The 42,189-nt window shown below is 59.3% G+C and carries 42 protein-coding genes and 1 pseudogene (1 of these 43 running past the window's edge); 15 read left to right on the top strand and 28 right to left on the bottom strand.

The window, feature by feature from the left end; translation table 11 throughout:
* From Q1M54_RS09605 to Q1M54_RS09580, 6 genes and pseudogenes are all read right to left on the bottom strand, one after another.
* Positions 1 to 530, bottom strand: a pseudogene (locus Q1M54_RS09605) (acetyl-CoA C-acetyltransferase); the annotation flags it as partial.
* 11 nt (positions 531 to 541) lie between these two features.
* Entirely contained in the window at positions 542 to 778 is a 237-nt protein-coding gene (locus tag Q1M54_RS09600; RefSeq protein ID WP_300556654.1) for a hypothetical protein, read from the bottom strand.
* Positions 778 to 1,419 (bottom strand): carbonate dehydratase, encoded by a 642-nt coding sequence (gene can / locus Q1M54_RS09595; RefSeq protein WP_300556652.1) that lies wholly within the window; start codon positions 1,417 to 1,419, stop codon positions 778 to 780. Before can ends, Q1M54_RS09600 begins: the two co-directional genes overlap by 1 nt.
* Positions 1,420 to 1,429: 10 nt before the next feature.
* Positions 1,430 to 2,611, bottom strand: coding sequence for an isovaleryl-CoA dehydrogenase (locus Q1M54_RS09590; RefSeq protein WP_300556650.1), 1,182 nt, complete (start codon positions 2,609 to 2,611; stop codon positions 1,430 to 1,432).
* A 75-nt stretch (positions 2,612 to 2,686) separates the two neighbouring features.
* Positions 2,687 to 3,121 (bottom strand): PaaI family thioesterase, encoded by a 435-nt coding sequence (locus Q1M54_RS09585; protein WP_300556648.1) that lies wholly within the window; start codon positions 3,119 to 3,121, stop codon positions 2,687 to 2,689.
* Between the two features lie 89 nt (positions 3,122 to 3,210).
* Positions 3,211 to 3,615 (bottom strand): MerR family DNA-binding transcriptional regulator, encoded by a 405-nt coding sequence (locus tag Q1M54_RS09580; RefSeq protein WP_300556646.1) that lies wholly within the window; start codon positions 3,613 to 3,615, stop codon positions 3,211 to 3,213.
* Between the two features lie 68 nt (positions 3,616 to 3,683).
* On the opposite strand from Q1M54_RS09580, the gene Q1M54_RS09575 reads away from it, so the two are divergent.
* Positions 3,684 to 4,904, top strand: coding sequence for an MBL fold metallo-hydrolase (locus tag Q1M54_RS09575; protein WP_300556644.1), 1,221 nt, complete (start codon positions 3,684 to 3,686; stop codon positions 4,902 to 4,904).
* On the opposite strand, the gene Q1M54_RS09570 is transcribed toward Q1M54_RS09575, so the two are convergent.
* From Q1M54_RS09570 to Q1M54_RS09545, 6 genes are all read right to left on the bottom strand, one after another.
* Entirely contained in the window at positions 4,874 to 5,785 is a 912-nt protein-coding gene (locus Q1M54_RS09570; protein WP_300556642.1) for a SprT family zinc-dependent metalloprotease, read from the bottom strand. The genes Q1M54_RS09575 and Q1M54_RS09570 overlap by 31 nt on opposite strands.
* Positions 5,786 to 5,803: 18 nt before the next feature.
* Positions 5,804 to 6,553 (bottom strand): lysophospholipid acyltransferase family protein, encoded by a 750-nt coding sequence (locus Q1M54_RS09565; RefSeq protein ID WP_300556640.1) that lies wholly within the window; start codon positions 6,551 to 6,553, stop codon positions 5,804 to 5,806.
* Positions 6,554 to 6,575: 22 nt separating this feature from the next.
* Positions 6,576 to 7,169 carry a D-glycero-beta-D-manno-heptose 1,7-bisphosphate 7-phosphatase gene (gene gmhB, locus Q1M54_RS09560; protein ID WP_300556638.1) on the bottom strand — a complete coding sequence of 198 codons (594 nt, stop codon included), beginning with the start codon at positions 7,167 to 7,169 and terminating at the stop codon, positions 6,576 to 6,578.
* A 13-nt stretch (positions 7,170 to 7,182) separates the two neighbouring features.
* Positions 7,183 to 9,315, bottom strand: coding sequence for a glycine--tRNA ligase subunit beta (glyS, locus tag Q1M54_RS09555; RefSeq protein WP_300556636.1), 2,133 nt, complete (start codon positions 9,313 to 9,315; stop codon positions 7,183 to 7,185).
* 11 nt (positions 9,316 to 9,326) lie between these two features.
* Complete coding sequence (gene glyQ / locus Q1M54_RS09550; RefSeq protein ID WP_300556634.1) at positions 9,327 to 10,232, bottom strand: glycine--tRNA ligase subunit alpha; 906 nt, start codon at positions 10,230 to 10,232, stop codon at positions 9,327 to 9,329.
* A gap of 143 nt (positions 10,233 to 10,375) precedes the next feature.
* A complete protein-coding gene (locus Q1M54_RS09545; RefSeq protein ID WP_300556632.1) occupies positions 10,376 to 11,344 on the bottom strand; it encodes an AEC family transporter in 969 nt (322 codons plus the stop codon).
* 352 nt (positions 11,345 to 11,696) lie between these two features.
* On the opposite strand from Q1M54_RS09545, the gene Q1M54_RS09540 reads away from it, so the two are divergent.
* The 8 genes from Q1M54_RS09540 (at position 11,697) to Q1M54_RS09505 (ending at position 17,443) form a co-directional block, all read left to right on the top strand.
* On the top strand, positions 11,697 to 11,951 hold the full coding sequence (locus Q1M54_RS09540; protein WP_300556630.1) for a type II toxin-antitoxin system prevent-host-death family antitoxin: 255 nt from the start codon (positions 11,697 to 11,699) through the stop codon (positions 11,949 to 11,951).
* Positions 11,948 to 12,367, top strand: coding sequence for a type II toxin-antitoxin system VapC family toxin (locus tag Q1M54_RS09535; protein ID WP_300556628.1), 420 nt, complete (start codon positions 11,948 to 11,950; stop codon positions 12,365 to 12,367). Before Q1M54_RS09540 ends, Q1M54_RS09535 begins: the two co-directional genes overlap by 4 nt.
* A gap of 16 nt (positions 12,368 to 12,383) precedes the next feature.
* A complete protein-coding gene (locus tag Q1M54_RS09530) occupies positions 12,384 to 14,468 on the top strand; it encodes a UvrD-helicase domain-containing protein (protein WP_300556626.1) in 2,085 nt (694 codons plus the stop codon).
* The gene (locus Q1M54_RS09525) at positions 14,465 to 14,899 is read left to right on the top strand and encodes a hypothetical protein (RefSeq protein WP_300556624.1); all 435 of its coding nucleotides are present in this window, start codon (positions 14,465 to 14,467) and stop codon (positions 14,897 to 14,899) included. Before Q1M54_RS09530 ends, Q1M54_RS09525 begins: the two co-directional genes overlap by 4 nt.
* Before the next feature lie 91 nt (positions 14,900 to 14,990).
* The gene (locus Q1M54_RS09520; RefSeq protein WP_300556622.1) at positions 14,991 to 15,719 is read left to right on the top strand and encodes an energy transducer TonB; all 729 of its coding nucleotides are present in this window, start codon (positions 14,991 to 14,993) and stop codon (positions 15,717 to 15,719) included.
* A gap of 59 nt (positions 15,720 to 15,778) precedes the next feature.
* On the top strand, positions 15,779 to 16,573 hold the full coding sequence (locus Q1M54_RS09515) for a MotA/TolQ/ExbB proton channel family protein (protein WP_300556620.1): 795 nt from the start codon (positions 15,779 to 15,781) through the stop codon (positions 16,571 to 16,573).
* A complete protein-coding gene (locus Q1M54_RS09510; RefSeq protein ID WP_300556618.1) occupies positions 16,573 to 17,001 on the top strand; it encodes a biopolymer transporter ExbD in 429 nt (142 codons plus the stop codon). Before Q1M54_RS09515 ends, Q1M54_RS09510 begins: the two co-directional genes overlap by 1 nt.
* Before the next feature lie 16 nt (positions 17,002 to 17,017).
* On the top strand, positions 17,018 to 17,443 hold the full coding sequence (locus Q1M54_RS09505; RefSeq protein ID WP_300556615.1) for a biopolymer transporter ExbD: 426 nt from the start codon (positions 17,018 to 17,020) through the stop codon (positions 17,441 to 17,443).
* 60 nt (positions 17,444 to 17,503) lie between these two features.
* Here the strand turns inward: Q1M54_RS09505 and Q1M54_RS09500 are convergent, their stop codons facing one another.
* The 8 genes from Q1M54_RS09500 to Q1M54_RS09465 all read right to left on the bottom strand — a co-directional run bounded on the left by Q1M54_RS09500 (position 17,504) and on the right by Q1M54_RS09465 (position 27,044).
* The gene (locus Q1M54_RS09500) at positions 17,504 to 18,490 is read right to left on the bottom strand and encodes a tripartite tricarboxylate transporter substrate-binding protein (protein WP_300556613.1); all 987 of its coding nucleotides are present in this window, start codon (positions 18,488 to 18,490) and stop codon (positions 17,504 to 17,506) included.
* A 138-nt stretch (positions 18,491 to 18,628) separates the two neighbouring features.
* Complete coding sequence (locus tag Q1M54_RS09495) at positions 18,629 to 19,891, bottom strand: AMP-binding protein (protein WP_300556611.1); 1,263 nt, start codon at positions 19,889 to 19,891, stop codon at positions 18,629 to 18,631.
* A gap of 54 nt (positions 19,892 to 19,945) precedes the next feature.
* Positions 19,946 to 20,755: an ABC transporter ATP-binding protein gene (locus Q1M54_RS09490; RefSeq protein WP_300556609.1), complete on the bottom strand. Its 810-nt coding sequence runs from the start codon at positions 20,753 to 20,755 to the stop codon at positions 19,946 to 19,948.
* A 136-nt stretch (positions 20,756 to 20,891) separates the two neighbouring features.
* Positions 20,892 to 22,229: an ABC transporter substrate-binding protein gene (locus tag Q1M54_RS09485; RefSeq protein WP_300556607.1), complete on the bottom strand. Its 1,338-nt coding sequence runs from the start codon at positions 22,227 to 22,229 to the stop codon at positions 20,892 to 20,894.
* A gap of 58 nt (positions 22,230 to 22,287) precedes the next feature.
* The gene (locus tag Q1M54_RS09480; RefSeq protein ID WP_300556605.1) at positions 22,288 to 23,364 is read right to left on the bottom strand and encodes a branched-chain amino acid ABC transporter permease; all 1,077 of its coding nucleotides are present in this window, start codon (positions 23,362 to 23,364) and stop codon (positions 22,288 to 22,290) included.
* A gap of 12 nt (positions 23,365 to 23,376) precedes the next feature.
* Positions 23,377 to 24,306 carry a branched-chain amino acid ABC transporter permease gene (locus Q1M54_RS09475; RefSeq protein WP_300556603.1) on the bottom strand — a complete coding sequence of 310 codons (930 nt, stop codon included), beginning with the start codon at positions 24,304 to 24,306 and terminating at the stop codon, positions 23,377 to 23,379.
* Positions 24,307 to 24,318: 12 nt separating this feature from the next.
* Positions 24,319 to 25,101, bottom strand: a complete 783-nt coding sequence (locus Q1M54_RS09470; RefSeq protein WP_300556601.1) for an ABC transporter ATP-binding protein — start codon at positions 25,099 to 25,101, stop codon at positions 24,319 to 24,321.
* On the bottom strand, positions 25,098 to 27,044 hold the full coding sequence (locus tag Q1M54_RS09465; RefSeq protein WP_300556599.1) for an AMP-binding protein: 1,947 nt from the start codon (positions 27,042 to 27,044) through the stop codon (positions 25,098 to 25,100). The genes Q1M54_RS09470 and Q1M54_RS09465 overlap by 4 nt, the downstream gene beginning before the upstream one ends.
* A gap of 156 nt (positions 27,045 to 27,200) precedes the next feature.
* On the opposite strand from Q1M54_RS09465, the gene Q1M54_RS09460 reads away from it, so the two are divergent.
* The 5 genes from Q1M54_RS09460 (at position 27,201) to htpG (ending at position 32,959) form a co-directional block, all read left to right on the top strand.
* On the top strand, positions 27,201 to 27,908 hold the full coding sequence (locus Q1M54_RS09460) for a Crp/Fnr family transcriptional regulator (protein WP_300556597.1): 708 nt from the start codon (positions 27,201 to 27,203) through the stop codon (positions 27,906 to 27,908).
* 165 nt (positions 27,909 to 28,073) lie between these two features.
* A complete protein-coding gene (locus tag Q1M54_RS09455) occupies positions 28,074 to 29,288 on the top strand; it encodes a PQQ-dependent sugar dehydrogenase (RefSeq protein WP_300556595.1) in 1,215 nt (404 codons plus the stop codon).
* On the top strand, positions 29,275 to 29,913 hold the full coding sequence (locus Q1M54_RS09450; RefSeq protein WP_300556593.1) for a c-type cytochrome: 639 nt from the start codon (positions 29,275 to 29,277) through the stop codon (positions 29,911 to 29,913). Before Q1M54_RS09455 ends, Q1M54_RS09450 begins: the two co-directional genes overlap by 14 nt.
* Positions 29,914 to 29,984: 71 nt before the next feature.
* Complete coding sequence (locus Q1M54_RS09445) at positions 29,985 to 30,893, top strand: pseudouridine synthase (RefSeq protein ID WP_300556592.1); 909 nt, start codon at positions 29,985 to 29,987, stop codon at positions 30,891 to 30,893.
* A 74-nt stretch (positions 30,894 to 30,967) separates the two neighbouring features.
* Entirely contained in the window at positions 30,968 to 32,959 is a 1,992-nt protein-coding gene (gene htpG / locus Q1M54_RS09440; RefSeq protein WP_300556590.1) for a molecular chaperone HtpG, read from the top strand.
* A 7-nt stretch (positions 32,960 to 32,966) separates the two neighbouring features.
* On the opposite strand, the gene Q1M54_RS09435 is transcribed toward htpG, so the two are convergent.
* The 7 genes from Q1M54_RS09435 to Q1M54_RS09405 all read right to left on the bottom strand — a co-directional run bounded on the left by Q1M54_RS09435 (position 32,967) and on the right by Q1M54_RS09405 (position 41,022).
* Positions 32,967 to 34,226, bottom strand: a complete 1,260-nt coding sequence (locus tag Q1M54_RS09435; RefSeq protein WP_300556588.1) for an MFS transporter — start codon at positions 34,224 to 34,226, stop codon at positions 32,967 to 32,969.
* A complete protein-coding gene (locus Q1M54_RS09430; RefSeq protein WP_300556586.1) occupies positions 34,223 to 35,242 on the bottom strand; it encodes a serine/threonine protein kinase in 1,020 nt (339 codons plus the stop codon). The genes Q1M54_RS09435 and Q1M54_RS09430 overlap by 4 nt, the downstream gene beginning before the upstream one ends.
* 27 nt (positions 35,243 to 35,269) lie before the next feature.
* Positions 35,270 to 36,076, bottom strand: a complete 807-nt coding sequence (locus Q1M54_RS09425; protein WP_300556585.1) for a crotonase/enoyl-CoA hydratase family protein — start codon at positions 36,074 to 36,076, stop codon at positions 35,270 to 35,272.
* Between the two features lies 1 nt (position 36,077).
* Positions 36,078 to 36,926, bottom strand: a complete 849-nt coding sequence (locus Q1M54_RS09420) for a 3-hydroxybutyryl-CoA dehydrogenase (protein WP_300556584.1) — start codon at positions 36,924 to 36,926, stop codon at positions 36,078 to 36,080.
* Between the two features lie 67 nt (positions 36,927 to 36,993).
* Positions 36,994 to 39,150, bottom strand: coding sequence for a TonB-dependent receptor (locus Q1M54_RS09415; protein ID WP_300556582.1), 2,157 nt, complete (start codon positions 39,148 to 39,150; stop codon positions 36,994 to 36,996).
* A 133-nt stretch (positions 39,151 to 39,283) separates the two neighbouring features.
* Positions 39,284 to 40,090, bottom strand: coding sequence for an ABC transporter permease (locus Q1M54_RS09410; protein WP_300556580.1), 807 nt, complete (start codon positions 40,088 to 40,090; stop codon positions 39,284 to 39,286).
* A 2-nt stretch (positions 40,091 to 40,092) separates the two neighbouring features.
* Positions 40,093 to 41,022: an ATP-binding cassette domain-containing protein gene (locus tag Q1M54_RS09405; RefSeq protein WP_300556578.1), complete on the bottom strand. Its 930-nt coding sequence runs from the start codon at positions 41,020 to 41,022 to the stop codon at positions 40,093 to 40,095.
* Positions 41,023 to 41,115: 93 nt separating this feature from the next.
* Here Q1M54_RS09405 and asd point away from each other — a divergent pair, with 93 nt between their 5' ends.
* Positions 41,116 to 41,997: an archaetidylserine decarboxylase gene (asd, locus tag Q1M54_RS09400; RefSeq protein WP_300556576.1), complete on the top strand. Its 882-nt coding sequence runs from the start codon at positions 41,116 to 41,118 to the stop codon at positions 41,995 to 41,997.
* A gap of 6 nt (positions 41,998 to 42,003) precedes the next feature.
* Here asd and Q1M54_RS09395 read toward each other — a convergent pair whose 3' ends face one another.
* Positions 42,004 to 42,189, bottom strand: the end of a protein-coding gene (locus Q1M54_RS09395; RefSeq protein ID WP_300556574.1) for a uracil-DNA glycosylase family protein. It continues 654 nt past the right edge of the window; only the last 186 of its 840 coding nucleotides appear in the window; its start codon lies beyond the right edge, outside the window; the stop codon is at positions 42,004 to 42,006.

The raw sequence follows: 42,189 nt of genomic DNA, 5'->3' as shown, positions 1-42,189 counted from the left end.
TCGGCGCGGGTGAAGCTGTACTTGGCGGCGCAGTCTTCGCCAAAGGTGCCCATGCTGCGGCCGGGCTCGTAAGCGTCTTCCAGGCCGTCGAGCATCATGTGGTCAAAGATGCGGTCGTGGCCCATGCGGTAACCACCTCGGCCCTTGAGCATCAGGTAAGGCGCGTTGGTCATGCTTTCCATGCCACCTGCCACCAGCACGTCGTGCGTACCGGCCACCAGCATGTCGTGCGCGAACATGGCCGCGCGCATGCCCGAGCCGCACATTTTGGACAAGGTGACCGCGCCCGCGCTCTGGGGCAAACCGCCCTTGAAGCCGGCTTGACGCGCTGGGGCCTGGCCTTGCCCTGCCATCAGGCAGTTGCCAAACAGCACTTCGGTGACGAGTTCAGGGCTGATGCCAGCGCGCTCAACAGCGGCTTTGATCGCTGCGCCTCCAAGGTCGTGGGCGGCCAGCGCAGAAAAGTCGCCTTGGAAGCTGCCCATGGGGGTGCGGGCAGCGCTGACGATGACGATGGGGTCGAGTGACATGGTGAAGCCTTTCAAATGAGTGTGTCTTTGTGGATGTCGGCAATGATGAGGTGCTCGCCAGTTGCTTCATCGGCAATGCGGCGGATGTAGGCCACGAAGTCGGGGTCTTCACCGCGCACCAAGAGCGGTAAGGCCGAACGGAAATCGTCGCGCCTGCACCACTCGCGCATACAGTCGTTCCAGGAGTTCCATCGCTTGTGTTCGGTGGCGCTCATGGCTTCGAGGATGTCGGCCAAACTCATGGGCATCACCCGCCTCTTGGATAGCGCTTGAGCGCATTTCGAAACACGCTCAGCACCTCGCCCGGATGGGTCATGCTCACCCCCAAGTCTTTGGCCAAGCCGTCCTTGATGCCATAACACCAACCGTGCACGCTGAGTTTCTGGCCGCGTGCCCATGCGTCCTGAACCACATTGGTCAATGCCACGTTGCCCACCTGCTCGATCACATTCATTTCACACAAGGTATCTTCCTGCTCCGAGATGCTCAGGTGATCGAGGCGGCGACGGTGACGCACTTTGACGTCGTGCACATGGCGCAACCAGTTATCGACCAGTCCGACGCGCAAGCCTCGCAAGGTGGCCAGCACGCCACCACAACCGTAGTGACCGACCACCATGATCTGCTCGACCTTCAGGACATCGACCGCGTACTGAATCACCGACAAAGCATTCAAGTCGGAATGCACCACCAAGTTGGCCACATTGCGGTGGACAAACACTTCGCCCGGGTCCAGACCGGTGATCTGGTTGGCCGGCACACGGCTGTCGGAACAGCCGATCCACAAAAATTTAGGGTTTTGCTGGTTGGCCAAGCGGATGAAAAAATCTGGATCTTCGCGCTTCATGCGCGCAGCCCATTCGCGGTTTTTGGCAAGCAGTGTTTGCATCTGACCAACCTCAGCAGGTTTCGGCAAACAATTCACGGCCAATCAGCATGCGCCGAATTTCGCTCGTGCCCGCGCCGATCTCATACAGCTTGGCATCACGCCACAAACGGCCCAGCGGGTATTCGTTGATGTAGCCATTGCCACCAAAAATTTGTACGCCTTCGCCCGCCATCCAGGTGGCTTTTTCGGCCGTCCACAAAATAACGCTGGCGCAATCCTTGCGCACTTGGCGCACATGCTCGGCACCCAACAAATCGAGGTTTTTGGCCACGGTGTAAGCAAAGCTGCGACCCGCTTGCAGCACGGTGTACATGTCGGCCACTTTGCCTTGGATGAGTTGAAATTCTCCAATGCTCTGGCCAAACTGCTTGCGGTCGTGGATGTAGGGGATCACGTTGTCCATGACGGCCTGCATGATGCCCAAAGGGCCACCTGTGAGCACAGCGCGTTCGTAATCCAAGCCGCTCATGAGCACTTTGGCGCCGTTGTTCAGGCCACCCAAAATATTTTCAGCGGGCACTTCGACGTTGTTGAACACCAGCTCACCCGTGTGGCTGCCGCGCATGCCCAGCTTGTCGAGCTTTTGCGCAATGGAAAAACCTTTCATGCCCTTTTCAATCAAAAAGGCCGTCACGCCGCGCGCACCCAGTTCGGGCTCGCTCTTGGCATAGACCACCAGGGTGTCGGCATCCGGGCCGTTGGTGATCCACATCTTGGAGCCATTGAGCAAGAAATAACCGCCCTTGTCTTCGGCCTTGAGCTTCATGCTCAGCACATCCGAGCCCGCGCCAGGTTCAGACATGGCCAAAGCGCCCACATGCTCACCGCTGATCAACTTGGGCAAGTATTTGGCACGCTGGGCCTCGTTGCCGTTGCGCTTGATCTGGTTGACACACAGGTTGGAGTGCGCGCCGTAGCTCAGGCCCACAGAGGCACTGGCACGCGAGATTTCCTCCATCGCGATCATGTGCGCCAAATAGCCCATGTTGGCGCCACCGTATTCCTCACCCACGGTGATGCCCAGCACGCCCAGATCACCCATCTTGCGCCACAGGTCCATGGGGAACTGGTCGTTGCGGTCGATCTCGGCAGCACGGGGTGCGATTTCGGCTTGGGCAAAGTCGCGCACGGCGTCGCGCAGGGCGTCGATGTCTTCACCGAGTTGGAAATTCAGGCCGGGCAGGGTGTTCATGGGGTCTCCGTTGGGGGGTGTTGGGTTTGTGGTGTTGTCGCTCAACGCTGCACAAGCAAGGCCGAACGCCAAACATCAATATGTTTTTGTCACTGGCACCAGGGTTTGCTGCATCAAGGCGCAGTCCGAGCGTTTGCCGCTGTCATCGACGTGCACCAACTCGGCCGTGGTCACGATGACGCGTTTGCCCGCCTTGGTGACGCGGCCAATGGCGCGAATTTCGCCACCCTGAAAGCTGGCGAGAAAGTTGATTTTGTACTCTACCGTGGTGACTTCCATGCCCTCGGGCGCGACCGTCAATGCGGCGTAGCCACCCGCGATGTCGGCTAAGGCGCCCATGGCCCCGCCATGGAAACCACCCAACTGCTGGGTCACTTTGTCGCTGTAGGGCAAAGCCAGCTCCACCTGGCCCTCGGTGGCCGACAACAAGCGAACGCCCAAGTGGTTCATCATGCCTTGACGGGCCAAGCTTTGGGCAACGCGCTCGTGGGCAGAAATGGCAGAGGTCACATCACATCCAAGGTTGAATCACAGACCATCACTGTAATTGACGTTTACGTCAACGTCAATCCGAAATCCAAGCCGATCGACCTGCAAGCTCAGACCAATTTGACAGTTTTCGAGGCTTTGACCAGCAGGTTACGGGTTTCTTTTTCGTGGGTTTTGACCTCGTCCAAGGTCGCCTCCAAATCAGACAGCTGAGACTCCAGCTGTTGCCGGTGTTCCGCCAAGACCACCAAAAACTTTTTGAGCTGGGGCACCGTGTCGCGCGGACTGTCGTACATGTCGATCAAGTCTTTGGCCTCGTTCAAAGACAGCCCCAGGCGTTTAGCCCGCAAAGTCAATTTGAGCCGAGTGCGGTCGCGGGCCGAATACACGCGGTTGCGCCCTCCTGGCCCAGAGCGCTCAGGCTCCAGCAACCCCATGTCTTCGTAAAAGCGAATGGCACGGGTGGTCAGATCAAATTCCTGAGCCAAATCACTGATCGTGTACGTGTTTGCCATGGCATGGGTCCCCTGAGCTTGCGCAAGAGGGACAGGCTCATCAAAAGCCGCCCCCTAGAATGAAATGCATGTTTGACGTTAACGTCAACGTCAAAGCCCGAATGCTAACCCAAACCCGTGCCGCCATGACCTCTTTGCCCACCGACGCTTTGGCCCAACCGGTCCAAACCCCAAAGAGGGACCAGACACCCCTGTCCGGCTTGAATTACCCGCTGCAAGAACAGCTGCCTGAGCTGGGCTCGGCCCTTGAATTGGCACCCGGTGTGTTTTGGCTGCGCATGGGACTGCCCTTTGCCTTGAACCACATCAACCTCTGGTTGCTGCGCGATCGGCTGCCCCACCCGAGCCAGCCTGACGTATGGCAAGAAGGCTGGACGGCCGTAGATTGCGGCGTTGACAACCCCGCCACCCGCAGGGCCTGGGAGCAGATCGAACAAAACGTGCTGCAAGGCCTGCCCATCTTGCGCGTGCTGGCCACCCACATGCACCCCGACCACATGGGTTTGGCCCACTGGCTGTGCGAACGCTGGCAGGCGCCATTGTGGATGAGCACCAGTGAATACCAGTCAGCCCTGCTGGCGTGCCATGGCTTGTCCAACTTTGGGGGTGACCCGACGGTGCGTTTTTTCAACGCCCATGGTTGGAAAAAAGCCGAAGATCTGGCGGTGGTGAAATCGCGCATGGGGTATTACCCCAGCATGGTGCCCAAGGTGCCGGCTGCTCACGTGCGCTTGATGTCTGGGATGCAGATACGCATCGGCGAGCGCCTCTGGCAATGCATCAGTGGGTACGGCCACTCTCCCGAACACATGGCATTGCTCGATGACACGCAGCAACTGATGATCAGCGGCGACATGCTGTTGCCTTCAATTTCGACCAATGTCAGTGTTTATGCGATGGAGCCCGATGGCAACCCTTTGCAACACTTTCTGGATTCGCTGGACAAGATGCAGCAACTGCCTGACAGCACTTTGGTCATGCCCTCGCACGGGCGCCCCTTTCAAGGTGCAGCCGCCCGCATTGCCCAGCTGCGCAGCCACCATGTCGAGCGGCTCGAGGAGTTGGTCATTGCTTGCAGCACGCAGGCCTTGTGCGCCCACGATGTTTTGCCTTTGATCTTCAAACGCGCGCTGGACGTGCACCAAACCACCTTTGCCATGGGCGAAGCTGTGGCCCATCTGAACTTGCTGTGGCTGAGTGGCCGCCTTTCACGCGAACAAGATGCCGCAGGCACTTACCGGTTCAAGACCCTCGCACCTCAATCGTCGGCCAAACCCACCGGGGATTGACGCAAAGCTTTGCGCCGCTGCGCGTAATCGGGCATGACCTCGCCCACGGTTTCCCAAAAGCGGGGGCTGTGGTTCATCTCGCGCAAGTGGGCCAGTTCGTGCACCACCACATAGTCAATTTGGCTGATGGGCAAATGGATGAGCCGCCAATTCAGGCGAATATGGCCATCGTTGCGGGCGCTGCCCCAGCGCGTGCTAGCGCTCGACAAGCTGAGCTTTTGCCAACGCACACCCAAGAGCGGTGCAAAGTGGCGCAATCGCTCTTCAAACAAAAGCTTGGCTTGCTTTTTCAGCCAGACCTGTGCGGCGTCACGAACCTGTGTGACCGAGGCGTTTGGCGGCACCGTGACCGGCAAAACATGCTCGGGGGACAGGTCTTGCCCCAAGACTCGACCCACGCCGCGCTCGAGCACACACAACTGCACCGTACGCCCCAAAAAAGGCACCTCAGCGCCGTGCCGCCACTCGATGGCTTTTTGGAACTGCTCGGTCTGCCGCTCTTTGAACTGCTGGAGCTTGGCCACAATCCAAGCGCTTTTTTCCTGCACCGCGGCATCCACCTCGCGCAGCGTCACCCAATTGGGTGCGCGCACCACCAAGCCATCGGCCCCCACCAAAAAGCCAATGCTTCTGCGGCGCGAACGCTCGAACCGAAACGACACCGACACGCCTTGCAACTGGGCATGGCGGTTGGCGGCAGGATGGACAAAGCCAGCGGCGGCGGGCAGCGCGGCCTCTGTGGACAAGGTAGGCACACGGGCAGTGGCATCTGCACCCGATGTCGGTGCATGGCTTGAGGCTTGCGCCGGTGGAGGCGCCGAGGTGACCACCGGGTCTCCCCCGGTGAAAAAATCGAGCACAAACTGCAAAGGCGCTCGCATGGTGGGCCTCGGGTGGGTTCAGTTCCCAGCCACCGCTGGGTAAGCCTCAGGGTCGAGCCGGTGCATCTCGGACTCGATCCAAGTCTCCACTTCGAGCATCAACTCTTCGGCGCTGCGGCCCTCGCTGGAGATGGCACGACCGATTGAAATGTCCACCACGCCGGGTGTTTTGACAAACGCTTTGGTGGGCCAGCATCGCGCCGAAGTCACCGCAATCGGGATGACGGGCACGCCAGCGGCAATGGCCAAACGTGCACCACCGCTTTTGTATTCGCCTTTTTGACCACGCGGGATGCGCGTGCCTTCAGGAAACATGATGACCCAAACGCCATCTTGCATGAGACGACGTCCCTGCTGCACCACCTTGGCAAATGCACGCGAACGCTGCTTGCGGTCGATGTGGATCATGTCCAAACGGCCCATGGCCCAGCCAAAGAAAGGCACGCTGAGCAGCTCCTTTTTGAACACATAAGCCAACGGGTGCGGCATGATGGCGGGCATGACAAAGGTCTCCCAGGTGGACTGGTGCTTGACCAACAAAACCGCAGGGTCCTTGGTGCCCAAGGGCAAGTTCTCCATGCCCTGGATGCGGTTTTCAATGCCTAAAATCCAAGTGCCACTGTTCACTGCCAAGCGCAGCCAAGCTGCGCAGATCCAATACAGGCGGGTGCTGCTGACAAAGTAAGAGACCACCACCACAAACAGCGCCCAAGGCACCACGGTGATGGCCATCCAAAGAACATGGGCAAGCGAGCGAATGAAGTTCATGCAGAAAGCGATCTGGTGAGGTTCAAGGTCTGACCGACTGGGACTTGCTGAACCCCGGCGTCGCAGCGTTGCCCAAAAAATGATCGACAAAAGCCGCCAAGTCAGTGTGCACCTGGGTGTCGGAAGGGAACCCCGCAGGCAAGCTGTTGAGGTCTCCACGGTCTTGGCGACCGGTCAAAACCCAATGCGGCGCGCAACCAGCCGCCTGCGCCGCCTGCATGTCTCGCAGCCTGTCGCCCACATAAGGTACGCCCGCCAAGGCGATGCCATAGCGCTCTTCAATTTGCTGCAACAATCCGGGCGCAGGCTTGCGGCAAGTACAGCCCTCATCTGGTGCATGCGGGCAGTAAAAAATGGCATCGATGCGGCCACCCAAAGCGGCCAGCGACTTGAGCATGAAGGCATGCACCGCATTGAGCGCAGCCATGTCAAAAAGTCCGCGTCCCAAGCCCGACTGGTTGGTGGCCAAAACCACATGGTACCCAGCATGGTTCAAGCGACTGATGGCTTCCAAGGCCCCCGGCAGAGGGTGCCATTCTTCAGGCGACTTGACGAACTCCTCACTGGCCCGGTTGATGGTGCCATCGCGGTCCAAAATAACGAGTTTGGTGTGCATGGGCGATTTCAGTTCAGGTGGCCAGGCGCGACAAATCGGCCACGCGGTTCATCGCCACATGCAGTGATTTGAGCAGGCCCTGACGGTTCAGGCGCAGGTCCATCTCTTCGGCGTTGACCATCACATCGTCAAAGAAAGCATCCACCGGGGCGCGCAGCGCTGCCAAGGTTTGCAAGCTGGCGGTGTAGTCGCCCGCCTTGAACATCGCCTCAGATTCGGGCAACAACTTTTGCATGGCAGCGTACAGGCCTTTTTCGGCGTCTTCATGCAGCAGCGCAGGGTTGACGTGGGCGTCCACCTCACCGGCTTTCTTGAGGATGTTGCCGATGCGCTTGTTGGCTGCGGCCAGCGCCGGGCTCTCGGGCAGTGCAGCAAATGCGCGCACGGCAGTCAAGAACAGGTTGACTTGACACAGACGGGCGGGACGCAGGGCCATGACGGCATCGACCTCTTGTGCGCTGAAGCCCTGCTCGCGCAGGCTGCCGGACAAGCGGTCGTAGAAAAACTCAATCAGAGCGTCCGCTGTGCCCACGATCTTGTCGCCGAACACCGGCGCAGACAAAGCCAGCAATTCGGGCAAGCCCAGCGCCACATCTTTCTCCACCAACATGCGGATCACGCCCAAAGCGTGACGACGCAATGCGAACGGGTCTTTGTCGCCCGTGGGCACATTGCCGATGCCGAACATGCCCACCAAGGTTTCGAGCTTGTCGGCCAGCGCCACCACCAAGCCCACGTTATTGCGCGGCAAGTCGTCGCCTGCAAAGCGCGGCTTGTAATGGTCCTCGATGGCTTCGGCCACCTCGCTGGTCAGACCATCGTGGCGAGCGTAATAACCACCCATGATGCCCTGCAGCTCTGGGAATTCGCCGACCATGTCGGTCAACAAATCGGTCTTGGCCAAGCGTGCGGCCTGCTCGGCCTGCTGGGCCAACAGATCGCCGCCCAGTTGCTGGCCGATGGCTTTGGCAATCGCACAGACGCGCGCCATGCGCTCGCCTTGGGTGCCCAGCTTGTTGTGATAGACCACCTTGGACAGGCCTTCGACACGCGATTCGAGTGTTTTTTTGCGGTCTTGGTCGAAGAAGAATTTGGCGTCGGCCAGACGCGGGCGCACCACGCGCTCGTTGCCACCGATCACGAACGAAGCATCGTCGGGGGTGATGTTGCTCACCACCAAGAAACGGTTCGTCAGCTTGCCCGATGCGTCGAGCAAGGGGAAGTATTTTTGGTTGGCCTTCATGGTGAGGATCAGGCACTCTTGCGGCACGCCCAAGAACTCTTGCTCAAACTGGCAAGTCAACACATTGGGTCGCTCCACCAGCGCGGTCACTTCGTCGAGCAGGGCGTCGTCCTCAATCGGCTGGCAACCGCCACCGACTTTGGCCGCAGCAGCTTGCAACTGGCGCACGATTTCGGCACGGCGCTCGGCAAAGCTGGCGATGACCGAGCCATCGCGCTTGAGGACTTCGTCGTATTGGTCCGCATGCGGCAACAGCACGGGCAAAACTTTGGCTTCAAAACGATGGCCTTGTGTGCTGTTGCCAGCTGTCAGGCCCAGCGCCTTGACCGGCACTACGGTGCTGCCATGCAGCGCGATCAGGCTGTGCGCAGGGCGCACAAAGTTCACGCTGCTCCAACCGGGCAGTTCGCAATCGGTTTCGAGCTGGTACTGCATGACCTTGGGTATAGGCAGTTTGGCCAACGCTTCTTCCAGCGCCTTTTGCAAACCGATTTGGAGCGATGCGCCTTGGGCCACGCTGTCGTAAAAAAGAGCCTCAGCCTTGCCGTCTGGTGCGCGTTTCAAGGCCGCTACGGCTGCAACTGGGTCACTCAGGTCCGCGCCCAGTGCTTGAAGTTTTTTCAGCAAGGCAGGTGTGGGGTTGCCGCTGGCGTCCAGGCCCACGGCTACGGGCATGAGCTTTTGCTGCACGGCTTTGTCGGCAGCCTGCGCCAGCACGCCCGTCACATGCGCGGCCAAGCGGCGGGGCGAGGCAAACGCCGTGACCACCGCATCGGCAGGCGCCAGGCCTTGGGCCTTGAGTTGTTCGGCCAACACGCCCGAGAAGGCCGCGCCGAGTTTGTTGAGCGCCTTCGGTGGCAGCTCTTCTACAAACAGTTCCACCAGCAAATTTTGTGTCGTCATGTCGTACTCCCTCACGCGGCTTTCTTGGGCATTTGCGCAACCCATTCACGCGGGGCCATCGGGAAGTCCAGACGTTCGCGACTTTCGTAATAACTCTGGGCCACGCTGCGGGCCAGATTGCGGATGCGGCCAATGTAAGCGGCGCGTTCGGTCACGCTGATCGCGCCACGCGCGTCCAGCAAGTTGAAGGTGTGCGCGGCCTTGAGCACTTGCTCATAGGCGGGCAGCGCCAGCTGCTGCACGATCAGGTTTTGCGCCTGTTTTTCGTGCGCGGTGAACGCGGTGAACAAAAACTCTGCGTCTGAATGCTCAAAGTTGTAGGTGGACTGTTCCACCTCGTTTTGGTGGTACACGTCGCCATAGCTCAAAGTGTCGGTCCATTTGAGGTTGTAGACGTTGTCCACGCCCTGCAGATACATGGCCAATCGCTCCAGACCGTAGGTGATCTCGCCTGTGATCGGCTTGCAGTCGATGCCGCCCACTTGCTGGAAATAGGTGAACTGCGTGACCTCCATGCCGTTCAACCAAACCTCCCAGCCCAAGCCCCAAGCGCCGAGCGTCGGGTTTTCCCAATCGTCTTCGACAAAGCGGATGTCGTTTTTCTTCAGGTCAAAGCCCAGCGCCTCCAAGCTACCCAAATACAGCTCAAGAATGTTGCTGGGCGCGGGCTTCAAGACCACTTGGTACTGGTAGTAATGCTGCAAGCGGTTGGGGTTGTTGCCATAGCGACCATCCTTGGGGCGGCGGCTGGGCTGCACATAGGCAGCTTTCCAAGGCTCGGGGCCAATGGCGCGCAAAAACGTGGCGGTGTGGCTGGTGCCCGCGCCGACTTCCATGTCATAGGGCTGGAGCAAGGCGCAGCCTTGGGCATCCCAGTACTGCTGCAATTTGAGAATGATCTGTTGGAAGGTCAACATGGCCTGAACGAGGCCAGCAGCGAGCTGGCCAGAGTGGAATGGGCGCAACCTTTGCGCGAACCTTTGATTTTACGGGCTTTGTACCTTGGCCACGCCTGACAAAAGCCATGGGCGCATGCACAGCCTTTGACAAACCATCATGGCTAAGCCTTGAAAAAATCCACCGCGCCAGAGAAGGTCACAAACGCCGCCACCGTGGTCACCATGATGATGCGGGCAATGCGTCCGTTGTCGGCGCCCAATCGCTCAGCCAGCAAAGACACATTGCTGGCACTTGGCAAGGCGGCCACCAAAACCATGACCTGCAGGGCAAAGGGCTCTAGCGGCACACCCCATTGCACAGCGGTCAGGCCCACCAGCAAGACCAGCAGAGGGTGCACGATGAGTTTGATCACAGCAATTGGCAGGTAGTCGAGCACACGCAAAGGGCCGTCTTCTCGTTCATGTGCCAACATGGCCGAGCGGGCCAAAACCGCCCCGATCGTGAACAAGGCCACAGGTGAAGCGGCATCGGCCAACAATCCTACGGTTTTACTCACCGGGCCGATCAACTCCAAATTCCAATAGGAAAACGCTGCCCCCGCACTGATGGCCCAAGGCATCGGGTTGCGCAACACCCCCACCAAGGCCTTGCGCGCCGCAACGGCCGCGCCGTGCTGGCCAGCCGCATCCATGCGAGACAAGGCGACACACAAAGAAGACGTGATGACCAGGTCGACCACAATGGTTACGATCGCCGGCCCCACGGCTTGGGTGCCCAACAAGGCAACCAACAAAGGCACGCCCATGAAACCGGTGTTGGGAAAAGCCGCCACCAAAGCGCCCAGGGAGGCATCGTTCCAACGCACACGGCGGTTCAAGCTGATGCCGATGCTCAGAGCCACGATCACCAAAGCGCAAAACAAGTAGGTGAAAAACACCCCCGCATCCAGTAACTGCGCAATGGGCGTATCAGATCCAAACCGAAACAACATGCATGGCAGCGCAAAAAACAGCACAAAGCCATTCAAGCCGGGGATGGCCTCCAAGGGCAACATGCGCAGGCGGGCGGCAGCATAGCCACACAAAACCAGCGCGAAAAACGGAAAAGTGACGCGGAAAATTTCTAACATGCCCCGATTGTCGGGGTAAACCAGTACGCTTTCGCCATGCCAGGGCACGCCATGCCGAGTCGCAGTTCAGCCCCCCATAGTGCTGTGTAGCGTGATTTCGGCAGAACAAATGTGAAAGGCCGCATATAGCGGCCTTTCCATTTGGTGCATCTTTCTGCTTGTGAGCGTTCAGAGCGCATTTCCCAATCGTCAGAATGCTACATATTTATATAACAATGATTCTCTTGGTTTCCAAATGACAAAAGATCCATATCCCCCAAATGCGCTCCGACCGTAATCCGAAGCAAGCCTCTTAACTGGTCTACTGAACTGGTCTACAATCGCTTTTCCATTCTCCGGAAAGCCGGTCACCATGACGATTCAAACCATCGGCGCTTATGAGGCCAAGACCCACTTGCCGCAGTTCTTGCGTCAGGTGCAGGCCGGCCAAACATTTGACATTTCGGTACGGGGTGTCACCGTGGCACGCTTGGTGCCGGTCGATGCGTCTGACCAACAACGCGCCGAAGCGGTGGCCAAAATGCGTGCGTTCACCCGTCAGCAACAAGACAACGGCGCAGGCACCGGGGTGGACCTGGCCGCCCTGATCGGTGAAGGCAGGGCATGAGCTTGGTGCTCGACAACTCGGTGGCCATGCTGTGGCTGCTGCCCCAAAGCAACCCCGCCGGGCTGGTTTTGGCTGAAAAAGTGCTGGACCGCCTGCAAGAAAGCGGCGCACTGGTGCCATCGCTGTGGCACTTGGAGGCGGCCAATGTGATGGCCAAAAGCCTGCGTTTGGACAAAATCACCCAAGCCCAAGCCTCGACCTTTGTGGCTTTGCTCGAGGCACTTGACATCGGCACCGATGGTGAAACCAGTCTGCGGGCTTTGCACGACACCCTGGATCTGGCCCGGCGCTACAACCTGAGCGCTTACGACGCGGCTTATCTGGAGCTGGCCTTGAGGAAAGGCCTGCCCTTGGCCACGCTGGATGCCCAGTTGATCGCGGCGGCGCAGCAAGCCGGCGTGCCCTTGGTGCGCTGAGTCCATTGGTTTTTCCATGTCAACTGGCCTGAACAACGCCCAACTCGAAGCCGTGAACTTTGTCTCCGGCCCCTGCTTGGTGTTGGCCGGGGCGGGTTCGGGCAAAACGCGGGTGATCACCCACAAGATTGGCCGCCTGATCGAAGCCGGGCTGGAGCCCCAACGCATCGCGGCCATCACTTTCACCAACAAGGCTGCTGCCGAGATGCGCGAGCGGGCCAAGGACCTGATCGGCCAAGCGGCCAAACATGTGCTGATTTGCACCTTCCACGCGCTGGGCGTGCGCATCATGCGCGAAGACGGTGGCGTGTTGGGCCTCAAACCTCAATTCAGCATCATGGATGCGGACGATGTGACCAGCATCCTGAAAGATTGTGGCGGCACCACCGACGCGGCCACAGCCCGCCAGTGGCAGTGGACCATCAGCCTATGGAAAAACATGGGCCTGAACGCCGAGCAGGCTGCAGCGCAAGCGCCTGACGACAACGCCCGGGTGATCGCCCGCATCATGGCGCTGTACCAAGAGCGGCTGACGGCTTACCAAAGCGTGGACTTTGACGACCTGATTGGCATGCCCCTCAAACTGTTGGCCGAGTACCCCGAGGTGCGCGAGCGTTGGCAAGCCAAGATGGGCCATGTGCTGGTGGACGAGTACCAAGACACCAACGCCACGCAATACGAGGTGCTGAAACATCTGGTGGGGGAGCGAGCCCGCTTCACGGCGGTGGGCGACGACGACCAGTCGATCTATGGCTGGCGCGGCGCGACTTTGGACAACCTGAAGCGCTTGCCGGTGGACTTCCCGAATTTGAAGGTCATCAAGCTGGAGCAGAACTACCGATCCACCAGCGCTATTCTGCGGGCCGCCAACCATGTGATCGAGCCCAACCCCAAGCTGTTTCCCAAAACACTGTTTTCCGAATTGGGCGAGGGCGAGCCGGTGCGCGTGATCGATGCGGTGAACGAAGAGCACGAAGCCGACCGGGCCATTGCCCGCATCCAGTCGATCCGCAGCGGGCATTCGCTCGAATCCAAACACCGCGAGTTCAAGGACTTTGCCATTTTGTACCGCGCCAACCACATGGCGCGGCCGTTTGAGCAGGCCCTGCGCCGCGCCAACATCCCCTACAAAGTGTCGGGCGGACAAAGCTTTTTTGACAAGGCCGAGATCAAGGACCTGTGCGCTTGGTTTCGCTTGTGGATCAACAACGACGACGACCCGGCATTTTTGCGGGCCATCACCAGCCCCAAGCGCGGCATCGGCCACCAGACGCTGGGCCAACTGGGCAGCTTTGCCACGCAGTACAAGCTCAGTCTGTTCGAGTCGCTGTTTGCAGGCAGCTTGCCCAGCGCCGTGAATGCCCGCGCCATCACCGGCCTGCACGAGTTTGGTCGCTACATCAACGACTTGGAATACCGCGCCCGCCAAACTTTGGGCAAAACCGATGCGCTGGCGTTTTTGCTGGCGTGGCTTCAAGAGATCGGCTACGAGTCGCACTTGTACGACGGTGAAGACAACGACAAAGTGGCTTCGGCCCGCTGGACGAATGTGTTGGAATTTTGTGACTGGATGGCTGGGCGTTGCGGTGGCGAGATCGAAGACGCGACCGGGGCTCAAACGGGCGCCGAGGCGACGGAGACCAAAAACCTGTTGGAGGTGGCACAGACCATCTCGCTGATTTCCACCCTGAGTGAGCGAGAGAAAGACCAAAACGTGGTGACCCTGTCTACGTTGCACGCCTCCAAGGGCTTGGAGTGGCCGCATGTGACCTTGGTGGGCGTGAACGAGGGTCTGCTGCCTTTCAAACTGGGCGAAGACGCTACCGAAGCGGCCAGCCAAGAGGGCATTTTGTTGCGTCTGCAAGAAGAACGCCGCCTGATGTACGTGGGCATCACCCGCGCCCAGCGCAGCCTGGCCGTGAGCTGGACGAAACGCCGCAAGAAAGGCCGTGAAACCGTGGCCGCCCTGCCCAGCCGCTTCATTGCCGAGATGCGCCTGGACGAAAACACCACCAAAGAAGACCCGCGCGAAAAACTCAAGGCGCTGCGGGCCGAATTTGCACAACGCGCTGCCACGGCGGCGGCCGAGGCCAAACCATGACGAGACCTTGGATAAACCCCTTGGGCCGCAGCGCATCCATGCTTTTCCTATCCTTGGCATTGACCGGATGCAACCTGGCCCTGAGCCCACCCGACTGTCCACCGGGCCAATCGCTTGGGGCCGACAAGCTGCTGGGCAACTGGACTGTGCAAATGGCGGGCTCAACCACCCCATGGGCTCTGAACTTGTCTCCACACCCGGAACACTTGGGCAGTCTGCGCGGTGAACTTCAACAAGGCGACCAGCGCTACCCGGTGGTGGCCGATCTGGAAGGCCGCGAGTTCACGATGGAGGAATCGCACGACGGACAACGCATTGCAGCCACATGGTTGGGCACAGCGGTGCACGGCCATTGCGGTCGTTGGGTGCAAGGTGAGCGGATGGCTACAAACCAAGCTGCTGAGGGCTTTTCCATGAGGCGCGCCCCGTAACAAAGTCTGGTTGAGTGTCTTTGCAACCCATGGGGCCAAAGTCCGTGCTTTTCACGCAAAATACAGCCGAACACAGCCCTTGCAATCCTTCATGCAGTCCGCCTCTTTCCAACTGACCCGCCCCAAGCGCCCGCTGGCAGGTTGGGTTTGGGTGGTTCTTTTGCATGCCCTGCTGCTTTGGGCTGTGCATGTGGGCTTGACGCGCGATGTGGTGCAAAAAATGCCGACCGTGGTTCAAGCGCTTTTGCTCAGCGACACCCGACCGGCAACACCGCCGCCAGCGGCACCACCTCCCCCAACGCCCTCACCGCCGCCGCCCACACCCCAACCTGCTAAGCCGGCACCGACACCAGCGCCCGTTGCACCTCCTGTGACACAAGCGCCGGCCGCCGAGTTACCCGCCATCACTACACCCACCCCGACCCCAACGGGCTTGACAGCGTCAGTGCCTGCAACTGCCCCTGCACCGCCGACCGCCACGCCTGTCCCCACGCCCGTTACGGCAGCACCCACTCGAGCCACGGCACCCGCCCCTGCACCCACGCGCACGGCTGCAGGCGTGAATGTCAACCAATGTGAAAAGCCGGAATATCCCAGTGCGTCCCGCCGTCTTGAAGAAGAGGGCACAGTTGCTTTGCGCTTTTTGGTGGGCGTGGATGGCAAAGTGCTTCAATCTGAGATTGAAAAAAGTTCGGGCTTCAAGCGGCTCGACGAAGCCGCGAGAGCAGGTTTGTCCAAATGCCAATTTCGTCCCGCTTTGGTCGATGGCAAACCCGAGCAGGCCTGGGCCAGCATGAAATACACCTGGCGCCTCGAATGAACCCGTCCGCCCCAACAACCCCTCACACAGCCAGCCCAAACTTGGCCACCCCACACCCCATGTCAAAGCCACAAGGACCCGCTCGCATGATCAACCATTTCAGAACCACTCTGGCCCACCTGCTGCTGGGTTTGGGCGTGCTGATGAGCCACACCAGTTGGGCATCCACACCCAACGCCGCCATCCCAACAGCCGCACCGGAGAACCCCTATGGCTTGGGCGCTTTGTGGGCACAAGGTGATGCAGTGGCCAAAATCACCTTGCTGATTTTGGTCATCATGAGCATGGGCAGCTGGTTTGTGATCGCGACCAAATACCTCGAGCAATCCAAGCTGCTCAAAATGGCGGCCGCCACACAGGCCAGCTTCAAGCAAGCGGCATCGGTGCGGCAAGCGGCTGATGCCCTCGACACCACCAGCCCGTTTCGCTTCATTGCAGAAAAAGGCCTGGAAGGCGCAGCTCAACACCAAGGCTTGCCCGACACCGTGGACTTCAACGCCTGGGTGGTGATGTGCCTGCAACGCGCCATGAGCACGGTCCAAAGCCGACTGCAAGACGGGCTCGCCGTGCTGGCCACAGTCGGCTCTACCGCGCCTTTTGTCGGTTTGTTTGGCACCGTGTGGGGCATCTACCATGCGCTGGTCAAGATCGGCATGTCCGGACAAGCCAGCATCGACAAAGTCGCGGGCCCCGTCGGTGAGGCACTCATCATGACGGCCATTGGTTTGGCCGTCGCCGTGCCTGCGGTCTTGGGCTACAACTGGTTGGTGCGCCGCAACAAGGCGGTGATGGAAGAAATCAACGCCTTCGGTGCCGATGTGCACGCGGCCTTGCTCGCTTCGGCCAAACGCTGATGGCCATGCAACTCGGCCCCAGCGTGGGCACTGGCCCCGACGACGAGGTGATGGGCACCATCAACACCACGCCCCTGGTCGACGTGATGCTGGTTTTGCTCATCATTTTCCTGATCACCATCCCGGTGGTCACCACCTCCATCCAGGTGGACTTGCCCAAAGAGCGCCATGAGGTGCGTCAGGCACGGCCAGAGACCGTGATTCTCTCGGTCAACAAGGCCGGTCAGGTTTTTGTGTACGACACCCCCATCCAAAACCAGACGGATTTGCAAGAGCGGCTGAAAAAAATCGCCGCCATGAAACCCCAACCCGATGTTCAGATTCGGGGCGATGCGCAAAGCGCCTATGCATCGGTTGGGCGGGTCATGCACGCCCTGCAGCAGGCCGGCATTGCCCAAGTGGGCTTTGTCATTGACCCCGGCCCCTGAACATCAAGGACAACTTATGGCCATGCACTTGGGCACCGACAACAGCGACGAAGACGGCTTGATGATGGACATCAACACCACGCCCTTGATTGACGTGATGCTGGTCCTGATCATCATGCTCATCATCACCATCCCGGCGCAATTGCACGCGGTCAACCTGGACATGCCCACGGCAAGCCCCGCTTCGCCCAAAGAGCCGGTGGTGGTTCGCATCGACATCAATGCGCAATCACAGTGGAGCTGGAACGGCAAGGCACTGGGCAACCGGGAAGAACTCGAAGCGCAACTCATTTTGGCTGCTGCCCAGCGACCTCAACCCGAACTGCACATCCGTGCGGATGGGCAAGCCCGTTATGAAGCGGCCGTCACCGTATTGACCACCGCACAACGTGTGGGCCTGACCCAACTGGGCATGGTGGGAACTGAACAATTTGCCAACTGAGCTGTGTAAGACGAAAAAAAGCCGCTCCAAGAGCGGCTTTTTTTGGGAGCAAAAATCGAATCAGTCAGCGTACTTGCCAGCGGCATCCACAGCGGCCTTGATCTTGATCATTTCGGCAGCCACAAACTTCTTGTGCTCTTCGGGCTCAACGCGCTTGTCGTTGACCACCAAAGCGCCCAAGGCTTCGTTCTTCTTGATGAAATCAGGGTCCTTCAAGGATTTCTTGAGGGCATCGTTCAACATTTTGGTGATGGCGGGTGGCGTGCCTTTGGGGGCATACAAACCGTGCCAGATGGTCAGGTTGAAGCCCTTCATGCCCATTTCCTGCAAGCTGGGATAGTGCTTCAACACAGGGTGACCGCTCAGAGGTTGGGCCGTTGTGACCGCAAACGCCTTGATGCGGCCGCCTTCGATCTGGGCCGTGGTGTTGGTGGTTTGGTCGCACATCATGTCCACCTGACCGCCAATCAAAGCCGTCATGGCTGGTGCAGTGCCGCCAAACGGGATCGTGGTCATGGCCTCTTTGGTCTTCATGTTGGTCTGCCAGAGCAAGCCGCAAATGTGCGAGGCAGAACCCAAACCAGCGTGCGCAATGTTCAACTTACCAGCGTTGGCGCGGATGTAGTTTTCAAAATCGCGGTAGGTGTTGGCTGGCAATTGTGGCTTGCCCACCAAGGTCATGGGCACATCATTGACCATGCCCAGAAACTCGAAGTCCTCGAGTGGCTTGTAACCCAGCTTGCGGTACAGGGCTGGTGTAGCGGCCATGCCGATGTGGAACAACAACAACGAATGGCCGTCCGGTGCAGCCTTGGCCACTTTGGTAGCGCCGATGGTGCCACCAGCGCCAGCAGCGTTTTCCACAACGAAATTGCTGCCTGGAATGTGCTTGCGCATCACTTCGGCCAAGTCACGGGCGACGCGGTCGGTAGGGCCGCCTGCGGCGAAAGGCACGACGATCGATATGGGCTTGTTACCCGGAAAAGCTTGGGCGTAAGAGCCCATCGAGAGAGTGGCCAATGCGGCCAAAGCGATCCATTGCTTCATGACAAACTCCTAGTTGGTGGCGGATTGTAAAACCCCGCATTGTGATGAAAACACGGAAACTACTTAGACTTTCGGCTTAAATTGGCCTTGATTCAATTGAGGATTCTGACAAGCGAGGACCCGCCAGCCAGCAAGGCGTCACTGGTAACTGCGGGCATCCTCAATGACTTTGCCGTCATTGGCCAGCGTGCCCTGGGCCACCAAGTGCACTTCGCCACGCAGCTTGGTCACATCGCGAACAGCTTCAGATACGCGGCCTTTGAGTCCTTCATCAGCCAAGGATGCGGTTTCGACATGCAAAGCCATTTGGTCATTGGCCATCTCACCGGTGACCACCAAACGCGCTTTGGTCAACTCCGGAAAGCGTTTCACGATCTCGGCCACCTGGCCGGGATGCACAAACATGCCCCGGATCTTGGTGGTCTGGTCGGCTCGGCCCATCCAGCCTTTGATGCGCTGCCCCGTGCGGCCTGTGGGGCATGTGCCGGGCAAGATGGCCGACAAATCGCCCGTACCGAAACGGATCAGAGGGTAGTCAGGATTGAGCACCGTGACCACCACTTCACCGACCTCGCCGACTGCGACAGGGTCTCCGGTGCCCGGACGCACGATCTCCACGATCACGCCCTCGTCGATCACCAAACCTTCTCGCGCGGCAGTTTCATAAGCAATCAAGCCCACATCGGCGGTGGCATAGCACTGGTAAGCCGCCACACCCTGCTGGGTAAACCAATCGCGCAATGATGGTGGGCAGGCCTCGCCCGACACCAGGGCTTTGGTGATCGACAGCTTTTGACCTGCCTCGGTGGCTTTCTCGATCAGGATCTTCAGGAAACTGGGCGTGCCCGAATAAGCCACCGGACGCAGATCGGCCACCGCCGCCAATTGCTGTTCGGTGTTGCCCACGCCACCGGGAATCACCGCACAGCCCAGTGCATGGGCGCCGCTTTCCATGATCCAGGCGCCAGGGGTCAGGTGGTAGCTGAAGCAGTTGTGAACCAGATCGCCGGCCTCAAAACCGGCGGCCGCCATGGCGCGGGCTGCACGCCAATAGTCGGGGGCATGGCCCTCGGGTTCATAGATCGGACCGGGTGACTGGTACACACGGCGCACACCGGCAGGGCGGAGCATGCCCTTCCAGCCAATGGTTGAGAAACCGCCAAAGGGGTCTTGAGCCCGCTGGGCTTGTTGACGCGCCAGCAACTCGTACTTGCGCGTGACAGGCAATCGGGCCAGGGCAGCTCGGCTGGTCACTTGGGCAGCATCGATGCCCTTGAGGATCTCAGCCAAAGCGGCGCTGTTTTTCTGGGCATGCGCAATTTGCGAAGGCAAGGCCGCCATCAGCGCTGCTTCACGGACTTCAGGGGCGCGGGTTTCCAGCGCATCGAGGTGATGGACCATGGGATTCTTTCAGGACACTGGCGATGAAGGATTGCTCGAAGGATGCTCAAGGCATCAGGCCAGCCAACGCTTGCGGCGCTTGTAGCTCTTGACGTCCTTGAAGCTCTTGCGCTCACCGCCGCCCATGCCCAAATAAAATTCTTTCACGTCTTCGTTGGTGCGCAGGTCTTCGGCCTCGCCATCCATCACGATGCGGCCCGACTCCATGATGTAGCCGTAATCCGAGTATTTGAGCGCCATGTTGGTGTTTTGCTCAGCGATCAAGAAAGTGACTTTTTCTTTCTCGTTCAAGTCTTTCACGATGTTGAAGACCTCTTCCACGATCTGAGGCGCCAGACCCATCGAAGGCTCATCCAGCAGCATCACGCTAGGGTTGGTCATCAAGGCGCGGCCAATCGCGCACATTTGCTGCTCACCACCTGATGTGTACGCCGCTTGCGATGTGCGGCGGGTTTTCAGGCGCGGGAAATAGGTGTAAACCTTGTCCAGGTTGGCCGCGATTTCGCCCTTGTCCTTGCGGGTGTAGCTGCCGGTCAACAGGTTGTCTTCGATCGACAAGTGGGCGAAGCAATGTCGTCCCTCCATGACCTGCACCACACCCCGGTTGACCAAGTCGGCAGGGGTGAGGTTTTCGATCCGCTCGCCACGCAGCTCGATGCTGCCTTTGGTCACATCGCCACGCTCGCCCTTGAGCAAGTTGGAGATCGCACGCAAGGTGGTGGTTTTGCCAGCTCCGTTGCCACCCAACAAAGACACGATGCCTTGCTCGGGCACCTGCAGGGACACGCCCTTGAGCACCAAGATGACGTGGTTGTAAATGACTTCGATGCCGTTGACGTTCAGAACAATGTTTTTGTCGCTCATGGACTGTGCCTTTTCAAATTCTGGTGGTTCAAGCCAAATGAAACCGCTGCATGCAATGGTTTCATTTGGCAGCTGCAAGCAAGCCAAGGCCTGCAGCAGCTGACCAGCTGCCGCTTGCGCGGCAGCTGGAATCAGATCAAGACTGGCAATCCGCAGGGGTGCGGCGCGTGATCTTTTTCTCGGCGGCGTACTTGTCAGCAGCGGCCTTGACCATGGGCTTGATGATCTGCTCATCCGCTTGCATCCAGTCGCTGCTGAATTGCCACTTGGTGCCGTCCCATGTGTGGATACGGGCCCAGTTGGCACCCATGTGGTCGGCGCACGAGGTGGAAATCGGACGCAGCACGCCCTTGAAACCCAGAGCATCCAGCTTGGGCTGGGTCAGGTTCAGGTTTTCATAACCCCAGCGCGCTTGCTCGCCAGTCATGACCTTGCCTTTGCCGTACTTCTCTTGGGCTTGGCGCACGCCTTCCACCGCGAACATGGCGCTGAACAATCCGCGCATGTACAACACTTCGCCCACTTCATCACGTGGACCTGTGCCTTGGTTCTTGGCGTGCAACTTCTCCAGCACCTCTTTCACCACAGCAGAGCCCTTTTCAGCGCCGTGCTGCATGGTGATGGCGTTGTAGCCCTTGGCACCCATGCCGATGTCTTTCACATCCGGCTCGGCACCTGCCCACCACACGCCCCAGATGTTTTCACGGGGGTAGCCGGTGGCTTGCGCTTCTTTGAGCAAGGTGGAGTTCATCACGCCCCAGCCCCAGTTGACGACATAGTCAGGGCGCTCACGACGAATCTGCAGCCAAGTGGACTTTTGCTCCACGCCGGGGTGGGTCACGGGCAACAAGCTCAACTTGAAACCGTGCATGGCCGCACGCTCTTGCAAGATTGGAATGGCTTCTTTGCCAAATGGGCTGTCGTGGTAGACCAAAGCGATGTGCTTGCCCTTGAGCTTGTCAGCGCCACCAGCCTTCTTGGCGATGTCTTGGATGATGACGTCGCCAGCCACCCAGTAAGTGCCAGCCAAGGGGAAGTTCCACTTGAACACACCGCCGTCAGCCGATTCGCTGCGGCCGTAACCGGCCGTGATCAAAGGGATCTTGTCGATGGGGGCTTTTTCGGTCAATGCAAACGTGATGCCTGTAGACAGTGGCTGGAACACTGTGGCGCCGCCGTTTTTGCCTTTCAGACGCTCATAGCACTCCACACCGCGGTCTGTGGCGTAGCCGGTTTCGCACTCTTCAAAGCTGAGCTTCACGCCGTTGATGCCACCGCGCGCATTGACCAGCTTGAGGTAATCCACATAGCCGTTGGCAAACGGCACACCGTTGGGCGCGTAAGCACCCGTGCGGTAAACCAGCACAGGGAAGAATTGCTCTTTGGTTTGAGCCGTTGCGACCGTGCTGACCAGCGCACTGGCAAGTCCGGCAGCGGCCACGGTGGTGGCCAGGACGAGTTGACGAAGCTTCATGGTTTGTCTCCTGTTAAAAAAAGGTGGAAGCACTTGGGGAAAAAATCGAGATGAAAAATCAGTGAGGGAAAGGCCAAAGGCGGAGCTTTTGCTTGGCAATGGACCACAACTTGGCCAGGCCGTGCGGCTCAACAATCAAGAACCAAACAATCAGGGCGCCAAAAATCATGAACTCGGCGTGCGACACCAAGGCCGTGGAAATGGTGACCCCCACCAGACCGCCCATCCAAGGCAAAAACTGGTTGAGGAAAATTGGCAAGATCACAATGAAAGCCGCACCGAAAAAGCTGCCCATGATGGAGCCCATGCCACCGATGATGACCATGAACAACAACTGGAACGAACGGTCAATCGAGAAGGCCGCTGGCTCCCAAGACCCCAGGTGCACAAAGCCCCACAGACCACCGGCCACACCGATGATGAAAGAGCTGACAGCAAAGGCACTGAGCTTGGCGTAGATTGGGCGAATGCCAATCACGGCGGCGGCCACGTCCATGTCGCGGATCGCCATCCATTCACGGCCAATGGCCGAGCGCACCAAATTTTTGGCGAGCAAGCCAAACACCACCAAAAAGGCCAAGCAAAAGAGGTATTTCTCAACAGGGGCGTTGATCGTCCAACCCATCACGCTCAGGTTGGACACGTTGACGGAACCTGATGCCGAGTTGTTGGTGAACCAGCCCACGCGCAAGAAGGCCCAATCACAAAAAAACTGCGCTGCCAAAGTCGCCACGGCCAAATACAAGCCTTTGACTCGCAGGCTGGGGATGCCAAAAAACATGCCCACCACCGTGGCGAAGAAGCCACCGGCCAGCAAAGCCACGATCAAGGGCATGCCCTCAATGCGCACATAGGTGTTGTAAGCCATGTAGGCGCCCACCGCCATGAAGGCACCCGAACCCAATGAAATCTGACCGCAATACCCCACCAAGATGTTGACCCCCAATGCGGCCAAGGCCAGGATCAAAAAGGGAATCAGGATGGCGCGGAACATGTATTCGTCGGCGACCATGGGCACGCCGACAAACGCGAAGGCAATCAATGCCCAAACAGCCCAGCGGTCTTGCGCAATGGCAAAAATCTGTTGGTCGCTGCGGTAAGAGGTCTTGAACTGACCGTTCTCTCTGTAAAACATGTTTTTCTCTCCTTACACGCGGTCGATGATTTTTTCGCCGAACAAGCCTTGCGGACGGAACAGCAAGAACACCAGCGCCAGCACATAAGCGAACCAGATTTCAATACCGCCGCCCACAAAGGGGCCGAGGTAAACCTCGGACAATTTCTCACCCACACCAATGATCAGACCGCCAATGATGGCGCCCGGCACCGAAGTCAGGCCGCCCAAAATGATCACCGGCAAAGCACGCAAAGCCACCGTAGTCAACGAGAACTGCACACCCATTTTGGAGCCCCAAATGATGCCGGCGACCAAGGCGGTGATGCCGGCCACAAACCACACAATGACCCAAATGCGGTTGAGCGGAATACCAATCGATTGAGCGGCTTGGTGGTCATCGGCCACCGCACGCAGGGCCCGGCCTGTACCGGTCTTTTGGAAGAACAAAGACAAGACCACCACCATCAATGCGGCAATGCAGGCGGCGTAAACATCTTCCAAGTTGACAAGTACGCCACCAGGGAAGACCGAGTCAAACAAGAACACCGGATCTTTGGGCATGCCCACATCGATCTTGTAAATGTCGCTGCCAAAAATGGTCTGACCCAATCCATCCAGAAAGTAAGTGATGCCCAAAGTGGCCATCAGCAAGGTCACGCCCTCTTGGTTGACCAAGTGACGCAGCACCAAGCGTTCAATCAGCCAAGCCAACACAAACATGATGGCTGCGGCCAGCACAAAAGCGATCAGATTGCCCGTGAACTTGTCTTCAATGCCCAGCCAACCTGGGACCCACTCCGAAAAGCGGGCCATGGCCAAGGCGGCAAACAACACCATCGCGCCTTGCGCGAAGTTAAAAACACCTGAGGCCTTGAAAATCAGCACAAAACCCAGCGCGACCAAGGAATAAAGCATGCCGGCCATGAGGCCGCCAAAAAGGGCTTCCAGAAAAAATGCCATGTCTTGTTCTCCTTAGTGGCTGGTGCCCAAATAGGCACTGATCACGTCTTCGTTGTTGCGCACTTCTTCGGGGGTGCCGTCGCCAATTTTTTTGCCGTAATCGAGCACCACCACGCGGTCCGAAATGTCCATCACCACGCCCATGTCGTGTTCGATCAACACGATGGTGGTGCCGAACTCGTCGTTCACATCCAAGATGAAGCGGCACATGTCCTGCTTTTCTTCCATGTTCATACCGGCCATGGGCTCATCGAGCAAAAGCACTTTGGGCTCCATGGCCAAAGCGCGACCCAAATCAACCCGCTTTTGCAAGCCATAAGGCAGCTGGCCCACGGGTGTTTTGCGGAACGCCTGGATTTCAAGAAAGTCGATGATGTGCTCGACAAATTCGCGGTGCGTTTCTTCCTCGCGCTGAGCGGGGCCAATGCGCAGTGCTTGCATGAACAGGTTGCTCTTTATGTGCAAATTGCGGCCGGTCATGATGTTGTCGATCACGCTCATGCCCTTGAACAAGGCCAAGTTTTGGAAGGTCCGAGCAATGCCCATCTCGGCCACTTGGCGGCTGTTCATGTGGTCAAACGTTTGGCCCCGAAACGTGATGCTGCCCTCTTGCGGGGTGTACACGCCATTGATGCAGTTGAGCATCGAGCTTTTGCCTGCGCCATTGGGGCCGATGATGGCGCGCACTTCGTGTTCGCGCACGTTGAACGAAATGTCGGTCAGCGCCTTCACGCCGCCAAAACGCAAACTGATGTTGTTGACGTCCAGAATGACGTCGCCGATTTTCTTGGTCATGCTGCTGCCTTCACGGGTGTGAATGTTTTGGCGTCGGAAATCTTGAGCGTGGCGCTGACGCTGCCGGTGCGGCCGTCTTCAAACTTGACCACCGTCTCAATGAACTGCTCGGCTTTGCCTTCGTACAGGCCATCGACCAGTGGTTTGTATTTGTCGGCAATGAAGCCGCGGCGGACTTTGTTGGTGCGGGTCAACTCGCCATCGTCTGCGTCCAGCTCTTTGTGCAAGACCAAAAAGCGAGAGACCTGGCTGCCCGCCAGCAAGGCGTCTTCGGCCAAATCGGCGTTGACCTTTTCCACGCACTCCTGGATGAGCTGATAGACCTCTGGCTTTTGGGCCAAATCGGTGTAGCCCGCGTAAGAAAGGTTGCGGCGTTCAGCCCAGTTGCCCACGGCATCAAAGTCGATGTTGAGCATGACGCAGACTTTTTCACGCTGGTCGCCATATGCCACAACCTCTTTGATGAAGGGGAAAAACTTGAGCTTGTTCTCAACGTATTTGGGCGCAAACATGGCGCCGTCGTTGGCGCCGCCCTGGATGCGGCCCACGTCTTTGACGCGGTCAATGATCTTCAGGTGGCCGTGGCTGTCGATGAAGCCCGCGTCGCTGGTGTGGTACCAGCCATCGGCGGTCAACACTTCATCGGTGGCCTTTTGGTTCTTGTAGTAACCCTTGAGCAAACCCGGCGACTTCACCAAGATTTCGCCGTTGTCCGCCACTTTGATTTCCACGCCCTTGCACGGCACACCCACGGTATCGGCACGCGCTTCGTTGTCAGGCTGCAGGCACACAAACACAGCGGTCTCGGTGGAACCATACAACTGCTTGATGTTCACACCGATCGAACGGAAAAAGGTGAACAGGTCGGGGCCAATCGCCTCGCCTGCGGTGTAGGCCACGCGCACGCGGCTGAAACCCATGTTGTTGCGCAAAGGGCCGTACACCAAGAGGTTGCCCAAGCCGTACACCATGCGGTCCATGAAGCCCACCGACTGGCCATCCATCAAAGCGGGGCCCACTTTTTTGGCCACATCCATGAAGTAAGAAAACAACTTGCGCTTGAAGTTGCCCGCATCTTCCATGCGGATCATCACGCTGGTCAGCATGCCCTCAAACACGCGGGGCGGTGCGAAGTAATACGTGGGCCCAATCTCTTTCAGGTCGATGGTCACGGTGGCCGATGATTCAGGGCAATTGACCACGTAGCCACACACCAACCACTGGGCGTAGCTGAAGATGTTTTGCCCAATCCAAGCGGGTGGCATGTAGGCCAACACGTCTTCAGAGTGGGTCAGCTTGTCGAATTCTGCGCCTGCATCTGCGCGGTCGATCAAGGAGCCGTGCGTATGCACCACACCTTTGGGGTTGCCGGTGGTGCCCGATGTGAAGAACATGGCCGCCACATCAGCGGTGTTGGCTTTGTCCGCCTCTTCGGCAAAGAACTGGGGGTGCTGCTGTGCGAACACCGCACCGGCAGCGATCAGTTCTTCCAATGAACCGAGACCATCTTCGGTGTACTTGCGCAAACCACGGGGGTTGTCATAAAAAATGTGAGCCAGCTGAGGGCATTGCTCACGCACCTCCAGCATCTTGTCGACCTGTTCTTGGTCTTCCACCACCGCAAAACGCACCTCAGCGTTGGTGATGGGGAACACGCATTCGGCAGCCGCAGCATCTTGGTACAAAGGCACAGGAATCGCGCCCAGCGACTGCGCGGCCAACATGGTGGCGTACAGGCGCGGGCGGTTGGAGCCCACCACAATCAGGTGCTCGCCCCGCTGCAGACCCGCTTGGTGCAAACCACAGGCCATTGACTGAACCAATTTGGCCAAATCAGACCAGGTAATGGTCTGCCAAATGCCATATTCTTTTTCTCGCAACGCCGGTGCCAAGGGGCGCTCGGCAGCGTGTTTGAGCATCAAACGGGTGAACGTTGTTTGCATGACCTGACCTGTCTCCATAACGGTACGTTGGGTGCTGTGCGACCCAAACTTGCACGGATCGTAGGCAGTCATTTGACGTCAAGTTGTCGTTTGGACGACAATTTAGGGAAGACCCTTATCACAACTGTCTGCAAACTGACAATTCGGAAATCTCACATGCTCAAAGAAAGTTCCGTCCACCAACGCCGCCGTCCTTTGACTTTGGCCGAATTGAATGACATTCCTTGGCTTAACTTGCTGCGACAGGAAGAAAAGGAGCAAATCACGCCTCAGTTGGTGGTCAGCGACCTGCAGACTGGCGAGCATGTCTGCCGAATAGGCAAACCGGTGACGTATTGGTTTGGTGTGCTCTCGGGTTTGTTGAAAATGAGCACCGACAACGAAAGCGGTCAGACCATGACTTTCACCGGCATACCCCCCGGAGGATGGTTTGGCGAAGGCACGGCGATCAAGCGCGAGGTCTACCGCTACAACATCCAAGCTCTGCGGCCCAGTTTGGTGGCTGGCATGCCCGTTGACACCTTTCACTGGCTGATCGATCACTCGCTGGGTTTCAACCGTTTCATCATGCAACAGCTCAATGAGCGCTTAGGCCAGTTCATTGCAGCGCGAGAGATGGACCGCATGACCAACCCCGAACTGCGCCTGGCCAGGCACCTGGCTGCCCTGTTTAACCCCGTGCTGTTTTCAGGCGTGGGCGAGGTGCTGCGCATCACCCAGCAAGAGTTGGCCTATTTGGTGGGCCTCTCAAGGCAGCGCGTGAATGAGGCACTGCGGGTGCTTGAAGACAACCAGCTGATTCGCATCGAATACGGCGGCTTGCGCATCCTCGATTTGAACGGGTTAAGAACCCGGCAGTTTTAACCCCTCCTCTGAATTCAAACGTCTGCACACAAGGCCTTCGACAAGCGGTTGCCAGTCATGTGGGTGACCGCAAACAGGCATCGACTCGGGGTAACCCTATGTCTCCTTAATTTTTGTGGGGATAAGCTCAAAAATCTTTTTCGCTTCACTCACAGGAGACCATTGATGTTCAAAAAAATTGCGACCTGCGCAGCTGTCCTGACCCTCAGCATGGGTTATGCCGTTGCCCAAGCCCCCGCCGCTGCACCTGCACCCCCACCGGCCTGGAAACAAGGCATGCCCGCCGAGATGGCCAACTCCACTTTGGCCCCGCTCGCCGGCAAACTGACCGTCACCCCAGCGGCAGACATCCCATTGAACAAACTCAAGCTGCCACCAGGTTTCAAGATTGAAATTTGGTCCACCGGCACCCCTGGCGTCAGAGCCATGAGCCGCGGCGAGAGCGGCAAAATTTATGCAGGCACACGCGGTCTGGGCCGTGTTTATGAAATCAGCGACAACGGCAAAGAGCGCAGCAGCCGCGTGTTGGTCGACAAGCTGAACCAACCTGCTGTCACCATGCACAAAGGTTCTTTGTATGTCATGGCCATCGACAAAGTGTTGCGTTACGACGGCATCGAAGCCAACCCCAATGCCCAGCCGGTGGACATGACCGCCGCCTTCAAGCTGCCCCCGCTGCAACACCACAACTGGAAATACCTGAGCTTCGGCCCAGACGGCAAGCTGTATGTACCTTTCGGTGCGCCGTGCAACATCTGCGAGCCAGGTGCTGAATACGCCCAAATCCGCCGCTACAACGCAGATGGTTCTGGCATGGAAGTGATCGCCACCGGCGTTCGCAACACCGTAGGTTTTGACTGGCACCCCGTCACCAAAGAGCTGTGGTTCAGCGACCATGGCCGTGACTGGATGGGCGATGACACCCCCGATGACGAACTCAACCGCATGTCCAAAACGGGCTTGAATTTCGGCTTCCCCTACTGCCACGCCAGCGGTGTGGTCGACCGGGACATCAAGAAAGACAAGCCTTGCGACGGCGTGACATTGCCTGTGGCCAACATGGGCCCTCATGCTGCTGTGATGGGTGTGACCTTCTACACCGGCAACATGTTCCCTGCGGAATACAAAAACATGATGTTTGTGGCCCGCAAAGGTTCCTGGAACCGCACCAAGAAATTGGGCTTTGATGTGGTGGTGGTCAACACCGATGCCGAAGGCAAGAGCGCCAAAGTCTCGCCATTCCTGACCGGCTTCAAAGACGACGCGGACGACAGCTTCTGGGGTCGCCCGGCTTACATGTTGCAAATGCCCGATGGTTCAATGCTGGTCTCTGACGAGCAACTGGGTGCCATCTACCGCATCTCGTATGCCAAGCCCTGATGGCTTGACATGGAGAGCAGGTGTTTGTGCGGCCCTGATTGGGGCCTGTGTCTGGGCTGCGCCACACGCGCTGGCCCAGACGGCCTTTAAAGGCACGGCCCAAGTCAATGCCAGCATCCAAGCCCCTGAACGAGCCGCGCAGTGCGTGGCCTGTCACGGCGCCAAAGGTGTGTCTCAAATCCCCAGCATTCCTTCGCTGGCGGCGCAACCCAAAACCTTCATCGAAAACCAATTGGTTCTGATTCGCGAAGGCTTGCGGGATGTGCCTGCCATGAAAGGCTCTCTTGACGGGGTCTCCGATGCCGAACTCGTGGCCCTGGCCACCTATTTTTCGGCGCAAGTGGCTCCCCCTGCGGCCAAGGGCCGTGCGGACAAAGCCAGCCTAGAGCGTGGCAGGGAACTGGCCAAGGCCGCTTTGTGTGGCACCTGCCATTTGCCGCAATACCAAGGACGTGACCAGGTCCCCAGATTGGCCAGCCAACAAGAGCAATTCTTGTTGGACGTGATGAAGGAATACCGTGACAAACCCGGCCCCGGTCGCGACACGGTGATGGCCGCGGCCTTGTACGGCATCAACGATGCGCAGCTCAAGGACTTGGCACACTTTTTCGCACACACACGCTGAGTCGGCGGCAGCAAAAAAAGGGACAATGGGCAGCCTTGCCTATTCGTCCCATTTTTTGATTCTGCACCCCCATGAACCAGCCCCCGGCATTTCAACGCGCTCCCCGACCTGAAGGCAAAGGTGAAGCCGCTGCGCCCAGAGGCACTTCGCGCCTGAACAAGCGCATGGCCGAGTTGCGCATGTGTTCGCGCCGCGAAGCCGACGCTTGGATTGAACAAGGCTGGGTGAAGGTCAACGGCCTGCCCGCCAGCATGGGCCAGCAGGTCACGCTGTCTGACCGCATCACCATCGACAAAGCCGCCGAGCAGCAACAAGACCGCCAGGTCACCATCTTGCTGCACAAGCCCATGGGCTATGTGAGCGGCCAGGCCGAAGACGGGCACGAACCGGCCATCACCCTCATCAACCCACGCAGCCACTGGGGCGGCGACCCGTCCAAACTGCGCTTCACACCACCCCACCTGCGCGGCTTGGCCCCAGCTGGCCGCCTGGACATCGACTCCACCGGCCTGCTGGTGCTGACGCAAGACGGCCGCGTGGCGCGTCAGCTGATCGGTGAAGACTCAGAGATGGAAAAAGAATATTTGGTGCGCGTGGCCTACACCGGCCACGAAAACACCGCTGCCGCCAACGCCGCATCGGCCACTTATGGCGGCAAAGCCAACCAGCTCACCACCATTGGCGACTTCGACCGGGTCAGCGCCAACGTGCAAGCCGTGTTCCCCAAGGCGCTGCTCGAGCGCCTGCGCCACGGCCTGAGCCTGGACGGCAAGCCCCTCAAGCCGGCCAAGGTGGACTGGCAAAACCCCGAGCAATTGCGCTTTGTGCTGACCGAAGGCAAAAAGCGCCAGATCCGGCGCATGTGCGAACAGGTGGGCCTGAAAGTGGTGGGCCTCAAGCGCATCCGCATGGGCGGCGTGCAGCTGGGACAAATGCCGCCGGGGACTTGGCGGTATTTGGGTCCCAACGAATCGTTTTGACCTCTTGAAATCCACCCATGACGCCCCAAGCTGTGGGGCGTTCTTGTTTTCTGACTTTTTACTGTTGAACCGCTATGAGCAAACAAACCCATGCCTTTCAGGCCGAAGTCGCACAACTGCTGCACCTGGTCACCCACTCGCTGTACTCCAACCAAGAGATTTTTCTGCGCGAGCTGATCTCCAACGCCTCGGACGCTTGCGACAAGCTGCGCTTTGAAGCGCTCAACCACAACGCCCTTTATGAAGACGCGCCCGACTTGCAGGTCCGCTTGTCTTTCGACAAATCGGCCAAAACGCTCACCATCACCGACAACGGCATCGGCATGACAGCGCAAGAAGCCATTGACCACTTGGGCACGATCGCCAAAAGCGGCACCAAGGATTTCATGAGCAAGCTGAGCGGCGACCAAAAATCAGACGCGCAGCTGATCGGCCAGTTCGGTGTGGGCTTTTATTCGGGCTTCATCGTGGCCGACAAGATCACCGTGGAAACCCGCCGTGCAGGCGCGGCAGTGGCCGAAGGCGTGCGCTGGATCAGCGGCGGCACGGGCGACTTTGAGGTCGAGACCATCACCCGCCCCGAGCGCGGCACCAGCGTGATCTTGCACCTGCGCGAAGAGGCACTCGAATATGCCAACACCTGGAAGCTCAAGGAAATCGTCGGCAAATACTCCGACCACATCAGCCTGCCCATCTTGATGGAAAAGGAAGAGTGGAAAGACGGTGAATTGATCGACCCGAGCAACGAAGAAGCTGGCCGCAAACCTGGCGGCATGGTCAAGACCGGCGAGTGGGAAACCATCAACAAAGCCAGCGCCCTGTGGACCCGCCCCAAGAAAGACATCACCGACGAGCAATACGCTGACTTCTACAAACAGATCAGCCGCGACTTTGAAGCCCCGCTGACCTGGACCCACAACCGCGTGGAAGGCAGCACCGAATACACCCAGCTGCTCTACATCCCATCCAAGGCCCCGCAAGACCTGTGGAACCGCGACAAGAAAGCCGGCATCAAACTGTATGTGAAGCGCGTGTTCATCATGGACGAGGCCGAAGCGCTGATGCCCAGCTACCTGCGCTTTGTGAAGGGCGTCGTGGACTCCGCCGACCTGCCCCTGAATGTGAGCCGCGAGCTGCTGCAAGAAAGCCGCGATGTGAAAGCCATCCGCGAAGGCTGCACCAAGCGTGTGCTGTCGATGTTGGAAGATCTGGCCAAGCACGACAAGGCGCCCGCGGCTTCTGCCGATGCCACGGATGCGACGACCGAAGGGGTCTCTGACGTTTTAAGCGAAGAAGACAAAGCCAAGCTCGGCCAGTACACCAAGTTCTACGCCGAGTTCGGCGCGGTGCTGAAAGAAGGCTTGGGCGAAGACTTTGGCAACAAAGACCGCCTGTCCAAACTGCTGCGTTTTGCATCCACCACCAGCGACACCTTGAGCGTGAGCTTTGCAGACTACAAAGCCCGCATGAAGGAAGGCCAGGACGCGATCTACTACATCACCGCCGACACCCTGGCCGCCGCTAAGAACAGCCCACAGCTCGAAGTCTTCAAGAAAAAGGGCATCGAAGTCTTGCTGATGACCGACCGGGTGGACGAGTGGGCGCTGAACTTTGTGCACGAGTTCGACGGCACGCCGCTGCAAAGCGTGGCCAAGGGCGCGTTTGACCTGGGCAAGCTGCAAGACGAAGAAGAAAAGAAAGCGGCTGAAGATGCCGCAGAAACTTTCAAGCCCGTGCTGGCCAAGCTCAAAGAAGCGCTCAAAGACAAAGCCGAAGACGTGCGCGTGACCAGCCGCTTGGTGGACAGCCCTGCCTGCCTGGTGGTCACCGACGACGGCATGAGCATGCAACTGGCCCGCATGCTCAAACAAGCCGGCCAACAAGCCCCTGAAGTCAAGCCCGTGCTCGAGGTCAACCCCGAACACGCGCTGGTCAAAAAACTCGACGGTTCGGTCCACTTCCACGACCTGGCCCACATCCTGTTTGACCAGGCCCTGCTGGCCGAAGGCGGCCTGCCCGCAGACCCTGCGGCTTATGTGAAGCGGGTGAATGCGCTGTTGAGCTGATCGCTGCTCAGCCCGCGCGCTTGGTCTGACGCCACGCACTCAGCCCCACCAACACCCAGGCCACACCTGCGGCCCAGGGCATGAGACCCATGGTGCCCGCCCAAATGGCCTGAGGGAGTGCTGCTCCTTGCCCCAAGGCTTGGGTTTGCAGCCATTGCATCAACCACAGCCAAACCATGGCGGCGGCCACAATGCCTACGGTACGGGTCACCAAGGTCAGACTGCCCGACAAGCCCCGCGCCGAGTCCGGCAAGCTGGCCACCACCTGGTCGGCGTAGACCACCTGAAACACCCCCAAGCCCACGCCCTGAAAAACCAAGGCCAGGGCCATGAAGGGCCAGGCCTGCGCCATCGACACAGCGCCGATCCAGGCCAACCCCAAGGCCATGACCCCTTGCGCCCAATGGTCCGCAGCCCTCAGGCTCATGCGGCGCAGCAGCGCAGGCGCTACGCCCGAACCCACCAGCACACCCAAAAGCCAAAGGGCCAGCATGGCACCCGTGGCGGTACCGCCCCAGCCGGCAGCTGGCAGGGCATAGGGCAGGCTCAGGGCAACGGTGAAGCTGCAAAACTGGACGCCCACATTGACCAGGTTGGTCCAGGCGAAATCGGCATCGCGCCGCATCAGGCCCCACACACCCCGCACGCTGCTCGCTTGGCTGGCATCGCCGGGGACGCTCAAGGTCTGCACGCGCAGCCGTCGGGCCAGCCAAGGCGTGCAAAGCCAGGCCAACAACACAATCGGAATCCGAAAACCGTATACCCCAGCCCAGCCCCAGTGCAGCATGCTCAGGCCCCCCAGCAATGGGGCCAGCAAACCGGCCCCCGCGAACATGGCGCCATACACCGACAGCGCCTGCGTGCGCTGCCCTGTGGCCAGCAAGCCCATGGCCAAGGCTGGCGCGCAGGACAAGGTCAGCGCCACACCAACGCCTTGCAAGACCCGCCCGGCCAGCAGCCCGCCATACGTCGGCGCCGCCGCGCAGGCCGCCAAACCCAGAGCCGACAGCCCCAAGCCCCAGCGAAACACGCGCAAGTGCCCCAAACGGTCCCCCAACACGCCGCAAAACAGCATCAAGCTGCCATACGTGACGACGTAGCAAACTGCCACCCAGCGGATGTCCGCGGTAGCCAAGGCAAAGGCTTCGGTCATGGCGGGAAAAGCCATGTTGACCGCAAAGTCAAGCGGTGCGATCGCGGCACCGCAGCCGACGACAGCAAAGCCCAGAAAAGGCGTGCGGGGGTGGGGTTCTGTCAATTTGCTCACACCACCAGCGGCGCTTCCTGCATCTGCTCGACTTGCTCTTGCAGCATCAGCACCTGACCGCGCCAGTAATCGGGCGTGCCGAACCAAGGAAAGTTGACCGGGAAAATCGGGTCTTGCCAGCGGCGCGCCAGCCAGGCGCTGTAATGGATCAGACGCAGCGTGCGCAGCGGCTCGATGAGCTTCAGTTCAGCGCGGTCAAAGTTGCGCACCTGTTCGTAGCCATCGAGCAAAGCCGACAGTTGCTGCGTGCGCTGCGCACGGTCGCCCGACAGCAGCATCCAAAGGTCTTGCATGGCCGGGCCCATGCGGGCGTCATCCAGGTCCACAAAATGCGGGCCACCGCCGGGCAGCTCGGTGGGTGTCCACAAAATATTGCCGGGGTGGCAGTCGCCGTGAAGGCGAATCAGGCGACGCTCTGCTGCGCCCTGCGCCATTTTTTCTTGCACCAAGGCCAAGGCCGCAGCAAAGGCCTCGCGCCATTCGCGCTCAACCTCCAGCGGAATCATCTGGTTTTTTTGAAGCCACTCGGCGGGCTCCAGCGCAAAGGTCTGCACATCGAGTGTGGGGCGTTGCACAAAAGGACGGGCCGCGCCCACGGTGTGGATGCGGGCCAGAAAACGGCCGATCCATTCGAGCACTTCAAAGTCATCCAGTTCGGGCGCACGGCCGCCTCGCAAGGGACTGACCGAAAAGTCAAAACCTGCGCTGGTGTGCAAGGTCTGATCATTCAAGCGCATGGGGGGCACCACCGGCACCTCGGCCGCCAACAACTCAGCCGCGAAGTCGTGTTCTTCCTGGATTTGTGCCCGGCTCCAGCGGCCAGGTCGGTAAAACTTGAGGACCACCGCCGAGCTGCCTTGCACGGGTTCATCCAAGTGCGCACGGTAAACGCGGTTTTCGTAAGAGCTGAGCGCCAGCAAACGGCCGTCGGGCCACAGGCCCAGATCGGTCAGGGCGTCCATCACCCGGTCGGGGGTGAGTTCGGCGTAGGGGTGCAAGGCGTGGACATCGGTCATGCACCGATTGTGGCGCACGCCCTGCGTTCACTGGCCGGTAAAACGTGCGGCGCGTTTTTCAACAAAGGAGCGCACGCCCTCGGCCGCGTCATCGCTGCGCGACAAGCGCTGTTGCACTGGCAAAAAGTCATGCATGGCCACCAAGGGGCCTTGCTCTACGGCCTTGAGTACGTTTTGCCGGGTAGCCACCACCGCCAGTGGCGCTTGAGCAGCAATTTGTTCAGCGATGTGCATGGCCTCTGGCAGCAGACGGTCTGCAGGTACCACCTTTTGCACAAAGTTCAGGCGCAGGGCTTCGGCGCTGTCAAACACATCGGCGGTGAGCAAATGCAAAAGTGCATTGCCAGAGCCCGCCCGCTCGGCCATGCGCAGCGTGGCGCCGCCCGTGGCCATGATGCCGCGCTGCACTTCCAGTTGCGAGAACCGGCAGTCATCGGCCGCGACCACGATGTCCGCTGCCAGCATCAGCTCGATACCCAGCGTGTAGGTGATGCCCTGCACCGCCACCACCATCGGCTTGACGCGGCGGCGGTAGCCCTCCATCCCCAAATTCAGGGGATCGACCAAGCCCAGCGGCACGGCTTTTTCGCCGCGCTGCATCAATGGCGCGATGGTGGGCAAGTCCAGTCCGGCGGTGAAGTGGGCACCCGCTGCGCACAGCACACCCACGCGCAGCGTCGGGTCGTCGTCCAGGCGGGTGTAGGCCTCGCCCAACTCTCGGTACATCTTGGGCGTGAAACCGTTGCGCTTGGCGGGGCGGTTGATGCAAATTTGAAGGACTGCACCCTGCACGGTGCAATCGATCTGGCCTTCGGGGTGGGAGGTGGTCTGCATCTCAGTACTTGTAAACGCCCTGACCGGTCTTGCGGCCCAAACGGCCCGCGGCCACCATCTCTTTGAGCAAGGGGCTGGGGCGGTATTTGCTGTCGCCAAATTCCTTGAGGTAGACCTCCATCACGGCCAGGCACACATCGAGGCCAATCATGTCGGCCAGCGCCAGCGGGCCAATCGGCTGGTTACAGCCCAGCTTCATGCCCGCGTCAATCGCTTCGGCCTCGGCCAGGCCCTCGCCCAGCACAAAGAAGGCTTCGTTGATCATGGGCACCAAGATGCGGTTGACCACAAAGCCGGGAGCGTTCTTCACGGTGATGGGGGTCTTGCCCAAGGCCAGCGCCATGTCGTGCACCGCGTCGTGTGTGGCGTCGCTGGTCTGCAGGCCGCGAATGATTTCAACCAGCGCCATCATGGGCACGGGGTTGAAAAAGTGCATACCAATGAAGCGGTCGGCGCGTTGCGTGGCGGCGGCCAGCTGGGTGATGGAGATCGACGAGGTGTTGGACGCGATGATCACGTTGGGGGCAAGCAAACCGTCGAGCTGCTTCAAGATCTTGACCTTGAGCTCGTGGTTTTCGGTGGCAGCCTCGATGACCAGCTGCGCACCCTTGAGGTCGTCGTAGCTGGTCGAGCCTTGGATGCGGCCCAGCGCTGCGGCCTTGTCGGCCTCACTGATCTTTTCTTTGTTGACCAAGCGGTCCAGGCTCTTGGTCACACTGGCCACGCCCTTGGCCACGGCCGCGTCCGAGATGTCGACCATCACCACCTGGATGCCCGACACCGCACACGCCTGTGCGATGCCATTGCCCATGGTGCCTGCGCCAATGATGCCTACGGTCTGGATGCTCATGTTGTTCATTCCTTCGAAATGGGGGGGGAAACGCAAAACAAGGATCTTACCGGGCTCAACCACCGACTCAGAACCGGCGCTGCGCCTCCAGACCGACCAAGAGCTTGCGGCCCAGACCGGGTTCGAAGAAGCGGCTGGTGCCATCGTTGACGATGACCGAGCCCACATGGCGGCGGTCGGTCAGGTTGTCCACCCGAATGAATTCACGCAGCGTCCAATCACCCCGGTCTTGCTTGAAGTGCAAACCCAAGTTGAACAGCGTGTGGCCTGCCGCCGAATCGGTGTTTTGGTCGTTCACCATCACACCACCCACGTGGCGTGTTTCAAAAACCACCCGGCTGCCTGCCCAGCCTGTGTCCCAAGCGGCTTGCACAAAGGCTTGTTGCATGGGCAAGCCGGGGATGCGGTTGCCTGAAGATACAGGTACTTGACTTCCAACAAGGCAGGGACTTGATGCACAAGTTTTGAAAGCGTCCAAGTATTCAGCCTGCATCCAGGTCAAGGCGGAAACCAAACTGACTGGCCCGTAACGCCAGTCGCCCGACAACTCTAGGCCTTGGCGTTGGGTACGACCGGCATTTTTAAAAATGGCACGCCCCCCTGTATTGCTCTCCACCACGATCTCGTTGTTGGTACGGATGTCGAAAGCTGTGGCATTCCATCGAAAGCGATCGGCGCGGCCGCGCAAGCCAACTTCAGCGCTGGTGCTGCGAGCGGCATTGAGTTGGGTGTTGAAGCCTGAAGCCCCAACAACATTTTGGTAAGCCACTTCGTTGAGCGTTGGAATTTCATAGCCTTTGCCCACGCTGGCAAAGGCTTGCACCACAGGGGTCCACTGCCAGCGCATGCCCACCACCGGCAAGGTGGCACGGAAGGTCTTGCGGCCACTGTCGTCCCCGTTGCTGAGGAACTGGTCTGTCGATTCGTATTCGGTTCGGGTTTGGCGCAAACCACCCATGAGCGTCAGGTCTTTCGAACGCCATTCGGCCTGCAGATAAGGATCGAGCGTGCTGGCGCGGTTGACCTCGTCACGCCGCAGCCTGCCTTGAACACCCAAGGTGCTGCCGATGAAATTTTCATAGCCCTTGCGCTGGTCGCTTTGATGGTCTGAGGCCAAACCCGCGCTCACTGACAAACGCCCACCTTGCCAATCACCTTCATGACGCCAGCGGGCATTCCAACCCCAGTAATCGCGGTCTAAATCAATCACCCCACCTGAACTGCCAGGAGGCACTTGCGCACCTGTGGTGATGGACTGAAATTGCACCACTTGACGCTGCCCGCCATAACCCATCAACTCCAGCTTATGCCCACCACCAAGGGCTTGCTCAAAAGCCAAGCCCAACTGGGTTTGCGCTACAGATTTACGCGTATTGAATGTTGTTGCGGCCGAATTGGTGGATAACGGATTGGCGCTCAACTCCGCACGTGTTAACCCCTGCGGATCCAATGCAAAACTGTTGTGCTGGTTGAGTACCAACACCGTGCGCCCACCCTCGTGGGGGCGTGACAACTTCAGGTTGGCATTGGTTCGATCGGCCGCAGACTGTGGCCGGGCACCGTCGGTGGCAAAGCGGCTCACATCCAAGGCATAGGACCAACCTGGCTCTTTGGGGGCACCGGTTTTGCCGGTCGCCTGCGTTGACAGCCGCCACAAACCGTCAGACCCCGCGACCATGCCCGTGCGCCATTGGGCCGGATGCTGACCCTCTTCGGTGTAAAGCAACAAGGCGCCACCTGATGAGGCGCCATACAGCGCAGCCATAGGCCCGCGCACGACTTCAATCCGATCAGCTCCCCCCAATGGGAAATTGGCCACTTGCCCCGACCCATCCGGCGCACTGGCCGGGATACCATCCACAAACAAGCGCACGCCGCGCACGCCAAAAGTGGCCCGCGCCCCATAACCTCGCACCGAAATTTGCAGGTCTTGGGCATAGTTTTGGCGGTTGCGGATCACCAAGCCCGGCACACCCGCCAGGCCCTCCGACACATTGATCTGGGCCTGCCCATCGCGCAGCGATTCACCATCGACCACATCGATGGACGCAGCGCCGCGCCACACACCGCCGCCAGACCGTTCGCCCGTCACCACCACCGGCGACAGCGCGCCAGGATCAGCAGTGGCCGAAGCCGATTCAACCTGGGCGTGAGCACCCCATGCGCAACAAACAAGAGCAGCCACGGCCACGGGTTGACGGACAAAACGGATGGAATCGTTCACAAATACGGCTTTCAGAGAAGGTCGACAGACAAGCACTCAAGCAAAACCAAATCAATGAAATCACTTGAAGTTGTTGTTGTCATTTTTAACCAGCAAAAGTCCATTTGTGGACGCCTAGACGACAGGTTCGGCATCAACTCCTGAACCGTTTGCGGGTCAAGGCCAGCGCCACCCAAAACGACACCCCCGCAAACCCGCTCAACACCAACACCAGCCGCACAGGCTCGTCAGGCCAGCGGTCCAAGAACATCGGGCGCACCAAGTCGACTGCCACCGACAGCGGCAACCAGTCCGCAACCACACGCACGAAGCTGGGCAGCTGCTCACGCGGAAAGAAGATGCCCGAGAGGAACATCATGGGTGTGAGGAACAGGGTGAAGTAGTAGGTGAAAAAATCGTAGCCCTTGGCCAGCGCGTTGAAAATCAGCGCCATGCAGCTGAAGGTGATGCCCACGCCCAGCAGCACGGGCCAAGCCACCAGCAGCTTCCAGCTGTGGCTGATGCCCAGAGCCAGCATCACCAACAAAATGGCCGAGACGCTGAACAACGACTTGAACGCGGCCCAGAGCATTTCGGCCAACACCACATCGTCCAAGCGCACCGGGGCGTTCATGATGCCGTCCCAGGTTTTTTGCACATGCATGCGCGAAAACGCCGAGTACAGCGCCTCAAAGGTGGCCGCGTTCATGGCGCTCATGCAAATGCTGCCGCTGGCCAAAAACAAAATGTAGGGCACCTTCTCGCCGCCCATCTCGATCTGGCCCACCAAAGCCCCCAGGCCGTAACCAAAAGCCACCAGCCACATGAGCGGCTCGGCGATGTTGCCCACCAAGCTGGGGATGGCCAGTTTTTTCCAGACCAGCCAGTTGCGCAAAAACACGGGCCACCAGCGCATGGACAAGCGGGGTGCGGTCCAGATGTTGTTTTGAATTTGACTCATGGTCAGCCTTCCTCTCGGATCTGGCGTCCGGTCAATTTCAAAAACAGGTCTTCCAGGTTGGAAGGTCGATGCAAGGTGCGCAGAGCGGGCCAAGCCTGCAACGCGTTCATCAAGGCGCGACTGTCTTGGGTGTAGAAAAAAACCGTTTCGCCGCTGACCTCAATCCGGCCAGACAAGACTTTCAGATTCGGCTCTTGCGCCAGCGCTACCGCGCCTTGGCCAAACACCTCGATCACCTCGGGCTCCAGGTGCTCAGCGATCAAATCGCGCGGCTTGCCTTCAGCAATCTTGCGGCCTTGGTCCAACACCAACAAGCGACCACACAGGCGCTCGGCCTCGTCCATGAAGTGGGTGGTGAGCAAGATGGATTTGCCCTCTTGCAGCAGCACCTGTAGACGCTCCCACATGAGGTGCCGCGCCTGCGGGTCTAGGCCCGTGGTGGGCTCGTCCAGCATCAAAAGCTGCGGGTGGTTGATCAGGGCTCGCGACAAACTCAAACGCCGCTTCATACCACCCGACAACTCACCCGGTTTGGCTTTGGCTTTGTGGCTGAGGGCGCCAAATTCGAGCAGCTGTGGAATGCGCTCACGGATCACCGAATCGGGCAGGCCAAAGTAGCGGCCAAAGACCAGGAGGTTTTCTTCAGCGGTGAAGTCTGGATCCAACGTGTCCATCTGCGCGACCACGCCCAAGCGGGCCTTGATGGCCAATGCGTCGCGCGGCATTTGCAATCCGTCGAAATAACGAATGGCGCCGCCATCGGGCTGAGACAAACCCAGGCACATGCGCAGGGTGGTGGTTTTGCCTGCGCCGTTGGGGCCAATGACCCCCAAACATTCACCAGGCTCAATGTGAAAAGACAGGTCATTGACCACCATGGCATCGCCGTAGCGTTTGACCAGATGTTCGACCGACAGCAATGGGGTATTCATGCCGGAATTGTGCCTGTGGCCGCTTGCCCGAGCACGGCAACGGGTGACCGATAAAATCACGGTCTTCTTCAGATCCGCGCTTGCGGCCCCTTCATGTCCAGTTCCAGCCCCTTTTCTGACCGCCTGGCGGTCTTGCCACAGTACCTGATCCCCAAACAAGCCCTGACCGCCTTTGCGGGCTGGGTCGCGGGCAGCCAGTGGGGCAGCACGACCACAGGGATCATCGACTGGTTCGTCAAACGCTACAACGTGAACATGGCAGAAGCGGCCAACCCGGACACCGCCAGCTACAAAAGCTTCAACGAATTCTTCACCCGCCCTCTGAGAGGCGATGCCCGGCCTTTGGCCGCAGCGCATTTCGTCAGCCCAGTGGATGGCGCCATCAGCCAATGCGGCCCGATTGAAGGCGACCAGGTGTTTCAAGCCAAGGGCTACAGCTACAGCACCCGCGCCCTGGTGGGCGGCGACGCGGCGCTGGCGGCGCAGTTTCAGGATGGTCAATTTGCCACGCTGTACCTGAGCCCGCGCGACTACCACCGCATCCACATGCCTTGCGCAGGGCGCTTGACGCGCATGATTTATGTGCCGGGCGATTTGTTCTCGGTCAATCCGACCACGGCCCGTGGCGTGCCGGGCCTGTTTGCCCGCAACGAGCGTGTGGTGTGTGTGTTTGAAGGTGTGCAAGGCCCCTTTGTGATGGTGCTGGTGGGCGCCACCATTGTGGGCAGCATGGCCACCGTGTGGCATGGCATCGTCAACCCGCCACGCCCTGGCACAGTCCGCGAATGGACTTACGAAGTGGGCAGCATCACCCTGACTCAGGGCGAAGAAATGGGACGCTTTTTGCTCGGCTCCACCGTGGTCATGCTGTTCCCCAAGGGGGTGATCCAGTTCAACCCCGACTGGACACCGACCCGCCCGATCGTCATGGGGGAGGGGATGGGAAAGGCATTAGGCGAAGCCCAGGGCCGCTAGCCCCACTTAGGCTTGCGCCACCTTCAGCGCCAGCACCAGATCGGCCCAAGCTTTGGCCTTGTCAGCCGAGGTGCGCAACAAACTGGTGGGGTGGTAGGTCACCACCACAGGTACCCCTTGGAATTCATGCACAGTGCCCCGCAGTTTGCCCATGGGCTCCGTGCTGCCCAAGAGGCTCTGGATGGCGAAACG

Source organism: Limnohabitans sp. Rim8, assembly GCF_943326455.1.
GTDB lineage: Bacteria > Pseudomonadota > Gammaproteobacteria > Burkholderiales > Burkholderiaceae_C > Limnohabitans_A.
Note: the sequence above shows the minus strand (reverse complement) of the source record. Positions and strands in the feature narration are given on the sequence as shown.

Coding starts and splice junctions, on each gene's coding strand:
- glyQ (WP_300556634.1), bottom strand. CDS start 10,232: ATGTTGACCTTCCAACAGATCATTCTCAAATTGCAGCAGTACTGGGAT.
- Q1M54_RS09580 (WP_300556646.1), bottom strand. CDS start 3,615: ATGGCAAACACGTACACGATCAGTGATTTGGCTCAGGAATTTGATCTG.
- glyS (WP_300556636.1), bottom strand. CDS start 9,315: ATGACGACACAAAATTTGCTGGTGGAACTGTTTGTAGAAGAGCTGCCA.
- Q1M54_RS09430 (WP_300556586.1), bottom strand. CDS start 35,242: ATGACCGATGTCCACGCCTTGCACCCCTACGCCGAACTCACCCCCGAC.
- Q1M54_RS09410 (WP_300556580.1), bottom strand. CDS start 40,090: ATGAGTCAAATTCAAAACAACATCTGGACCGCACCCCGCTTGTCCATG.
- Q1M54_RS09495 (WP_300556611.1), bottom strand. CDS start 19,891: ATGGTCCATCACCTCGATGCGCTGGAAACCCGCGCCCCTGAAGTCCGT.
- Q1M54_RS09590 (WP_300556650.1), bottom strand. CDS start 2,611: ATGAACACCCTGCCCGGCCTGAATTTCCAACTCGGTGAAGACATCGAC.
- Q1M54_RS09420 (WP_300556584.1), bottom strand. CDS start 36,926: ATGAGCATCCAGACCGTAGGCATCATTGGCGCAGGCACCATGGGCAAT.
- Q1M54_RS09520 (WP_300556622.1), top strand. CDS start 14,991: ATGCAGTCCGCCTCTTTCCAACTGACCCGCCCCAAGCGCCCGCTGGCA.
- Q1M54_RS09500 (WP_300556613.1), bottom strand. CDS start 18,490: ATGAAGCAATGGATCGCTTTGGCCGCATTGGCCACTCTCTCGATGGGC.
- Q1M54_RS09445 (WP_300556592.1), top strand. CDS start 29,985: ATGAACCAGCCCCCGGCATTTCAACGCGCTCCCCGACCTGAAGGCAAA.
- Q1M54_RS09540 (WP_300556630.1), top strand. CDS start 11,697: ATGACGATTCAAACCATCGGCGCTTATGAGGCCAAGACCCACTTGCCG.
- Q1M54_RS09525 (WP_300556624.1), top strand. CDS start 14,465: ATGACGAGACCTTGGATAAACCCCTTGGGCCGCAGCGCATCCATGCTT.
- Q1M54_RS09450 (WP_300556593.1), top strand. CDS start 29,275: ATGCCAAGCCCTGATGGCTTGACATGGAGAGCAGGTGTTTGTGCGGCC.
- Q1M54_RS09515 (WP_300556620.1), top strand. CDS start 15,779: ATGTCAAAGCCACAAGGACCCGCTCGCATGATCAACCATTTCAGAACC.
- Q1M54_RS09480 (WP_300556605.1), bottom strand. CDS start 23,364: ATGTTTTACAGAGAGAACGGTCAGTTCAAGACCTCTTACCGCAGCGAC.
- Q1M54_RS09470 (WP_300556601.1), bottom strand. CDS start 25,101: ATGACCAAGAAAATCGGCGACGTCATTCTGGACGTCAACAACATCAGT.
- Q1M54_RS09425 (WP_300556585.1), bottom strand. CDS start 36,076: ATGCAGACCACCTCCCACCCCGAAGGCCAGATCGATTGCACCGTGCAG.
- Q1M54_RS09490 (WP_300556609.1), bottom strand. CDS start 20,755: ATGAGCGACAAAAACATTGTTCTGAACGTCAACGGCATCGAAGTCATT.
- Q1M54_RS09535 (WP_300556628.1), top strand. CDS start 11,948: ATGAGCTTGGTGCTCGACAACTCGGTGGCCATGCTGTGGCTGCTGCCC.
- Q1M54_RS09570 (WP_300556642.1), bottom strand. CDS start 5,785: ATGCGAGCGCCTTTGCAGTTTGTGCTCGATTTTTTCACCGGGGGAGAC.
- Q1M54_RS09505 (WP_300556615.1), top strand. CDS start 17,018: ATGGCCATGCACTTGGGCACCGACAACAGCGACGAAGACGGCTTGATG.
- gmhB (WP_300556638.1), bottom strand. CDS start 7,169: ATGCACACCAAACTCGTTATTTTGGACCGCGATGGCACCATCAACCGG.
- Q1M54_RS09465 (WP_300556599.1), bottom strand. CDS start 27,044: ATGCAAACAACGTTCACCCGTTTGATGCTCAAACACGCTGCCGAGCGC.
- Q1M54_RS09455 (WP_300556595.1), top strand. CDS start 28,074: ATGTTCAAAAAAATTGCGACCTGCGCAGCTGTCCTGACCCTCAGCATG.
- Q1M54_RS09405 (WP_300556578.1), bottom strand. CDS start 41,022: ATGAATACCCCATTGCTGTCGGTCGAACATCTGGTCAAACGCTACGGC.
- Q1M54_RS09545 (WP_300556632.1), bottom strand. CDS start 11,344: ATGTTAGAAATTTTCCGCGTCACTTTTCCGTTTTTCGCGCTGGTTTTG.
- htpG (WP_300556590.1), top strand. CDS start 30,968: ATGAGCAAACAAACCCATGCCTTTCAGGCCGAAGTCGCACAACTGCTG.
- Q1M54_RS09510 (WP_300556618.1), top strand. CDS start 16,573: ATGGCCATGCAACTCGGCCCCAGCGTGGGCACTGGCCCCGACGACGAG.
- Q1M54_RS09530 (WP_300556626.1), top strand. CDS start 12,384: ATGTCAACTGGCCTGAACAACGCCCAACTCGAAGCCGTGAACTTTGTC.
- Q1M54_RS09485 (WP_300556607.1), bottom strand. CDS start 22,229: ATGAAGCTTCGTCAACTCGTCCTGGCCACCACCGTGGCCGCTGCCGGA.
- Q1M54_RS09460 (WP_300556597.1), top strand. CDS start 27,201: ATGCTCAAAGAAAGTTCCGTCCACCAACGCCGCCGTCCTTTGACTTTG.
- can (WP_300556652.1), bottom strand. CDS start 1,419: ATGCAAACACTGCTTGCCAAAAACCGCGAATGGGCTGCGCGCATGAAG.
- Q1M54_RS09575 (WP_300556644.1), top strand. CDS start 3,684: ATGTTTGACGTTAACGTCAACGTCAAAGCCCGAATGCTAACCCAAACC.
- Q1M54_RS09600 (WP_300556654.1), bottom strand. CDS start 778: ATGCCCATGAGTTTGGCCGACATCCTCGAAGCCATGAGCGCCACCGAA.
- Q1M54_RS09475 (WP_300556603.1), bottom strand. CDS start 24,306: ATGGCATTTTTTCTGGAAGCCCTTTTTGGCGGCCTCATGGCCGGCATG.
- Q1M54_RS09565 (WP_300556640.1), bottom strand. CDS start 6,553: ATGAACTTCATTCGCTCGCTTGCCCATGTTCTTTGGATGGCCATCACC.
- asd (WP_300556576.1), top strand. CDS start 41,116: ATGTCCAGTTCCAGCCCCTTTTCTGACCGCCTGGCGGTCTTGCCACAG.